The organism is Gelidimonas diazotrophica (assembly GCF_055694025.1).
The window spans coordinates 343226-400380 of sequence record NZ_CM146349.1; the positions used below are offsets into that span (position 1 = coordinate 343226).

Below are 57155 nucleotides of genomic sequence, written 5' to 3' on the forward strand. Positions count from 1 at the left end.
TGTCGGGTGAGCGGGAGCGCCGCTCCCGTTCCCAAAATTTTCAGCATTGACCGGCTTATCCTTCAGTTCTCCATTAGTCGGTGACAATCTGTCACTGACTGCCTTACTTGCCCGGTTGCCGCATCGCATCGCAACGCATACGCGGCGGATGGACTGGGCATAAATAGCCATAATGCAACGCGCGCGGTCCTGAATTAAATCGGAATACAGCTTGATGTAAATCAGTTAACTTTCAAGATGCGGCACGACGATCGAATCTTTTTTAGGGCTGATTCAGTATATTTACTGAGCTGAAGCCGCGTTCATCTTTTGCATCAGCTTCCCCAGCGGTCATTATCAGCAATGCGATATGAGAGCCTCATGTCCCCCTGCAACTTTACTAATGATTGGATCGTGTCATGCACATATACTTGAGCAGAAAGGTCTTGGCAGTCGCCATCGGCGCAATCAGTGTCGCAGCCTGTTTTCCGGCCGCGGCTTCGAGTCACCGCGAAGCACCGTTCATCAGCGGCCAGCCGCGCGTGGACGCCACCGATTTTTATATGTTTCGCAGCTACGCGACGGGCCGACAGGATTATGTGACCCTGATCGCGAATTACATGCCGTTTCAAGACCCGCAGGGCGGTCCGAATTTTTACCAGTTCGATCCCAATGCGCTGTACGAAATCCACGTCGTCAATGACGGCGGCAGCAAAGAAAACATCAGCTTCCGGTTCCGTTTCAAGAGCACCTCAAAACGCACCGCTTTGCCTGTCGGCGGCAAGCAAACCCTGATTCCGTTGATTAACTCCGGCGTCGTAAGCGGCGTCAATCCGGCCACCCTGAATGTGCGCGAAACCTACACCGTCGATATCGTGCGCGGCGACCGCCGGGTCGGCAGCGTCGGGTCGGTTACCAATGCGGCCGGCGGGGCCAGGGAATTTGACAAGCCGGTCGACAATCTCGGCGACAAGTCCTTTGGCAGCGCGACCGCGTATGAAGCCTACGCGAACCAGCATATCTATGACGTGGCGATTCCGGGCTGCGGCAACGGCCGGGTCTTCGTCGGCCAGCGCAAGGAGTCGTTCTCGATCGCGGTCGGCAAGATATTTGACTTGATCAACCTCAACCCGTTGGGGCCGGAAATCGACGGCAACAAGAACGATCTTGAAAACAAGAACATCAGTTCCATTGCGCTGGAAGTTCCTGCTGCCTGCCTGACTACTGCCACTGAAAAAATTATCGGCGGCTTTACCACGGCCAGCGTTCGTCAGGGTCGCTTGATCAACCCGTCGCCGGCATCGGGCAACAACAACGCAGTAAAAGAAGGTGGTCCCTGGGCGCAGGTGTCGCGGCTGGGCATGCCGCTGGTCAATGAAGTCGTGATCGGCATGGACGACAAGGACCGTTTCAACGCATCGCGGCCGAGCGGCGATGCGCAGTTCGCAGATTACGTCACCAATCCATCGCTGCCGGCGCTGATCCAATCGCTGTTCCCGACCGCACCGGCCCCCACCAACTTCCCGCGCACCGATCTGGTGGCGGCATTCCTGACCGGCATCAAAGGCGTCAATCAGCCGGCAAACGTTAAAGCCAGTGAAATGCTGCGGCTCAATACCGCGATCGCAGTGACGCCGCAAGCCTCGCAAAATCCGCTGGGCGTGGCGGCAGGCGACAACGCCGGGTTCCCGAACGGCCGCCGTCCCGCCGATGATGTGGTCGATCTGTCGTTGCGCGTAGCAATGGGTGCGTTGTGCGTGCTGACCGGGGCCGCCGATACGCTGGGTGTAGGCTGCAAACCCGCCGATGCACCGGCCGGCGGCGCGGCGCTGACGGACGGTGTGCGCAAGAACGCGTCAACCTTCAAGGCCGCGTTTCCGTATCTGAATACGCCGCTGCCTGGCAACAACTAAGGAGCCCGTCATGATCACTAAAAAGTCCAAGCTGGGTCTCGGCTCGGCACTCGTCTTGTCCCTGCTGGTAGCCGGTTGCGGTGGCGACGACGATGATGGCCGGCGATTCGACCGCAGCGGCAGGAACAATACTGCCGAACCGGTCGCTGCACAGGACGCCTTCGTCGATGCCGTGAAAGCGGTCGTTGCGACAACCTCCGATACCACCGAAGCCGGGTCGATCGATGCGATCACGCCAACCAGTCGGGACAATACCGCACCCGTTCCGATCGGCTAGCGTCTGGCGCCGCTGCGCGTTGGGTGGCGTTGGGCAGCTATAAACATGGGAGCCGGCCACGGTGGTCAGCGGCCGCTTCCCATGTTTATTCCGGCCTGTCGCCAGTTGCTGTTTTGTCGTCGCTTTTTTGTGGTAATTACGACGATTTTGCTATCTGGCAGTATCCGTTTCTTTGCAAGGTGAGCATCCATGACATCCTTCAAAGCCTTGGCAATTGCGCTGTTGTTTTCGGCTGTTGCGCCTGCGATATGGGGTGCGCCACGGATTCCGGCGAGCGACGCCGAAGTGATCGAACATTTACCGCGCCGCACCGATCCGGCGCAGCAGGAATTCAGGGCCTTGCGCAGCCGCCTGGCAGCATCGCCCGACGACATGCCGCTGGCGCTGACGCTGGCCCGGCGCTATATCAGCCAGTCGCGGGTCGAAGGCGACCCGCGCTATCTCGGTTATGCGCAAGCTGCACTGGCGCCCTGGTATGACAAGGCCGATCCACCGACGGAAATCCGCGTGATGCGCGCCATGCTGCTGCAAAGCACGCATCAGTTTCCGGCCTCGCTGCGCGATCTGGACGCGGTCTTGAAAGCCGACCCGCACAATGCGCAGGCTTGGCTGACCCGCGCCACTGTGTTGCAGGTCGTGGGCGAATTTGCGCGGGCCACGCAAAGTTGCAATGCACTGCGCCCGCTGGTGCCGGTTCTGATCACCATTGCTTGTCTGTCGAATGTCGCCAGCCTGAATGGACATGCGCGCCACAGTTATGCGTACCTGAAATCGGCGCTTGCGATGGCGCCGGATGTCGAGCCCGGCATTCGGATCTGGGTAACCACTTTGCTGGCCGAAATGGCGCAACGATTGGGCGAATTTCCGGCGGCAGAGGAACACTTCAAAGCTGCGCTCGCGGCTGACGATGCCGACAGTTATCTGCTGGGCGCTTACGCAGATTTTTTACTCGATCAGAAGCGCAGCGGCGACGTGATCCGGCTGCTAAAAGACCAGACGCGGGTCGATGCGCTGTTGTTGCGTTACGCCATGGCCACCACCTTGCAGCCGGCCGACAGCCGCGCTGCCGCCAATCACATCGCGGCGCTCAGTTCCCGCTTCGCCGCGGCCATGTTACGGGGCGACACTGTGCATCAGCGCGAACAGGCACGCTTTGAATTGCAGCTGATGCATCGTGCACCGTTCGCATTGCAGCTGGCGCAGCGCAACTGGGCGATACAAAAAGAGCCGGCGGACGTGCGCGTATTTCTGGAAGCCGCGCTCGCCGCGAATGACAAGGCCGCAGCCGCACCGGTGCTGGAGTGGCTGAAAAAGTCCCGGCTTGAGGATCATGCGGTCAACGCGCTGGCAGCCAAATTCGCAACAGGTGTCTGAGATGAAGCGCATTTTGGCAGCCCTGATACTGGCAGCGGCCGCATTGCTGTGCGCTGCCGCCCATGCCCACAAGCCGAGCGACAGTTATCTGACACTGAAGGTCGGCTACCAGACGGTCGAAGGGCAATGGGACATCGCGCTGCGCGATCTCGATTTCGCCATCGGTCTGGACCAGGACGGCAACGGTGCACTAAGCTGGGGCGAGATTCGCGCGCGTCATCGCGACATCGCCGCCTATGCATTGGGGCGCTTGACGCTTGCCAATGCCGGCGCACGCTGCCCGATCACGGCCGGCCAGCAGCAGGTCGACAACCATAGCGATGGCGCTTATGCGGTGCTGTATTTCAGCGCCCACTGCAATGCGGCAATTGAAAAACTCGATGTCGATTATCGCCTGTTGTTTGATATCGATCCGCAGCACAAGGGCTTGTTGCACCTGCAATCCGGCGCGCAGGCATCGACCGCGATTTTCTCGCCGGATACCGCGCGCCAGACGCTGGTATTGCGCGAGGCCAGCAAACTGGCGCAGTTCAGCGACTACGTTGTGACAGGCATCTGGCACATCTGGAAAGGCTTCGATCACATCCTGTTTTTGCTGTCGCTGCTGTTGCCCGCCGTGCTCAAAATAGTCGATAGGCAGCATCGCCCTTCCGACAGTTTCAAGGCATCGTTCTTCGATGTGCTGAAGATCGTCACCGCCTTTACGCTCGCGCATTCGATCACGCTGACATTGGCAACTTTTCAGGTGATAACGCTGCCCTCGCGCTGGGTCGAATCCGCAATCGCCGCCTCGGTCGTATTGGCCGCGCTGAACAACTTGCTGCCGCTATTTCAGGGCAAACGCTGGATGGTGGCGTTTGCCTTCGGTCTGATTCACGGTTTTGGATTTGCCAGCGTATTGACCGATTTTGGCTTGCCGCAATCTGCGCTATTGCCGGCCTTGGTCGGCTTCAATCTTGGGGTGGAAATCGGACAGCTGGCGATCGTCTCAGTATTTTTGCCGCTGGCGTATGCGATTCGTAAAACAACTTTTTATCGTAGCGCCGTGTTTACCGCCGGCTCCAGCCTGATCGTGCTGGTAGCGACGGTATGGCTGGTGGAGCGCGTGTTCGACTTGACGATTTTTTCGGTATTTGTGTAAGTAATTTCGGTTTCGCTTGATTGCCAATTAGGCCAGGCGATTGGGGCGGCCGCGCATCCGCTGCAAAAAGTGTATTGCTGGCAAAATGACTGCTTTCTTCTTTTGATGAGTCCAATGCCATGCACCCGCGCCAACTCTTGATTGATAGTTTTCACGCCGCAGTTGCCGCCGCCGATCCGTTAGGCATCGTTGCACAATTTTTGCCCTCTCCGCCACAAGGCCGCACTTTGGTGGTGGGTGCCGGCAAGGCTGCCGCCAGCATGGCGCGTGCGGTTGAACTGGCGTGGCCGGCCGCTGCGCCGCTGGAAGGCGTGGTCGTCACGCGCTATGGACACGGTATGCCGACCGGGCGCATCCGCGTGATCGAAGCCGGCCATCCGGTGCCGGATGCGGCGGGGGAGAGCGCGGCAGTAGAGATTCTGGCGCAGGTGCGTGCGCTGACGCCGGCGGATCATTTGATTGCGCTGGTGTCCGGCGGCGGTTCCAGCCTGTTGTCGCTGCCGGTCGCCACGGTGCCGATGGCGGATTTGAAAGCGGTGACCAAGGCTTTGCTGCACTCCGGCGCGCCGATTACCGAGATGAATATCGTGCGCAAGCATCTGTCGCAGATTCAGGGCGGACGCTTGGCGGCAGCGTGCAAAGCGCCGATCACCGCCCTGATCATCAGCGACGTGACCGGCGACGATCCGAGCGCGATTGCTTCCGGCCCGACTTGCGCTGACGCCAGCACCTATCAGGATGCGCTCGACATTCTTCACCGTTATGCGCTTAGCGCACCGGTCAGCGTTGTGGCGCATTTGCAGGCCGGGGTGCGCGGTACGGTCGATGAAACGCCCAAACCGGGCAGCGCAACTTTGGCGCATGTGCGCAATACCGTAATCGCCACCGCGCACCAGAGCTTGCAGGCAGCGGCTGCATTTTTTCGGCAGCGCGGCATTACGCCGGTAGTATTGGGCGACACCGTCACCGGCGAAGCCGCGGAAGTCGCCAAAGTGTATGCGGCGCTGGTGCGTGAAATCCGCGATCATCAGCAGCCGTTCCGTACGCCGGTGGCCTTGATTTCCGGTGGCGAATGCACGGTCACCGTACGCTCGGGTGATGAACCCGGGCGCGGCGGGCGCTGCGCCGAATTCCTGCTGTCGCTGACGCTGGAACTGGGCGGCATGCCCGATGTGTACGCGCTGGCGGCCGATACCGACGGCATCGACGGCACCGAGGATAATGCCGGCGCAGTGCTGATGCCGGATACGCCAGCACGCGCCGCGGCGCTGGGGCTCAACGCGGCAGCAATGCTGGGGGCGCATGACAGTTACCGTTATTTTTCCGCGCTGGGCGACTTGCTCGTCACCGGGCCGACGCGTACCAATGTCAACGATTATCGGGTGATCTTGGTTCTGTAACGTGAAGGTCCCTCTCCCGTGTGCGGGCATAGGTATCTACACATCTAGCAATCCACTGTTTTGCTCCTCTCTCCCGCTTGCGGGAGAGAGGCCGGGAGAGAGGGGGACCGCAAACATTCCACCGCATCAATATGGCAATGCAATCAAGGTTGGGCCTTGTTTTGACACCTTGCATATTGCGAGCACCCTCTCCCCCGGCCCCTCTCCCACAAGTGGGCGAGGGGAGCAATGCGCGCTCGCGGTTTAGAGTCGCAAGTTATGTAGATACCTATGGCGTGCGGGAGAGGGCAGTCATGGCCGTGAGGCAGGTAAAATGGCGGCACTCCATAGAAAGTGCCGCCATGATCATGACCACCACCACACCGCTCAATACACTCACCATCACCCGCCCCGATGACTGGCATTTGCACTTGCGCGATGGCGCGGCGCTGGCTTCCGTGTTGCCGCACAGTGCCCGCCAGTTCGGCCGCGCAATCGTGATGCCGAATCTGAAATCTCCGGTCACCACCACTGCGCAAGCGGCGGCCTATCGCGAGCGCATTCTGGCAGCGCTACCGGTCGATATGCAGTTCGAACCTTTGATGACGTTGTATCTGACCGACAACACACCGCCGGACGAAATCCTGCGGGCAAAAGACAGCGGCTTTATCCATGCGGTTAAGTTATATCCGGCCGGCGCCACCACCAATTCAGACGCCGGCGTGACCGATCTGACCAAGTGTTATAAAACGCTGGAAACGATGCAGGAAATCGGCATGCCATTCCTGCTGCATGGCGAGGTGACTGATCCGGAGATCGACATTTTCGACCGTGAAGCGGTCTTCATCGAGCGCGTGCTGCAACCGCTGCGCCTGGCGATGCCAGCACTGAAAATCGTCTTCGAGCACATCACCACCAAGGACGCCGCGCAATACGTGAGCGAGGCCGACGGCCCGATTGCAGCCACTATCACCGCCCATCATTTGCTGTACAACCGCAACGCCATCTTCAAAGGCGGGATTCGCCCGCATTATTTTTGCCTGCCGGTGCTGAAACGCGAACAACACCGGCAAGCGCTGGTGACGGTGGCCACCAGCGGCGATGAACGCTTCTTCCTCGGCACCGATTCGGCCCCGCATCCCAAGGGATTGAAGGAAAGCGCCTGCGGTTGCGCCGGTTGCTACACCGCCTTGCATGCGATGGAACTGTATGCGCACGCGTTCGATCTGGCCGGCGCGCTGGACAAGCTGGAAGCGTTTGCCAGCTTCAACGGCCCGGCGTTTTACGACTTGCCGCGCAACGCCGGAACGGTCACCTTGCAGCGGCAGAATTGGATATTGCCGGCCGAATTGCCGCTGGGCGACGCCACTATCATGCCTTTGAACGGCGGCGAAACGATCGCCTGGAAACTGTTGTAGGTGGCTTATTCGGTTCTTTTTTGGAAATTTTATACAGTGCGTTGTATTTATATGTGCCGCTTTTTTTGTATGCGGTAATGCTACTATTTTTACCTATACTCCCGCTTATTTTTAATATATTGGATCTGGATGAACGGGATTGCTGTGGCTACGACGCTTGAACCGGCGCTCGCGGCGGTGCAGGCGCCGATAGACTGGACGCGGCCCTGGCTGGCGGCAATCCAAGTGGCGGCGCAGCGCGTGACGGGCGCTGCCGACTGGCGGCAGGCGCTCAATGCGTGCGCCGCCGCCGATGGCTTGCGCAACCACGCCGGCTTGCCGCTGTCTTTCGTGCCGCAGGCTGCGTTGCCGGTGGGCACCGCTTATGAAGCTTTCATCAGCGCCGCCGGTTGCGTGCCCACCCGCGCCAATTTGCATGATTTCTTCAATGCGCTGGTCTGGCTCAGTTTCCCGCGCATCAAGCGCCAGCTCAATGCCTTGCAAGCGGCGCAGATCACGCAGTCCGGCGTGGGCAAGGAGCGCGGTCCGGCCCGTGACGCAGCCACAATTTTCGATGAAAATTCGGCGCTGCTGGTGGTGCACGATGCGCCGTCAGGTCGGACGCTGGTGGAATCGTTACGCAATCATCAATGGCAAGATGCGTTCATCGGCCGGCGCGCCGATTTCGGCAGCACGGCCGAAGTCTGGCTGTTCGGCCATGCATTGATGGAAAAACTGGTGTCGCCATACAAGGCGATCACCGCCCACGCCCGCGTGGTGATGGTGGAGGGCGCTTATTTTGCGCTGGGTCCCGCAGCGCGGCGGGCCTGGATAGACCGTCAAGTCGCGCAGGAATTGACTGATCCAGGCTTGAGCACCGCCGGCTTCACGCCGCTGCCGGTGCTCGGCGTGCCGGGCTGGTGGCCGGCGCAAGATGCCGCGTTCTACGCCGATGCCAGCGTGTTTCGGCCTAAAAAACAACGCTGAAGGGGCGGACGGAAGCCTACATTACTTAATATTGCGCAAGTTCTATGCATAAAAATATCAAATACAAATGAGAATGATTATCATTGTTGTGCTAGAATTCTTGCATTCGACCACCGCAATGAAAGCAAGCATCCCATGAAAAAATCCCTCGGCACACTGCTGTTCTCCAGCTTGGCATTGATCATCAGCACCGCCCACGCGGCTGAAACGCCGATTGGCAAGCATCAAATTGTGCACGGCATGGAAATCGGCGCAGTGTATTTGCAGCCGATCAAGATGGACCCTGAGGGCATGATGGGCAAAGTCGAGACTTCCGACATTCACCTCGAAGCCGATATCCACGCAGTCAAGGACCATCCGAACGCGTTTGCCGAAGGCGACTGGGTGCCGTACCTGGTCGTGAAATATGAATTGAGCAAGGTCGGCGGTAGCTTCAAGGCGGCCGGCGAAATGATGCCGATGCAAGCCAGCGACGGCCCGCACTATGGCGATAACGTGAAGCTGTCCGGCCCCGGCAAATACAAGCTGAAGCTGACCGTGCTGCCGCCATCGGCCAATACCCACGCCCATTTCGGCCGCCATGTCGATAAGGAAACCGGCGTCGCGCCGTGGTTCAAGACTTTTGACCTGAATTACGATTTCACTTTTGCCGGCACCGGCAAAAGAGGCGGTTACTGATTGATTTATCGATTTATCGATTGATTCAAGCATGGCAGGATCATTGATCCGGCCATGCTTTCGGAGGCGACATGTTCAAAAAATTAAGTATGTTTTGCGCGATGTTGTTGATAGCCAGCGCGGCATCGGCAGGTGAAGATTTGCTGACCTTTACGCTGAATTGCAATAACGGCATTTTCACGCCGAAGGTGTTGCAGGTGCCGGCCGGCAAGAAATTCAAGCTGGAAATTCACAATGTCGGCACCGAAGCGATCGAGTTCGAGAGCAAGCAATTGCGCAAGGAAAAGGCGCTGAGTCCGGGCGGAACCTCGTTTGTCGTGATTTACCCGCTGCAACCTGGCGAGTACAAGTATTTCGATGATTTCCATGTCAGCGTGGGCCAGGGCAGCATCGTCGCCAAATAAGTTTTCCGGTATTTATCCAACCATTCAATCATGCAAAATTTTACGCAAATCCTGTTCGTGATGTGGCGCGAAACCGTCGAAGCGATGCTGGTGGTCGGCATCCTGTATGCGTGGCTGTCGCACAATCCGGCTGGCGCGCGCGGCCTTAAATATCTGTGGGGCGGCGTGCTGGCGGGCTTGGCGGGCGCTCTCCTGCTGGGGCTGGGGATCGGCGCGCTGGATGAAATCCTGTCGGATGAAGGGCACGCGTATTTCATGGCCGGCATGCTGCTGCTTGCTGCCGCACTGATTGTTCAGATGGTGTTCTGGATGCGTCGCCATGGACGGCGCTTGAAGCGGGATATGGAGCAGTCATTGAGCGCCAGCGCGCAAACCGAAAACTGGTGGGGCGTGTTTTCGCTGGCGGCAATTGCGGTAGCGCGCGAGGGCAGCGAAGCGGTCGTGTTTGTATCGAGTCTGGCAATGGGCAGCAATGGCTTCGCCTCGGCCGCATTCTGGCTGGCGCTGGGTTTGGGCGCGGTGCTGGCGGGCGCTACCTTTGCATTGCTGCAACTGGGCGGCAAGCTGATTTCATGGCGTGCCTTTTTCCGCGTCACGGAAATCCTGTTGCTGCTGCTGGCGTGTTCGCTGCTCATAAGCGGAGTGGGAAAACTGATTGATGTGCAACTGCTGCCAGTCATCATGGCGCAGGTCTGGGATACCAGCCGCTTGCTCGATGACGGTTCCGTGTTGGGCAGTCTGGTGGCGTCCTTCACCGGTTACCGGGCCCGTCCGGACTTGCTGACTTTGCTTGTCTTCATCGCTTATTGGCTGCTTATCCGCTGGATGATGCGTGCGGATCGCTCGGCGGCAACTGCATGAGCGTGCTGGCGCTGGCGCCGCTGGGGAACTGGCTGCAAAGCCACGGTCGCCTGATCCGGCGCGTGCAATGGGTGGTGGTGCTGTTTTACGTCGCGCTGCTGGTGGGGCCGGCGGTTTTACCGCTGCCGGATGAGAGCGCGCACATTGTCAATAATCTGACCATTTTTGCCCAGTTCGTATTTTGGGGTATCTGGTGGCCGTTTGTGCTGCTCAGCATGGTGCTGGTCGGGCGCGCCTGGTGCGGCGTGTTGTGTCCGGAGGGTTCCTTGACCGAATGGGCCAGCAGCAAGGGGCGCAATCGCGCCATTCCGCGCTGGATGCGCTGGGGCGGCTGGCCGTTCGTGGCGTTCAGCATGACCACGCTTTACGGCCAGATGGTCAGCGTGTATCAGTATCCGAAAGCGGTATTGCTGGTGTTGGGCGGTTCCACCACGGCTGCCATCATCATCGGTTATCTGTACGGGCGCGAAAAACGGGTTTGGTGCAAATACCTGTGCCCGGTCAATGGCGTGTTCGAGGTACTCAGCAAGCTAGCGCCCATGCACAACAAGGTCGATGCCGAAGCATGGCGCAAGTCTTACCATAGCGTGACCCGAATTCAGCCGGTCAATTGCGCGCCGTTGGTGGCGATGCGCCAGATGCAAGGCACCAGCGATTGCCATATGTGCGGGCGTTGCAGCGGTCATCGCGACGCCATTACGCTGAGTGCCAGGGCACCGAATCACGAAGTGGTCAAGCTGGGCGCGCAGCTGGCGACTGGCTGGCAAAGCCTGTTGATCCTGTTCGGCCTGCTCGGCATTGCGCTCGGCGCATTCCAGTGGACGGCTAATCCGCATTTCATCCAGGTCAAGCAATTGGTCGCCGAATGGCTGATCGAGCGCGACATCCTGTGGCCGTTCGCCGAGAACGCGCCGTGGTGGCTGCTGACCAATTATCCGGCGCAGCGCGACGTCTTTTCCTGGCTCGATGGCGCACTGGTGACGGGCTACATTCTGGGTATGGGCGTGCTGATGGGGTGTGCGCTTTCTGCCATCGTCGGCCTGGCCAGTCGATTGCTGGGGCCGTGGCAGCGTCAGCGTTTTTATCATTTCTGCCAGGCGCTGATTCCGCTGGCCGGTTGCGGCGTATTTCTCGGCCTGTCGGCTCTGACCGTCAACTTGCTCAAAAACGATGGCGTGCCGGTGTCCTGGGTCAGCGATTTGCGATTGTTGCTATTGATTGGCGCCAGCCTGTGGTCGTTCTGGCTGGCTGTGGGGATTACCCGCCAATACGCTGCTAGTGGATTGCAACGGCTGGCGGCGCTGGGCGTATTCGCCCTGGCGCTGGCGCTGGTTGATATCAATTGGGTGCTGATGTTCTGGATTTGGTAGTACTGGATGCGGTATTTTATTTTTTACCAATAAATATATGCGGGGAGCATGGTATTTTTAGGCATACTCGTCATATTATTTAATGCTTGGTAAAGTGGCGATCAGTCGCGATTGCGCCGCGCCATGGCTTCGAGTGCAGCTTTCAGCGCTGCATTGCGGGGCGAATTTTCCAACGTATCGGCCAGCACCGCCAGCGCCGAGCGGGCTGGTTCCGACAGGGTCGCTTGCTTGACCGGGATGGCTTTCTCCAGGCCTTTGACAACTTGCACTTTGAGGCGGATTACGTTAACCTGCCAGCCGCGCTTTAGCAATAAATCCTGGAGTTTCGGCAACTGTTGCTTGAGTTTGGCGGCCAATGCGGCATTCGGCGTCGATAGCACCAACTGGCCGGATTCGAATTGCAGGATGGCGCAGGCTTCGAACATCGCCGGTAGCGCCGCCGCGCAATCTGTTTGCAGCGCCGCCATTCTGGTGGCGGTCGGCATCAGCGCGGCCATCTTGTCGTGCCCCCGCAAAAAGCCCATCGCATCTTGTGGCGCGCGCGCTGACTGCGCCGGACGGGCGCTGCGCTGATAAGGTGTATAGGAAGAGGAGGCTGGCCGCATTCGCTGAACCTTACCATATCCGGCGCACCATGGCGCACCATAGAGGATCATATGCAAGTCATTCTGCTGCACCCACGCCTGGCTCAGGCCAAATCCATTACTCTGACCAAAAAGCATCTACTACTGGCAATGCTGGGCTTTCTGACTGCGGTCGTAATCGGCGCGGTTTTGCTGCAGGCGTTGACGTTGCGTTTGGCGGCCGATATTTCCTCTCCTTTTTTGCTGGGATTGACAGCGCAAGCGGTGCCAGATCAGGCTGGCCGGCAAGACAAGTTTCTGAAGGAAAACCTGGCTTTCATGGCGGTACGACTGGGCCAGATGCAAGCCCAGTTAGTGCGGCTCGATGCGCTCGGCGAGCGAGTGCAGGGTTTGGCCGGCGTCAAGCCGGAAGATTTCAACTTCAAGGTATTGCCCGGTCGCGGCGGTGCGGCGCCGTCCAGCCTGGAGCAGCAGACCGGGCGGGATTTGTCCCTGACCGAGTTCCAGAAATTGCTCGATGCAATGGCGACCGATGTTGAGCATCGGGCTGATTACATGAATGTAGTGGAGTCGACCCTGATGGCCGACAAGATCCGGTCGAAACTGCTGCCTACCATCCAGCCGGTCAAGGTGAATTATGTCGCTTCCGGTTTCGGGGTGCGCTTCGATCCATTTAACGGGCGCAGTACCTTTCATGCGGGGATCGACTTCCCGGCTCCGACCGGCACGCCGATTGTGGCCGCGGCAGGCGGGGTGGTCATCGCTGCCGAGTTGCATAGCGATTACGGCAACATGGTGGAGATCGATCATGGCAACGATATCGTCACCCGTTATGCGCATGCGTCGCGCCTGTTGGTGCATATCGGCGACATCGTCAAGCGCGGCCAGCATGTGGCCGATATCGGTTCAACCGGCCGTTCAACCGGCCCGCATCTGCATTTCGAAGTGCGGGTCAAGGACGTAGCGCAAGATCCGAACAAGTTTCTTGCAGCGGGAGCCGATCTGGCGAAAGCGGTAGCGCTACGGTGAAAATGCGTTTTTGGTGCTGATTTTCCTTTTGGGTAAGCTTTGGTAATGGCAATTGACCATTGTTTCCACTCAGGTAAGCCCAATATGCGAAAAGTCGCATGCTAAAATCCGATGTTAAACATAGTCCGGCCCGATGCCAGCAGTTTTGCAGTGCCTAAGCGCAGTGCAGATGCATCGAGTCATTTTTCCGGCGCTTTTTTAGAATCCAAGTATGTCATTACTGACCCAGATTTTCGGTAGTCGCAACCAGCGGCTGCTCAAGCAATACAAAAAAACCGTCCGTGAGATCAATGCGCTAGAAGCGGAGATGGAAAAACTCTCGGATGCGCAATTGCAAGCCAAGACCCCGGCCTTCAAAGAACGCATTGCCAACGGCGAAAAAATCGACGACTTGCTGCCGGAAGCGTTTGCCGTGTGTCGCGAAGCCAGCAAGCGGGTGCTCAAAATGCGCCATTTCGACGTCCAGTTGATCGGCGGCATGGTGATACACCAAGGCAAAATTGCAGAAATGGGCACCGGCGAGGGCAAAACCCTGATGTCGACTCTGGCGTCTTATCTCAACGGTTTGGACGGCAAAGGCGTGCACATCGTCACCGTCAACGATTATCTGGCACAACGTGACGCCGATAGTATGGGTCTGCTGTATGGCTGGCTCGGCCTTACCACCGGCGTGAACCTGTCGCAGATGGATCACGACAGCAAGCAGCTCGCCTATGCCGCGGATATCACTTACGGCACCAATAATGAGTTCGGTTTCGATTACCTGCGCGACAACATGGTGTTCGATGTGGCAGACCGGGTTCAGCGCGGCCTGCACTTCGCCATCGTCGATGAAGTCGATTCGATCTTGATCGATGAAGCGCGCACCCCGCTGATCATCTCGGGCCAGGCGGAAAACCACACCGAGCTGTATTACAAGCTCAATGAACTGCCCAAACGTCTGATCTTGCAGATCGGCGAAGAAACGCCGGACGGCAAAGGCAAGGTGGAAGTGCCGGGCGATTACACCAAGGACGAGAAAGCGCATCAGGTGCTGCTGACCGAAGCCGGCCACGAAAAGGTCGAGCAGATTCTGACCGAGATGGGATTGCTGGCCGAAGGCGGCTCGCTCTACGATGCGACCCACATCGCGCTGGTGCACCATCTGTATGCGGCGCTGCGCGCCCATGCGCTGTATTTCAAGGACCAGCATTACGTGGTGCAAGACGGTGAAGTCGTTATCGTCGATGAATTCACCGGCCGCATGATGACCGGCCGGCGCTGGTCCGACGGCCTGCATCAGGCAGTCGAAGCCAAGGAAGGCGTCAAAATCCAGAACGAAAATCAGACCCTGGCGTCGATCACGTTCCAGAATTACTTCCGCATGTACGGCAAACTGGCCGGCATGACCGGTACTGCCGACACCGAAGCTTACGAATTCCAGTCGATTTACTCTCTTGAAACGGTGGTGATTCCGCAGAACAAGCCGAATCAGCGCAAGGATCGGCAGGATCAGGTCTACAAGACCAACGAAGAAAAATATCAGGCGATGCTGAAGGACATTCAGGATTGTTACGAGCGCGGTCAGCCGGTTTTGGTCGGCACCACCTCGATTGAAAATTCCGAATTGCTGTCCGGCATCCTGGATCAGGCCAAGTTGCCGCACAATGTGCTGAATGCGAAACAGCATGCGCGCGAAGCCGAGATCATCGCCCAGGCCGGCAGCCACAAAGCGATCACGATTGCGACCAATATGGCTGGCCGCGGGACCGATATCGTGCTGGGCGGCTATGTCGAAAATGCGATTCAAACCATCGAAGCCGATGCCAGCATATCGGACGCCGACCAGCAGGTGCAGGCGCTGGCCTTGCGCAGCGGTTGGCAGGCATTGCACGACCAGGTAGTTGCAGCCGGCGGCTTGCATATCATCGGCACCGAGCGCCACGAATCGCGGCGGGTCGACAATCAGTTGCGCGGCCGTTCCGGCCGTCAGGGCGATCCGGGTTCTTCGCGGTTTTACCTGTCGCTGGATGACGCGCTGCTGCGCATCTTTGCCGGCGACCGGGTACGGGCAATCATGGACCGCCTGAAAATGCCCGAAGGCGAGCCGATTGAGGCCGGCATCGTGTCGCGCTCGATCGAATCCGCACAGCGCAAGGTCGAGGCGCGCAACTTCGATATCCGCAAGCAATTGCTGGAATACGATGATGTCTCCAACGATCAGCGCAAGGTGATTTATTCCCAGCGCAACGAACTGCTGGAGTCCGACAACGTATCCACCCTGATCGCTTCGCTGCGCAACGGCGTGTTTACCGACCTGTTCCGCGCCTTTGTTCCGGCCGAGTCGATGGAAGAACAGTGGGACATCAAGTCGCTGGAAACGGTGCTGGCCGATGAATGGCAGCTTGAGTTGCCGCTGGCGCAGATGCTGGAAACCGAGCCGAATCTGACCGACGAAGAATTGCTGCAGCGCACTATGCAGGCTGCCACCGCGGCCTACGACGCCAAGATTGCTATCGTCGGGCGGGAATCGTTCGGCGGTTTCGAACGCAGCGTAATGCTGCAAAGCGTCGACTCGCACTGGCGCGAACATCTGGCCGCGCTGGATCACTTGCGTCAGGGCATCCATTTGCGCGGCTATGCGCAAAAGAATCCGAAGCAGGAATACAAGCGCGAAGCCTTCGACTTGTTCGGCCAGATGCTCGATCTGATCAAGAATGATGTGACCAAAGTCGTCATGACGGTGCATATCCAGTCGCGTGAAGAGATCGAAATGGCAGAGCAGGAACTGGCGCAATCGCATGTCGAGAACGTGCATTATCAGCATGCGGATTTCGATGCCGAGGCGGAACCGGAAGATTTGCTGGCGCCCACCGCCCGCTCTGAGGCGAATGCACAGCGGCTGAATCCGAACGCGGTGGCAAAGGTCGGCCGTAACGACCTTTGCCCTTGCGGCAGCGGCAAGAAGTACAAGCAGTGCCACGGCAAGCTGGTATAAGCAGCTCCAGATCTTTCGTACCAATATTTCGCACCAAAAAAGACGGGCTTGCCCGTCTTTTTTTATTCGATCAGTATTAGCCGGCCTTGCCGCTGGCTGGCATCCCGCTCTGCAGCATTCCTGCATCGCTATCGGCAACATTACGACTACAATACGTTTTCGTCCACTGCTAGAGCACGCACAACATGGCTGTCAATTCCCCTCTTCCGCTCGCCGCCGATCTCACACCCGTGGCTGGCATCTTGCTCGGCCATGCCGAAGCAGGCGTCAAAAAACCCAACCGCAAGGATTTGCTGGTACTGCAGTTGGCCGAAAGCGCCACGGTAGCGGGCGTGTTCACCACTAACCGTTTTTGCGCCGCGCCGGTGCAGGTCGCGAAAGCCCATCTTGCAGCAGTGGCGCAATCCGGCCGCCGCATCCGCGCGCTGGTGATTAATACCGGCAACGCCAATGCCGGCACCGGCGCGCCGGGTTTGGCTGATGCCCAAGCCACTTGCACCGCTCTGGCCGGCTTGCTGGGTTGCGATCCGACCCAAATCCTGCCGTTTTCCACCGGCGTGATTCTGGAGCCGCTGCCGCTCGACCGCGTTGTGGCCGGATTGCCGCAAGCCATCAAAAATCTGACGCAAGACAATTGGTTCAATGCGGCCGAATCCATCATGACCACCGATACCCAGCCCAAGGCGGCGTCGCGTAGCGTAGTGATCAATGGCGTCACGATCACCCTGACCGGCATCAGCAAAGGCGCCGGCATGATAAGGCCGAACATGGCAACCATGCTGGGCTTTCTGGCGTGCGACGCGAAAGTGGCGCAACCGGTGCTCGATCATCTGGTTAAGCAGGCCGCCGATACCTCGTTCAATTGCATCACCATCGACGGCGACACTTCGACCAACGATTCCTTCATGCTGATCGCCACCGGCACTGCCGCGCTGGAAATCAACGATATCGGGTCCAGCGAATATGCAGCGCTGGCGCAGGCGGTGACCGGCATTTCGCAACAGTTGGCGCAGATGATCATCCGCGATGGTGAAGGCGCGACAAAATTCATCACGGTCACGGTAGAGCAAGGCAAAAATGCCGAGGAATGCCGCAAGATTGCCTACTCGATTGCTCATTCGCCACTGGTGAAAACCGCCTTCTTCGCGTCCGATCCGAACCTGGGCCGGATTCTGGCCGCAATCGGTTATGCCGGCGTCGATGATCTCGATGTCAGCCAGCTGAACCTGTATCTGGACGAGGTCTGGGTCGCCAAAAATGGCGGCCGCAATCCGGATTATCAGGAGCAGGACGGCCAGCGCGTGATGCAGCAAAGCGAGATCACGGTGCGCGTCACACTGGCGCGCGGCACTGCCAGTGCCACGGTCTGGACTTGCGACCTGTCGCACGAATACGTGACCATCAATGCGGATTACCGCTCTTAATAATCGACACCACACAAGCTTCCATTCATGACACAACTCGATCAATTTTTAGTGCGCGCTGAAAGCTTGCTGGCGCGTTTGGAATCCATTCTGCCGCCGCCGGCGCACGCTACCGACTGGGCGCGCGCCACCGCATTTCGCTGGCGCAAGCGGCCCGGCCAAGGCGTTGGGTTTCTGCAGCCGGTGGCGCATATCGCCAATATCAACTTGAACGATCTGCACAATATCGGGCCGCAAAAGCAGCAGATCGAACAAAATACGCAACAATTCGTGCAAGGCCGGCCGGCCAACAATGTGCTGCTGACCGGCGCACGCGGCACCGGCAAATCGTCGCTGATCAAGGCGTGCCTGAATTGCTATGCGGCGCAGGGTTTGCGCCTGATCGAAGTCGATAAGGCCGATCTGGCCGACTTGCCGGATATCGTCGATTTGGTGGCCGAGCGGCCAGAACGCTTCATCATTTTTTGCGATGACCTGAGCTTCGAGGAAGGCGAGGGCGGTTACAAAGCGCTGAAAGTGGCGCTCGACGGCAGCATCGCCGCGCAATCCGACAACGTGCTGATTTACGCCACCTCCAATCGCCGCCATTTGCTGCCGGAACGCATGGCCGATAACGAAACCTACAAGCGCAGCGACGACGGCGATCTGCATCCGGGCGAGACGGTCGAAGAGAAAATCTCGCTGTCCGAGCGTTTCGGCTTGTGGGTATCGTTTTATCCGTTCAAGCAGGACGATTACCTCGATATCGTTGCGCACTGGCTGGGCTCGTTCGGCTGCGATGCCGGTCAGGTCGCAGCGGCCCGCGCCGATGCGCTGCGCTGGGCCTTGCAGCGCGGTTCGCGCTCCGGCCGCGTGGCTTGGCAATTCGCCCGTGATCATGCGGGAAAAATGGAAAAAGACGGAGTATGCCTATAAATGGCATGTTTCCCGCATGTATTCATTGCGGTGATACTAAATACAATATGTAGTATTTTTTAAGGTTATTTGATGACGGAAATCAGTCAGGCTCCGATTGCGGTTGCGGTCGGGATTCTCATGCAGCCGAACGGCGATGTTCTGCTGGCGCAACGCCCGACGGGCAAGCCTTATGCCGGTTTTTGGGAATTTCCGGGCGGCAAGGTGGAGCCGGGCGAATCGATTCTGGATGCATTAAAACGCGAGTTTGTCGAAGAACTGGGGATCGAGATAGTGACCGCCGAGCCCTGGTGCGGCGTCGAGTACATCTATCCGCATGCCCACGTGCAACTGCACTTTTACCTCAGCCGCGCATGGCGCGGCGAACCGCAAAGCCTGGAAGGGCAGGCGTTCGCATGGCAAGGCAAGGTCGGGGTTGCGCCGCTATTGCCGGCCACCATTCCGCTGCTTGAATGGCTGGATCAGTTGCGTTATCCGGTCACAGCAGATAGGGAATGATCGCCTTGGTTCTCTGGCGGTAAGCGGCGTAGTCAGAAAAACGGGCCAGCAGCAAGCGCTCTTCGCGCCGGATCTTGATGGTCAGCACGCCTGCCAGCAGCGCCAGCAAGCTCCATTTGCCCGCCGATCCATACGCCACGCAGGCGGCCAAACCGCACAGCAGCACCGCCAGATACATCGGGTGCCGGATATGGCGGTAGATGCCGCGGGTGACCAGTTCGCCGCCGCTTCTGGGTTCCGGCAGCACGCTGAAAGTGCGCGCCGGCATCACGGCCAGTGCGGCGGCAGCTCCGATCAGGCCCAGAATGAACAGCGCAATGCTGATTAGGGTGAATGCGGGAGCATGGCTGGAAATCGGGTTGGGAAGCGCGAGCAAGACGATCAGCAACAATTGCGCAACCACCAGCAGACGTGACATCGCGACTCCCGCTATCGCCGATTAAGACTGCAATTTGCTGTCGTCGTCGATATCCTCGGCAGGATTGACGGCAGGGATAGTGTATTTTTCATCGGCCCAGGCGCCCAGGTCGATCTGCTTGCAGCGTTCCGAGCAAAACGGACGAAAGCGGTTTTTTTCAGCCCATTCGACCTTGCTGTTGCAAGTGGGGCAATGCACAAAAGTAGTCATTGTTTGTTGTACTCAAAAATTGCACAGGGTCAACTCGAACGGCACGTCGCCGTCGAACACTTTTGGCTTCATGTTGCCATCCGGGCAAGTGAAGCGCACCCATAGCATGTATTTATTGGCGGAAATTTCGGGAATGCAGCCGAGTTCTTCATCGATGTCCAGACGCAGCATCTGGTACACCTTGCCCTGCAGCATTTGCTGGTAAGTACCTGATTGCGCGATGATCTTGCTGGTGCTGCCGGATTCGCGCAACAGCCGCAGCACCATGGTCAAGGCTTCGAACAGCGGCAGCAAAGTCGAAAACCATCCCGATATATCGTCAAAACGCTGTTGCGCCGGGCGCTGTTGCCAGGCGTAATACGAAGGCAAATCGAATTCGCAAGCTCCGCCCGGGATGATGGTGCGACCGCGGATGCTCATCAGCCATTCATTGTCACGCACGTTTTGCCCGGTCTTGCCTTGCGCCGTCATCAGGGCGGTGCTGATACGCTCCAGGTCGAGCAGGATTTCTTCGAGTCGATGGGCTTCCACATTGGGATTGCTTTTAAAGCCGAGCAGGGTCTGCTTCTGGCGTTCCAGTTCCTGCAGCAGATCCGATTTCAGGTCGGCGCGGCCGGCGACTTCGAGCATTTCAAAGATGGTGCAAAGGGCGACATGGTGTTGCAGCGCATGTTCCTGATGCAGGAAAAAAGTGAATTTTTCATACAGGTCTTCCAGTCGCAACAACGTGCGAATACGCTCGTTGAAAGGGTATTCGTAGACAATCAAAGCACAATCCCGGTAACGGTTGATGGTTTTGTAATTCTGAACGATGCTGGCTCAAATTACAATTGTTGCGACAATTTGTTATGACGATTGTGCCGCTAACGCCAGATACAACGCATGCAGGCGGTCGACTTGCTGCACCAGTGCGCCGGCGTCGGCATCATTGACAATCACGTCATCCGCCGCTGCCAGCCGCGCCGCGCGTGAAACCTGGTGTGCCATGATCGCGCGCACCTGCGCGTCGCTCAAGCCGTTGCGCTGCATGACGCGCTGGATTTGCAGCGTTTCCGGGCAATCGATGACCAGCACCCGCGCCACGCGCCGGGCCCAGTTGCCGGACTCGACCAGCAGCGGCACCACCGGCATCAGGTAGTCGCCCTCGGCCTGTTGCGCAGCGCGTTCGGTCTCGATCCGTATCAGCGGGTGCAGAATTGCTTCTAGCCGTCGTTTGGCGGCCGGTTCGGAAAATACCTTGTCGCGCATGGCGGCCCGGTCCATGGCCCCGTCGGCGCCGATGAAGGCAGCGCCGAACTGGGCCCGGATGGCTTTGACGGCTGCGCCATCCGGCGCGCACAGGCGGTGCGCAATCAGATCGGTGTCGATGATGGCTGCGCCGCGCTCGGCGAATAGATCGGCTACCGTACTTTTGCCGCTGCCGATACCGCCGGTCAAGCCGACTGAAAAACGATTCTTCATTGATTTTTCAATAGTTGCACATGTTGGCTACAGCAGAAAGTCGAGCGTATGGGCGGCGATGGATTTGCCAAAGAGTAAGGCGATCATCCCGGCAGCAGCCAGATAAGGGCCGAACGGAATCGGGTTGTCGCGGCCGCGCTGGGTGAAAACAATCAGGAAGATGCCGACTGTGGCACCGACCACAGACGACAGCAGGATTATCATCGGCAACATGCCCCAGCCCAGCCATGCTCCCAGTGCGGCCAGCAGTTTGAAGTCGCCGTAACCCATGCCTTCCTTGCCGGTGACGAGCTTGAACAGCCAGTAAATCGCCCACAGTATCAGATAGCCGGCTGCAGCGCCGAGCACGGCGTCCGGCAGCGGCGCGAAGGTGCCGTTCAGGTTGATCAGCAGGCCGGCCCACAGCAGCGGCAGCGTCAGGTCGTCGGGCAGCAGTTGGGTATCGGCATCGATGAACGTCATCGCAATCAGGAAATAGGCGAACAGCAGCGTCGCCAGCCCGGCCAGGCCGGCGCCGAAACGCCATATCAGCAGCGCCGACAAGGCTCCGGTCAGCAATTCAATCGCCGGATAACGGGCTGAAATCGGCGCCTTGCAGGATGCACATTTGCCTCTTAGCGCCAGATAGCTGATGACTGGAATGTTTTCCAGCGCGCTGATTTGGTGCCCGCAATGGGGGCAGGCCGAACGCGGCAGCGACAGGTCGAAACGGTCGGTATGCGGCAGGCTCAGACCGCTTTCGTGGGCCACGTAATTATCCGATTCGCGCTGCATCATCTTCGGCAAGCGATAGACCACTACATTCAGAAAACTGCCGATCAGCAGGCCGAACAAGCCGGCCAGCGCGGCGCCCGGCAGATTGCCGGGCGCCGTAAAGAAAGAAAATTCCAGCATCAGACCACCGACCCCAGTTTGAAGATGGGCAGGTACATGGCAATCACCAGGCCGCCGATCAGCACCCCCAGAATCACCATGATCAACGGTTCCATCAGGCTGGACAGCGAAGCTACCGCGTCGTCGACTTCTTCCTCATAGAAATCGGCGACCTTGCCCAGCATCATGTCGAGCGAACCGGATTCTTCGCCGATTGAAACCATTTGCGTGACCATGTTCGGAAACACCTCGGAATTTTGCATCGCAGCGGTCAGGCTGGTGCCGGTGCTGACTTCGGTCTGGATTTTTTTGGTTGCATCCAGATACACCGCATTGCCGCAAGCGCCGCCGACCGAATCGAGCGACTCGACCAAGGGCACGCCGGCGGCAAACATGGTGGCCAGGGTGCGGGTCCAGCGCGCGATGGTGGCCTTGCGGATCACTGCGCCGAAAATCGGCGCTTTCAGCAACAACCGGTCCATCGTCTGCTGCACCTTCAGCGAACGCTTCCAGGATTGAAAAAACAGATACAGGCCGCCGAAGGTCAGGCCGAAGATCAGATACCACCATTGCACGAAGAAATCCGAGATCGCCATCACGAACAGGGTCGGCGCCGGCAGGTCGGCGCCGAAACTCTTGAATACATCCTTGAAAGCCGGCACCACCCAGATCATGATCACTGCCGTCACCACGAAGGCCACCACCAGGATCGATACCGGATAGAACATGGCTGACTTGATCTTGGCCTTGATGGCGATGGTTTTTTCTTTGTACACCGCCAGCCGGGTCAGCAAGTCTTCCAGAATCCCGGCCTGTTCGCCGGCCCCGACCAAGTTGCAGAACAGTGGGTCGAAATACAGCGGGAATTTACGGAATGCCTGATTCAGGCTTGAGCCGGTTTCGACGTCGGCGCGGATATCCTGCACCAGCTTGGATACCGATGGATTGGCGTTGCCTTTGGCGACGATGTCAAATGATTGCAGCAGCGGTACGCCGGCCTTCATCATGGTGGCCAGTTGGCGGGTGAACAGTGTGATGTCCTTGTCGGTGATCCGCTTGCCGCTGTGGAAGTTTTTTTTCTTGATTTTTGTGACCAGAATGCCCTGGCGCCGCAACGTGACGCTGACCACGGCTTCACCGCCGGCGCGCAGCTCGCCACGCACCGATTTGCCCGACTTGTCCTTGCCTTCCCAGGCAAAGATTGCATCCTTGTTCAGACGTGCGCTTGCGCTATTGCGTGATGCGGTTGCCATTTGCTGTCTCCTTCGTTATTCGTTGGTGCAACCGAGGACTTCTTCCAGGCTGGTCAAACCCTGCCTGACTTTGATCAGCCCCGACTGGCGCAGGGATTTAACCCCTTCCAGCGCGGCCTGGCGTTCTATGTCGGGGGCGGAGCCCTGCGTCAGGATGATGCGTTCGATTTCTTCCGAAATCGGCATGATCTGATAGATTCCGACCCGGCCTTTGTAGCCGCTGCCGCTGCAGCGTTCGCAGCCGACCGGCTTGAACGGTTGCCAACTGCCATCGAGATCCTGCTGCTTGAAGCCGGCTTGCAACAGCACTTCATCCAGGATTACCGCCGGTTGCTTGCAGTTGCACAGGCGGCGCGCCAGCCGCTGGGCGGTAATCAGGATCACCGAAGAGGCGATATTGAATGGCGCCACACCCATATTCATCAGCCGCGTCAGGGTCGATGGCGCATCGTTGGTGTGCAGCGTGGAAAACACCATGTGACCGGTTTGCGCCGCCTTGATGGCGATGTCCGCGGTTTCCAGGTCGCGGATTTCGCCCACCATGATGACGTCCGGGTCCTGGCGCAGGAAAGATTTCAAGGCTACGGCAAAAGTCAGACCGGCTTTCTCGTTGACGTTGACCTGATTGACTCCGGGCAGGTTGATTTCGGCCGGATCTTCCGCGGTCGAAATATTGATGCCGGGCTTGTTGATCACGTTCAGGCAGGTATACAGCGACACCGTCTTGCCGGAGCCGGTAGGTCCGGTCATCAGCACCATGCCGTAAGGACGCTGGATCGCGTTGAGCAGAGTTTCCTTCTGATCCGCATCGTAGCCAAGCGCGTCAATCCCCATTTGCGCCTGGCTCGCATCCAGGATACGCATGACGATCTTTTCGCCAAACAGGGTCGGCAGGGTGCTGACCCGGAAATCGATGGTGCGCGTTTGGGAGATCACCAGCTTCATGCGGCCGTCTTGCGGCACGCGCTTTTCCGAAATGTCGAGCTTGGAAATGACCTTGATGCGCGAGGCCAGCTTTTCCTTGATCGCCAGAGGCGGTTGGGTGACTTCCCGCAAAATGCCATCGACGCGGAAGCGGATGCGGTAAAATTTTTCAAACGGTTCAAAGTGGATATCGGATGCGCCCAGATTAATTCCGTCCAGCAATATTTTTTGCAGAAACTTGACAATCGGAGCATCGTCAATCTCGGCGCCGGCAGTATCGACTGCAGCAGCGCTGTCGTCTTCGATAAAATTGATATCGAGATCGTCGCCGATCAGTTCGTTCAGATTCTCCTCGGCGTTCCGTCCGAATTGCTCCAGCAGTTGCAGCAGCGCATCGTGTTGCACGATTACCGGTTCGACGATCAAACCGGTCTGAAACTTGATCTGGTCGAGTGCCTGCGTGTTGCTTGGGTCCGAGATCGCGACCGTGACCTTGTTGCCGCGTTTGGCCAGTGCGATTACGCGTTGCCCCTGCATCAGCCTGGCGTCGATGATTTTTTCCGGCAGCGCCGCGATATTCAGTGCGGACAGATCCAGCGCCGGATAACCGAAGGTTTCGGAGCAGAACAGGGCCAGTGCGCGTTTCTCGATATGGCCGCTCTGGAGCAGCGTGTCGATGAAAAAGGATTTTTCGGACAGGGCTTTTTTGTTCACGGCTTCGGCTTGCGATGCCGATAAATGCCCTGCCTGCACCAGTGCTCTGGCTAATCCTGACATCGGGATGGTGGCTATGCTATTGGGAGACACTGCTGCCATAAATGATTCAGTCGAAAAATAACGCAAAAAAACCTCGGAATGGCGCTAGATGATGCCTCCAAGCATCTTACTTGTAAAGGCATTGCCATCACGGCGTGGCTGTCTACGCCTTCATCCGGCTGTCCTGCAAAGAATTACGTTTTGTTGGCCGCGCGGCTTTTTGGCATGCGGCGTATCAGTTTGACCACTTTGATCGCCTGATTCTGTACCTGGATGATTTCGATGATGCACTTTGGAAACTTGACGCTGACATTCGCCTCCGGAATATCCTGCAATAATTCCAGCAGCAAGCCGTTCAGCGTTTTCGGTCCATCCAGCGGCAGTTCCAGTCCCAGCCGTTTGTTAATGTCGCGCAGCGCAGTGGTGCCTTCCAGCAGGCATTCGCCGTGCTCGTCCCACCTGAAGTTATCGGCGCGGCTGGCGCCCGGGGTGGAAGTCGTGAATTCGCCGATCATTTCTTCAATGATGTCTTCCAGCGTCACCAGACCCTGCACTTCGCCGTACTCGTCGACGATGATGCCGAGGCGCTCATGATTTTCCTGAAAATACTGCAGTTGGGTAAATGCGCTGGTATCTTGCGGGATGAAATAGGGTTCGGTCAGCAGCGCGCGGAAGTGCTCCACCGTCAACTCCTGTTCCTGGCTGAGCAAGGCCACCGCCTTGCGCATGTGCAGGATACCTAAGATTTTGTTGATTTCGCCCTCGTAGACCGGCAGCTTGTTGTGATAGCAGGTCACCAGCTGGTGCTTGATCTGTTCCACTGGGACCGACAGATTCAGAGCCTCGACCTGAGCGCGCGGCGTCATCACGTCTTCGACTGAAATGGTTTCCAGATCGAACAGGTTGAGCAGGATGCTCTTGTGTTTCTGCGGGATGAAATTGCCGCCTTCCAGCACGATCGAGCGCAACTCTTCCGGCGACAGCCGCTGCACTTCCGCATCGGCGCCGGTCTTGATGCGCAGCAGCCTGAATAACCCTGAGACCAACAGGTTGACGAACCAGACTACCGGCTTGCCTATTGTGAGCAAGATTTTGAGGGCGAAGCTGGCCGGCATGATGATGCGCTCGGGGTAGGTTGCACCTATCACTTTAGGGACGATTTCGGCGAAGATGATCAGCAGGAACGCCACCCCGCCGGTGGCGATGATGATGACCTTATCGCCATTGCCGAAGGCGCTAATTGCCATCACGATTACCAAGGCGGTCGCCAGCGCATTGATGACGGTATTGCAGATTAGAATCAGCGACAGCACCTTGTCGATGCGTCCCAGCAACCATAGCGTGGTGCCGGCAAGCTTGCTGCCGCGTTTTGCCAGATGACGCAGCCGATGGCGATTGGCCGCCATCAGGGAAGTTTCGGAAATGGAAAAGAAGGCCGAGCAAAGTATCAGAAAAGCAAGCGCAAGCAACTGCACCCATAGGGGAACGGAATTCAATGGTTTGCCGTTAAAAAGAATTAAACAAGAAAGCCGCCCGATAACCTGGTCGGGATGAGAGGATTTTAACCCCGGCCTCCAGGTCCAGAACGGCTACCAGTTTATTGTGGTAGCCGTTGACTAAAGGCATAATTTTACTTGCAATCAAGCACTTAGCGCAAGCTGCGCGTAACTGTGGGCAACAGCCTGGAGTCAATGCGTCCCATGATTCGACGTAGATTGCAGCCAACTTTCATTCCCATACGCAGGCGTTGCTGCCGCGCCATATCTTCGGAAAGTGCCGCAAGGGCCAGGAAAATCAAGCTGCGCCGCGCACTCATGGGCGTCTCCTGTTGCGCCGTTTGGATAATGTCCGCAAGCGCCAGACCAGCGTGATCAGCCCGTAGGTCACCAGCCCCATCAGCGTGGAAGTGATAGCCAGACCCACCAGCAGCGGTTTGCCCAGAGCAGTAATGCGCTGCCACAGGCTGGCCTCGCCATTGATTTTCCTTGTGATGGCGAGGCCAGCAGCATTCGCCGGCATGGCGTCGCCGGTCACCCAGGCGCCCAGTCGGTAAGCGCCGTAGTAGATCGGGCCGAAGGTGATCGGATTGGTGATGAGGGTGCTGGCGACGGCGGCTGGGACATTGGCGCGCAGTATCACGGCGGCGGTTACCGAGAGTGGGATTTGTGCGATGGGGACCAGCAGGCCGAAGAACATGCCCAGCGCTACGCCCAATGCAACCCCGCGCCGCGACCAGTGCCAGAGTTTTGGCTGGTGCAGCCAGGGGCCGAGCCAGGCGAGCCAGCGGTTGCCCTGAATCTGTTCCCGACTCGGCATATGACGCCGCATACGCTCTCGTAAACCCATTCACGTCCTCTGTATATGTAAGCGCCGCCGCAGGTTTTTCTGTTTCGACTGCTGGAAATCTGGTCAGCCCGATTGTACGGGGCATCACCCAGTACGCAGCATCCAGCCCCACGCTCTGGAACAGTTGCTGCATGGCGGCGCGCAGGTAAGTTGGAAGTCAATCAGCAGTACGGGTGCACTGCACGCGCCGATACGAGCGCCATCAAGGCATCGTGACGGATCGGCTGCATTCCTGGTCTTTGTGATATACGGTATGGTGTATTATTTTTTACTGCCCATGTTGTATGCGTCAAGTGTGTGTTTTCATAAAATATCATGGGAGTATATATACTTTCGCATGAATCCTGAAAATCATCAAAACGCTATCAAAACGATTAATCAAGGAAATCCTGAGCGCATGACATTCGTTGCGCAAAATGTGATGCCCAAGGTGTTTCGTAACAGATTCTCCCTGGTCCTCTAGGCCAGACATCTGTTGCGGATGCATTCCAATAACTGTAATGGTGTATTTATGATCAAATCGGCACCCCATGCACGGGGCGCAAGTTCGCCGCAATAACCCCATGCTGCCGCGACGGTATGCATGCCGGCAGCATGCCCTGCCTGAATATCGCGAATGTCGTCGCCTACGTACCAACAATCCTGTGGAGATATGCCAAGACGCCTGGCGGCTTCGAATAGCGGCCCCGGATGTGGTTTTGCTTGTGGCATCGTATCGCCGGACACCACGCAACCTGCTTCGTGCAAGCCAATCTGGCGCACTAAAGGCTCGGTGAAACGCTCTGCCTTGTTGGTTACGATTCCCCAGGCCAGGTCGTACTCACTTAATCCCTTGAGCAGGTCGATTACGCCATCGAATAGTCGGGATTTCACCGTCAGCGCTGCGGCGTAGTTGTTCAGGAACGCGATCCGCAAGTTTTCATAGCCTTGATCTTCAGGCTGGAGCCCGAATGCCACGCCGATCAATCCTCTCGCGCCTGATGATGCCGCCGGGCGCAGTGATTCGTACGGTGTGGGCATTAAGCCTTGGGTTGTTCGCAACAAGTTCACGGCCGCCGCCAGATCGGGCGCAGTGTCGGCTAATGTGCCGTCAAGGTCGAACAGGATGGCGCGGGGGATTGGGGGCGTATTGGTGGTCAAGGCAAGTCTATCTGCGATTTCGGATATTGGGACGACAGTTGTCGATCAGTAAAATCATGTTACACAGTGCGCGTGCAGGCCATCATGTAATTGACGCTGGTGTCGTGATTAAGTGAATACAGTTGGGTCACAGGATTGTATGTCAGCCCTTTCATGACATCGACAGTCATGTTCGCATTGCGAATGTATTGCGATAACTCAGCCGGGGTAATGAATTTTGCATATTCATGCGTACCTTTTGGCAGCAGGCGCAGCAGGTATTCGGCTCCGATAATTGCGAACAGGTAGGATTTCAGGTTGCGATTGAGCGTGGAAAAAAATACGCGGCCGCCGGGTTTTACCAAAGTGGCACAGGCGCGCACGATGGAAGCTGGGTCCGGCACATGTTCCAGCATTTCCATGCATGTCACTATGTCGTATGTGCCGGGTTTTCTTGCCGCCAGGTCTTCTGCGGCAATCAATTCGTAACGAACCTTGGCGCCGGATTCCAGACTATGCAGGTCGGCAACCTTGAGGGCTTTTTCGGATAAATCGATTCCGGTCACATTCGCGCCCTTATTTGCCATTGATTCTGACAGGATGCCGCCGCCACAGCCTATATCGACAATGGTTTTTCCTGCTAATGGCACGCAGGCATTAATCCATTCCAGGCGAAGTGGATTAATTGCGTGCAAGGGACGAAATTCCGAGCTTGGGTCCCACCAACGGTGCGCGAGATCACTGAATTTTTGTAGTTCAAGAGGGTCAGCATTCATAGGCGACATGATAGCGGTAAATGTGCCGATGGCGCAGGTCTTGTAGAATAAATCTGATGATTCTGACCAAGGCAATTTACGTGATTGTTTGGGCCATAAAAAAACCCCGCGAACGCGGGGTTTTACTTGAGCAAAATCGATTACTTGTTACGTGTACCAACAACTTCGATCTCTACGCGGCGGTTTTTCGCACGGCCGGCAGCATTTTTGTTGCTAGCAACAGCTTGCTTCTCGCCTTTGCCTTCAGTGTATACGCGATTGGTTTCGATGCCTTTGGAAACCAAGTAAGCTTTAACTGCTTCAGCGCGGCGAATCGACAGTTTCTGGTTGTAAGCATCAGTTCCGACTGAGTCGGTGTGACCAACAGCAATGATAACTTCCAGATTGACGCCGCCCAATTTCGAGGCCAGATCGTCCAACTTCGCTTTACCGTCGGCTTTCAGTACGGACTTGTCAAAATCAAAGAATGCATCCGCTGCAAAAGTGACTTTTTCTGATGTTGGTGCAGCGACAACAGGAGCTGGTGCAGGTGCTGGTTCGGCAGCGGCTGGCGCTGGCGCGGCAGCTTTAACGATTTCACCATCGCAACCACCAACTGAGTCGGCAGGAGTCCAGTAACCGGCATGCCAGCACAAGCCGAATGGATTGCGTGCAATTACACCACGGCTGTCTTGTACGTATGCGCTATTGGGTGTTTTAGCCTGAATATCTTGTGTGCCTTGTGCAGATGCCGAAATAGACAGGACTGCGGACGCAGCGAAGACGAGTTTTGCTAATTTTTTCATATTTTTTCCTCTCGGGTGAGATATCCGCAGATAAACTGCGCAACAAATTTACAACATCTAGAATTGAATTACTACTAGCAACAGGTTATCACAGTTATAAATTAGCCCTATGCAATAGTCCGGTTTTCATTTTGCCATAGGCTTTGACTTGCTGCCTTGTTTGTTAAATTGACTGCCGTGTAATTTTGGCCATTCGTTGCGATTTCACAACGATAAAATAGGTGGCTTTCATTTGGGAAATTATTTAAAACGCCTGTCAAAATGGTCCGCTAAATTTGGCGCATTGTTATTTAACTGACAGCCCTTTAACTTCAATAATTAGTCGGCGGTTGGGCGCCAGACACTGAATAAGTTTTTTGCGGGGTAAATTGTTGCTGCAGGTTTTTACTGGCTGTGTTGCGCCTGCGCCCAATGTGTTGATACTGGAAACGATGTTTTTGCTTTTCAAGTAAGCAGTCAGGTTCCCTGCGCGTTTTTCGGATAACAACTGATTATATTTTTGTGATCCGAGTAAGTCGGTATGGCCGGTTATCTGTATTGATTCAATATTCGTGCAATTTGCAAGTCTCGGTAGCACCTCATCGTCGACCCGTTTTTTGGCGGCCTTGGTTAAGGTGGCGCTATTGAATGGAAAAGTCTGGTCGTTTTCCAGTGTTGCGATGAAATCACACCGTTTAGGTTCTGGTGCGACCGCAGGCGTAATTGCAGGCGCGAGCGGTGCTGCAACGGCAGGGGCAGTAGGGTTCGCAATTGGGGGAGCCAGTTCGCCGTCGCATCCCAGAACAGCATCTGCAGCGAGCCAATTGCCTGTGCGCCAGCAGAGGCCGTAGGCGCTACGCACAACTGTTCGATTGCTGTCCTGCAAGTATGCGCTGTCTGGTGTTTTTGCTTTGATGTCAGATGTCTGGGCGTTCGCGCCAATGGCTGTTGCGCCAATCGCAAGGCCCATGGCCAGTTTTATAAGCATGCTGCTTCCTTTTTTGCGATTTCTAAGTATGTGCGGTTGAAATATCCGGCAGTATTTAAACATATTTTATAGATGAGGCCGTATTTTCTGGAAAATATTGCAGCGCCATTCCGGGTTTCTTAAACGCCATGATGAAACCGGCACATGATAAAATTATCTGTTTACAAGCTTCGACCAGTTGTTGTAACAATGCCTTAACGATAGGCATCGTATGTTAACCCAGTCAAAAAGTAGCCGAACAGCCAATGGATCAATTCGCCAAAGAAACAATCCCGATTTCCCTTGAAGAAGAAATGCGCAAGAGCTACCTCGATTACGCGATGAGCGTAATCGTCGGCCGCGCCTTGCCGGATGTGCGCGACGGCTTGAAACCGGTGCATCGCCGCGTCTTGTTCGCGATGCATGAAATGAACAATGTCTGGAACCGTCCGTATGTAAAATGCGCGCGCGTGGTCGGTGAAACCATGGGTAAATATCACCCGCACGGCGACGCCTCGATTTACGACACGCTGGTGCGGATGGCGCAGAGTTTTTCGCTACGTTACATGTTGGTTGATGGGCAGGGCAATTTCGGTTCGGTCGATGGCGACAGCGCCGCGGCGATGCGTTACACCGAGTGCCGCCTGGGCAAAATAGCCAATGAACTGCTGGCTGATATCGACAAAGATACCGTTGATTTCGTGCCTAACTACGACGGCAAGGAAAAAGAGCCGTCGGTACTGCCGACCAAGATTCCCAATCTGCTGATTAACGGCTCTTCCGGAATCGCGGTCGGGATGGCAACCAATATCCCGCCGCACAATATTACAGAAGTCATCAAGGGCGCCTTGTACTTGCTGCGCAATGTCGATTGCACCATCGATGAACTGATCGAGATCATTCCGGCCCCGGATTTTCCGACCGCCGGCATTATTTATGGTGTGTCGGGCGTGCGCGATGGCTACCGCACCGGCCGCGGCCGGGTTGTGATGCGCGCCAAGACGCACTTCGAAGAGTTCGGCCGGGAAGGTCGTACCGCGCTCATCATTGATGAACTGCCGTATCAGGTTAACAAAAAAACCTTGCTGGAGCGTATCGCGGAGCATGTGCGCGACAAGAAGCTTGACGGTATTTCCGATATTCGCGATGAGTCCGACAAATCCGGCATGCGCGTAGTGATCGAATTGAAACGCGGCGAAGTGCCGGAGGTTGTGTTGAACAATCTCTACAAGCAGACGCAATTGCAGGACACCTTCGGCATGAACATGGTGGCGCTGGTGGATGGTCAGCCTAAGCTGCTGAACCTGAAAGAGATGCTGCAGTGCTTCCTGTCGCATCGGCGCGAAGTCATCACCCGCCGTACCGTATTTGAGTTGCGCCGTGCGCGCGAACGCGGACATGTGCTGGAAGGCTTGGCGGTTGCGCTGGCCAATATTGACGATTTCATTGCCATTATCAAGGCTGCGCCGACGCCGCCGATCGCAAAACTGGAATTGATGTCGCGCGCTTGGGATTCCTCGGTAGTGCGCGAAATGCTGATGCGTACCGGGGCAGAGAATACCGGTGGCATCGAGGCTTTCCGTCCGGAAAATTTGCCGAAACATTACGGCATCCAGAAAGATGGCTTGTACAAGTTGTCGGATGACCAGGCCCAGGAAATTCTGCAGATGCGCCTGCAACGCCTGACCGGTCTGGAGCAGGACAAGATCGTCAATGAATACAAGGATGTGATGGCGCAGATCGCTGACTTGCTGGATATTCTGTCCAAGCCGGAACGCGTGACCATCATCATTACCGATGAACTGAACCTGGCTATCAATGAATACGGCGAAGGCAACAAGGATGTGCGCCGTTCGCAGATTGAGCTTAATGCAACCGATCTAGGCACCGAAGATTTGATCACGCCGCAAGACATGGTAGTGACGTTGTCGCACACCGGTTACATGAAGTCGCAGCCGATGTCGGAATACCGGGCCCAGAAGCGCGGCGGTCGCGGCAAGCAGGCCATGGCAACCAAGGAAGACGACTGGATCGACCAGCTTTTCATCGCCAATACCCACGATTACATCTTGTGCTTCTCCAACCGCGGCCGCTTGTATTGGCTCAAGGTATGGGAAGTGCCGCAAGGTTCGCGCAATTCGCGCGGCAAGCCGATCGTCAACATGTTCCCGCTGCAGGAAGGCGAGAAGGTCACCGTGGTGTTGTCGGTATCGGGCGAAAATCGGACTTTCCCGGAAGACCGTTATATCTTCATGGCGACCAGCCTTGGCACCGTCAAGAAGACTCCTTTGCAAGACTTTAAAAACCCGCGCAAGGCAGGCATCATCGCGGTCGACCTGGACGAGGGCGATTTCCTGATCGGTGCTGCGCTAACCGATGGCAAGCATGACGTGATGCTGTTCTCGGATTCAGGCAAGGCAGTGCGCTTCGACGAGAACGACGTACGGCCGATGGGCCGCAACGCGCGCGGTGTACGCGGCATGAATATGGAAGAAGGCCAGCAGGTGATTTCCCTGCTGGTGGCTGAAAACGACCAGCAAAGCGTCTTGACTGCGACCGAGAACGGCTTCGGCAAGCGTACTCCGATCCATGAATACACCCGTCATGGCCGCGGCACCAAGGGCATGATCGCGATCCAGACCAGTGAACGCAATGGCCGGGTCGTGGCTGCCACACTGGTCGAGTCCAGCGATGAAATTCTGCTCATTACTACCGGCGGTGTTTTGATCCGGACCCGTGTTTCCGAAATCCGCGAAATGGGTCGTGCAACGCAAGGCGTAACACTGATCGCCGTCGAAGACGGCACCAGGCTCAGTGGTTTGCAGCGCATAGTGGAAGCCGATATCGAAAACGATGTTGAAAGCGAAGTTGAAAGTGATGTCAATGATGTCAATGGCGAGGAACCGGGCGAAGCATGACGCGTATCTATAATTTTTCCGCTGGGCCGGCAATGCTGCCCCAGGAAGTGCTGCAGCAGGCGGCTGCTGAAATGCTTGACTGGCATGGCAGCGGCATGTCGGTGATGGAGATGAGCCATCGCGGCAAGGAATTCATGTCCATCATCGCAGCGGCCGAGCGTGACCTGCGCATATTGCTGGTGGTGCCGGATAATTACCGGATTCTCTTCATGCAGGGCGGAGCGATTGCCGAAAACGCGATCATTCCGATGAATCTGCTCGGTCGCAAGCCGCAGCCTGCAACTGCGGATTACATCAACAGCGGCTCCTGGTCGACCAAATCCATCAAGGAAGCGAAGAAGTATTGCAATGTCAATGTCGCGGCTTCCTCCGAAGATTTTCATTTTGCGGCGATTCCTGCACGCGAGGTCTGGCGCTTGTCGGAACATGCTGCATACGTACACATTTGTACCAATGAAACCATTGATGGGGTTGAATACCAGTTCGTGCCGGAGGTTGCAGCCGCCACCAACGATGCGCCCTTGGTGGCCGACATGTCGTCCCATATCTTGTCGCGCGTGATCGATGTGTCGAAATATGGCGTCATCTACGGCGGCGCGCAAAAGAATATCGGCCCGGCCGGTCTGACCATCGTCATCGTGCGCGATGACTTGATCGGACATGCGCTGCCGTTTTGCCCTTCCGCGTTTGACTGGAAAGTGGTGGCGGATAACCATTCGATGTACAACACGCCGCCGACTTATGCGATTTACATCGCCGGCCTGGTGTTCCAGTGGCTGCTGCGCCAAGGCGGCGTGGCGGCGATGGAGCAGCGCAATATCGCCAAGGCTACCTTGTTGTATGACACCATCGATGCCAGCAGTTTTTACAGCAACAAAATCGCTCCCGATTGTCGTTCCAGGATGAATATCCCGTTTTCGCTGCGCGACGATACGCATAATGCAGCGTTTCTGGCGGGCGCCGAAGCGGGCGGTCTGTTGCAGCTCAAGGGGCATAAATCGGTCGGCGGCATGCGGGCTTCGATCTATAACGCGATGCCGATCGAAGGTGTGCAGGCGCTGGTGGCCTACATGAAACAATTCGAGCGCCAGCACGCATAGCCGCTTGTCGGGTGACGCGTAATGGATAGTGGCAGCGTCCCGCGGCCCGCATAACAAAGAAAATATGAGCCAAGATAAACTCCAGCCCTTGCGGGTGCAAATCGATGCAATCGATCAGCAAATCCTGGAATTGCTGAATCAGCGGGCTCGCCTGGCGCAGCAAGTCGGCCATCTGAAAGCCGAAACCAATGCGCCGGTATTTCGCCCCGAGCGCGAGGCGCAAGTGCTGCGCCGGGTCGCCGAACGCAATCCCGGCCCCTTGTTTGGCCCCGACGTACAAACCATCTTCCGCGAAATCATGTCGTCCTGCCGGGCGCTGGAGAACCGGGTCACGGTCGCCTTTCTCGGCCCGGTCGGCACCTTTACCGAGCAGGCGGTATATCAGCAATTCGGCCGTGCGGTGGAAGGCCTGCCGTGCCCATCGATCGATGAAGTGTTTCGCGCGGTGGAAGCCGGCACCGCCGATTTTGGCGTAGTGCCGGTGGAAAATTCATCCGAAGGCGCGATCAACCGGACCCTCGATTTGCTGCTGCAAACCACGCTTTTGATCAGCGGCGAGGTGTCGATTCCGGTCCATCACAGCCTGATGTCCTTGAGCGGGACGATGGACGGCGTGCTGCGGATTTGCGCCCATTCGCAAGCACTGGCGCAGTGCCAAGCGTGGCTGAATCAGAATTATCCGAACATCGAACGCCACGCAGTCGCTTCCAATGGCGAAGCGGCGCGGCTGGCGTCAGAACAACCCGGCACGGCCGCCATCGCCAGCGAGATTGCAGGTCAGCAATATGGTTTGCAAATCGTCAATGCGCATATCCAGGACGATCCGCACAATCGCACCCGCTTCGCGGTGATCGGCCGCTTGCAGACTAGCCCGAGTGGATGCGATCAAACTTCGCTGGTATTGTCGGTGCCCAACAAGGCGGGCGCTGTCTATAATTTGCTGGCGCCGCTGGCCAAGCACGGCGTATCGATGACGCGCTTTGAATCGCGCCCGGCCCGCATGGGCACCTGGGAATATTATTTCTACGTCGATATCGAGGGCCATCTGCAAGACGACAAGGTGGCCCGGGCCTTGGCCGAACTAAAACAGAATGCCGCTTTTTTCAAGGTGCTCGGTTCTTATCCTTTTTGCGCTTAATTTCATTCAACTCCGGAGTCCAAGATGTCGATACAGTACGGTCCTGATTATGTGCGTGCAATTGCCCCTTACCAGAGCGGCAAGCCGATTGCGGAAGTCGCGCGCGAATTCGGTTTGGACCAGGCCGCGATTGTCAAGCTTGCCTCCAATGAAAATCCGCGCGGCATGCCGGAATCTGCCCGGCAGGCGATGCTGGGCGCGGTAGCCGATCTCGGTCGCTATCCGGACGCCAACGGTTTCGACCTGAAAGCGGCGATCACCGCAAAATACCGCGTGCCGCAAGAGTGGATCACGCTCGGCAACGGCAGCAACGACATTCTGGAACTGGCAGCGCACGCCTTCGTGCAGCCGGGCCAGGCGATAATGTATGCGCAGTATGCGTTTCTGGTCTACGCGCTGGCGACCCAGGCGGTGGGCGCGCGTGCCATCGAGGTGCCGGCCCAGGATTACGGCCACGATCTGGCGGCAATGGCGCACGCGATTACGCCCGACACCAAGCTGATCTATATCGCCAACCCGAATAATCCGACCGGCACCTTCCTGCCTGCTGCAGCCATCGAGGCGTTCCTGAAAATAGTGCCGCCGCAGGTGGTGGTGGTGCTGGACGAAGCCTATAACGAATATCTGGCGCCGGAATTGCAATACGAATCGACCGAGTGGGTCAGGACTTATCCGAATCTGCTGGTGTCGCGCACGCTTTCAAAGGCGTACGGACTGGCCGGTTTGCGGGTCGGGTTCGGGATTGCACAACCGGCCGTCACCGATTTGCTCAACCGCATCCGGCAACCGTTCAATGTCAATTCGCTGGCGCAGGCGGCGGCTGTTGCGGCGCTGGGCGATACGCAATTTCTACAAAAAAGCGCGGCCCTGAATTCCGCCGGTTATCTGCAGTTGACAACGTTTTTCGATGCGATCGACTTGCAATATGTGCCGTCCTTCGGCAACTTCGTGCTGGTCAAGGTCGGCCTTGACGACCATGCCGGTGCCCGCATCAATCTGGAGTTGCTGAAGCTGGGTGTGATCGTGCGCCCGGTCGCCAATTACGGCTTGTCGCAATGGTTGCGCATCTCGGTTGGCTTGCCGGAAGAAAACGCGATCTTTATCGATGCGCTGCGCACGGTGCTGAAAACCGAAGCGGAAGTGAAAGCGGTCTGAGTGCGCTTTAGCGCCTTTCACGGGGCTGCGGACTGAAAATATACTATTTAGTGTATTTTTTAAGGATGCAATATTTATATGCGGAAAGTATGGTATTTTTTGCCATACTCCCGCTTTTTTGTAATTCTAAAGATGCGGAAAAAAGAAGTCAGCGCTAACGTCGGCGCTCCTTCGTTGGCATAACCTCACCATTAGAGTCATTCCCTTGTTCAAAAAAATCGTTATTTTCGGTGTCGGGCTGATCGGCGGCTCCTTTGCGCTGGCGCTCAAAAGGACGGCTGCGGCAACGCGGATTGTCGGCGTCGGCCGCACTGCTGCGCCGCTGGCGCGTGCGATTGAACTCGGCATTATCGATAGCGCCAGCAGCTCTGATTCCGACGCGCTGGCAATCTGCCTGCGGGATGCCGATCTGGTATTGATCGCAGCGCCGGTAGCGCAAACCGAAGCGATTCTGGACGCCATCGCGCCGCATTTGCAGACCGGCACCATCGTCACCGACGCCGGCAGCACCAAGACCGATGTGGTGGCCTCCGCCCGCCGTGCGTTGGGTGCCAAGATTGGACGGTTCGTGCCGGGTCATCCGATTGCCGGGCGCGCACTGAACGGACCGGAAGCGGCGCTGGCCGATTTGTATGTCGGCAAGAAAGTGGTGCTGACGCCGCTGCCTGAAAATGCGCCGGCCGACGTGGCCCGCGTAGCCGCTGCCTGGCAGCAATGCGGCGCCATCATCCATCGGCTTACGCCGGAGCAGCACGACCGCGTGTTTGCCTCGGTCAGCCACTTGCCGCATCTGCTGGCGTATGCGCTGGTCGATGATATTGCGCGCAAGCCGCATGCCGATTTGCTGTTCCAGTATGCGGCCAGCGGCTTTCGGGATTTCACCCGGATTGCCGGCTCCTCGCCTGAAATGTGGCGCGATATCGCACTGGCCAATCAGACCGCGCTGCTGGGCGAGCTGGATGACTATATGCTGCAATTGACGCAGTTGCGCAGCGCGCTGGCAAGCGGCGACGGTGGCGCGCTGGAAGCGATCTTTGCCAACGCGCAGCAAGCCCGGCAACGCTGGGAAATATCGATTGAAGCGGCAGAAAAACACCATCAGGAAGGCGGCGACCAATGACGCGCAGCATGAAACCCACCAGCATCCAAACTCAGGCGCAGCATCCGAAACCTTTTCCGGAGCATCTCGATCTGGCGCCCGCGATGCGCGCGCAGGGCACCGTGCGCCTGCCCGGCTCCAAAAGCATTTCCAATCGCACCTTGCTGTTGGCGGCGCTGGCCGGCGGCACCACCCAGATAGTGGATTTGCTGGCGTCGGACGATACTTTCGTGATGCTGAACGCGCTGCGGCTGCTGGGAGTGCGCTGGGAGCAGCAAGACACGACGCAGAATTACACCGTGTTTGGCGTCGACGGCAATCCTCCGGTGCATCAGGCCGATTTGTTCATGGGCAATGCCGGCACCGCGATTCGCCCGCTGACCGCGGCACTGGCCGTGATCGGCGGCGATTACACGCTGCACGGCGTGGCGCGCATGCATGAACGCCCGATCGGCGACCTGGTCGATGCGCTGAATGCGATCGGGGCCCGGATCGTCTACACCGGCGTCGCAGGCTTTCCGCCCTTGCATATCCAGCGCGGCCATATCGATGCCCGGCACATGCGCGTGCGCGGCAACGTTTCGAGCCAGTTTCTGACCGCATTGCTGATGGCGTCGCCCTTCATCGCGCGCGAGCATGCGCTCACCATCGAAGTCATCGGCGAGCTGATTTCCAAGCCGTATATCGAAATCACCTTAAACCTGATGCGGCGCTTTGGCGTGGTGGTGGAGCGCGACGGCTGGCAACCGTTTGTGGATAAATTAGCTGTCTGTCCATTCACTGCTCCAAGAGTCGCAGTTGAGCGCGACGGCTGGCAATCGTTTACCGTGGCCCCCGGGCAACATTACCGAAGCCCGGGCATGATTCAGGTCGAAGGCGATGCCTCGTCGGCTTCGTATTTTCTGGCGGCGGGCGCGATTGCCGGCGGCCCGGTGCGGGTCGAAGGCGTCGGCAGCGCCAGCATCCAGGGTGATGTGCGCTTTGTCGAAGCGCTGCAGCAAATGGGCGCGACTATCACGATGGGCGAAAACTGGATCGAAGCGCAATCGAATGGCGTATTAAAGGCGATTGACGCCGATTTCAACCACATACCGGACGCCGCGATGACCATCGCAGTCGCGGCACTGTACGCCGACGGACCCAGCATGCTGCGCAATATCGGCAGCTGGCGGGTCAAGGAAACCGACCGCATCGCGGCAATGGCGACCGAATTGCGCAAGGTCGGCGCACTGGTGGAAGAGGGCGCGGATTATTTGCGGGTGACGCCGCCGGCGCAGATTTGCGCCGCCACCATCGATACCTACGACGACCATCGGATGGCGATGTGCTTTGCGCTGGCGACGCTGGGCGGCGCTGCCCGCAGCGGTGCCGCAATGCGCATCAACAACCCCAAATGCGTGGCCAAAACCTTCCCCGATTATTTCGAAGCATTCGCCAGCATCGCGCGTAATGATTTGTTTTGACGCGGCTGTTGTTTCTATGAATTATTAACAATACTAGCCAGTATAAATAGTGTCGCCATGTTTATGTGCGGAAATAGCACTATTTTTGCATATACTCCAACCAAGTCAGGAATTTTAATGGATCAGATCCGTGTTCCCGTGATTGCCATCGATGGCCCCACCGCCTCCGGCAAAGGCACTGTCGCGCAGCGCGTGGCGCAGCAACTCGGCTGGCATTATCTGGATTCCGGTGCGCTGTACCGGCTCACCGCGCTGTCCGCGCTGCGCAGCAACACGCCGCTGTCGGACCAAGAGCGAATCGCCGCGCTGGCAGCGGCGCTGTCGTGCAGTTTCGACGGCGCTGCGGTGCAGTTGTCCGGTGTCGACGTCACTGACGCGATCCGGGCCGAGGATATCGGCAATGCCGCGTCAAAAATCGCCGTCCTGCCTGCAGTACGGCAGGCGCTGACCGGCCTGCAACTGGGATTTCGGCAGGCTCCCGGGTTGGTGGCCGATGGGCGTGACATGGGCACCGTCATTTTCCCGGATGCATCATTAAAGATATTCCTGACCGCCAGCGTCGAGGCGCGCGCGCAAAGAAGGTATAAGCAATTGATTGACAAGGGATTTTCTGCTAGTATTACCGACCTTTTGCGGGATTTGAATGCGCGTGATGGGCGTGATGCGCAACGTGCTACCGCCCCGTTAAAGACCGCCGAGGATGCATATTTGCTCGATACTTCCGAACTGAACGCGGATCAGGCGGTGTCGCAAGTGCTGCGCTGGTATGCGCAAATGCATGTTTAGTTTGTTCGCTAAGGCCTGTTTTTTGTAATTTTGTAATGCCGTTGTTGCCGCACATGACACATAACATGGTCCAGTGCGGTGTTGATAAACCTAACCCAGTTTAAGTCGCCTGTCGCGTCCCCTGCTGGATAACATGTAAAAAACCTATGACTACTGCTACAACCGCCATCGAATCTACTGGAATGGCACCCATCGCTACCGAATCTACAGGAATGGAAAGTTTTGCCGCCCTGTTTGAGGAATCGTTGTCCCGTCAGGACATGCGTTCCGGTGAAGTGATTTCTGCTGAAGTCGTGCGCCTTGACCATAATTTCGTCATCGTCAACGCCGGCCTGAAATCCGAAGCCTTCATCCCTGTTGAAGAATTCAAAAACGATCAAGGCGAACTCGAAGTCAAGGTTGGCGACTTCGTTTCGGTTGCGATCGAATCGCTCGAAAATGGCTTTGGCGACACCATCCTGTCGCGCGACAAGGCGAAACGTCTGGCCTCGTGGCTGGCGCTTGAAAAAGCGATGGAATCCGGCGAAATCGTCATTGGTACGGTTAATGGCAAGGTTAAGGGCGGCCTGACCGTTCTGACCAACGGCATTCGTGCTTTCCTGCCTGGTTCGCTGGTCGATACCCGCCCAGTCAAGGACACTACCCCGTTCGAAGGCAAAACGCTCGAATTCAAGGTCATCAAGCTTGATCGCAAACGCAACAACGTCGTGTTGTCACGCCGTGCGGTAATCGAAGCATCGATGGGCGAAGAGCGTCAGAAATTGATGGAAACCTTGCAAGAAGGCTCCATCGTCAACGGCGTGGTCAAGAACATCACCGACTATGGCGCATTCGTGGATCTGGGCGGCATCGATGGCTTGCTGCACATCACCGACTTGGCATGGCGTCGTGTGCGTCATCCATCCGAAGTGCTGACAGTGGGTCAGGAAATCACTGCCAAAATTCTGAAATACGACAAAGAAAAAAATCGTGTCTCGCTGGGCGTCAAGCAATTGGGCGACGATCCATGGACTGGCCTGTCACGTCGCTATCCACAAAGCACCCGCCTGTTCGGTAAAGTTACCAATCTGACTGACTACGGTGCATTCGTTGAAGTCGAGCAAGGTATCGAAGGTTTGGTCCATGTGTCCGAAATGGACTGGACTAACAAGAACGTGGCGCCAAACAAAGTTGTCCAATTGGGCGATGAAGTTGAAGTCATGGTGTTGGAAATCGACGAAGAGCGTCGCCGCATCAGCCTCGGCATGAAGCAATGCAAGTCCAATCCTTGGGATGATTTCGCAATCACCCACAAGAAGGGCGATAAAGTCCGCGGCGCGATCAAATCGATCACCGACTTTGGCGTATTCATCGGCTTGGCTGGCAACATCGACGGTCTGGTGCATTTGTCCGACTTGTCCTGGACTGAAACCGGCGAAGAAGCAGTGCGCCGCTTCAAGAAAGGCGACGAACTGGAAGCCATCGTGTTGGCGATCGATGTCGAACGCGAGCGTGTTTCCCTGGGCGTTAAACAACTCGAAGGCGATCCATTCAACAACTTCGCTGCCATGAACGACAAGGGCGCCCTGGTAACAGGTACCGTCAAATCGGTCGAGCCTAAAGGCGCAGTGATCCAGTTGTCCGAAGAAGTCGAAGGCTATCTGCGGGCTTCCGAAATCTCGCGCGATCGCGTTGAAGATGCCGGTACTCACCTGAAAGTTGGCGACACCGTTGAAGCAATGGTGTTGAACATCGACCGCAAAGCGCGTGGCATCCAATTGTCGATCAAGGCAAAAGACAATGTCGAAACACAAGAAGCGATGCACAAGATGGCCGCCACCGACAACAATGCAGCTTCAGGCACCACTAGCCTGGGCGCACTGTTGAAGGCCAAGTTCGATAACAAGAACTGATTGTCGGTCGGTAAATGACTAAGTCGGAGTTGATTGCCCGTTTGGCCGAGCATTATTCGCAACTGGTAGCCAAGGATGCGGATTACGCGGTCAAAACAATTCTGGACGCAATGATCGATGCGCTGGCAACTGGTCAGCGCATCGAGATCCGGGGTTTCGGCAGCTTTGCGCTGAATAGCCGGCCGCCGCGCATCGGGCGCAATCCGAAGTCGGGCGACCAGGTGATGGTGCCCGAAAAACGGGTGCCGCACTTCAAGCCGGGCAAGCAATTGCGCGAACGCGTGGATGCGATGGTGGGGCAGCCGATCAGGGAAGACTGAGTCATTTACAGATAAATCGAAACGGCATCTACGGATGCCGTTTTTTTTCACGTACAATTTCGCATGGTCTTGCTGGCTGCGCGATTCCCGCGCAGCCAGCCATGTATTGGAGAGCCGTGCAATGAAGCTCATTTTCAGAATAATTGCAGGTCTGCTGTTTATTGTTTTTTTTGGATTCGCCCTCAAGAATACGCAGGAAGTCGCATTGCAATTCTTTTTGGGTCATGAAATACGGGCGCCTTTGGTATTGATGCTGCTGGCTTTTTTCGTCAGCGGCGCCATTTTTGGCGTGCTGGCCATGATGTCCACGGTATTGCGCCAGCGCCGCGATTTGAACCGGCACAAGAAAATTATCGCCAAAATGGAAAAAGAGGGCGCCGCGCGTGATCTGTCGCGCAGCCAGCCACCGCAACCGGATGGTGTGCTGGAGCGGTGATTCCATTTCCATATCAACCATGCACGGCTTCGCGTGGCCGTACCTGCGTACTGCCTGCGGATTGCGCCTTCGCGTTCACGATTGATGTGAAAACGTAATAAGTTATGACAAGATTGAACCTACATGGAATTTGAAATTTGGTGGTTACTCGGGATACCGATTTTTTTCGGACTGGGTTGGATCGCAGCGCGCGTGGATATCAAACAATTGTTATCGGAATCGCGCAGTTTGCCCCGCGGCTATTTCAAGGGCTTGAATTTTCTGCTCAATGAGCAACCGGACAAGGCCATCGATGCATTCATTGAAATTGTCAAACTCGATCCGGAAACGGTTGAACTGCATTTTGCGCTTGGCAGCCTGTTTCGCCGCCGCGGCGAAACCGAAAGAGCGATTCGCATACACCAAAATTTACTGGCGCGTCCGGATCTGCCGCAGGAACATCGCTTGCAGGCACTGTTTGAGTTGGGCCAGGATTACCTGAAAGCGGGCTTGCTGGATCGGGCTGAAGAAACCTTCAATCAACTGCTGAAAACCCCCTACGGCGCGCAAGCGCAGCGCGCCTTGCTGGAAATTTTTCAGCGCGAAAAGGAATGGCCGCGCGCGATTGAAGCGGCGCAGGGATTGCAGCAATCCGGCGCCGGCGGACTGCAAAAGGAAATCGCCCAGTTCTACTGTGAAATGGCGCAGGACGAGTTGGTGCATACCCATCCGGATGCCGCGCTGGCCTTGCTGGAAAAAGCCCTGGCTGCCGACCGCAAAAGCGTGCGTGCTACTTTGCTGATCGGCGACGTGGCGCAGGCCAAGGGCGACCTCGAAGGCGCATTGCTGGCCTGGCGCCGGGTTGAGCAGCAGAGCGTGCCGCATGTGGCGCTGGCGGCGCAGCGCCTGATGGATGGTTATCGCAGTGTCGGGCGGGCCGAGGAAGGCATCAATTTATTGAAGTTTTATCTGGCCGAAGCGCCGTCTATCGATTTGCTGGAAGTGGTTTTCAAGGCGGTATTCGAACTCCATGGGGTGGACGCCGCCAAGCAACTGGCCAGCGATGAATTGCGCCGCACACCAACCTTGCTCGGTTTGGACAAGTTGCTCGATGCCCGTCTGATGGATGCCAGGCCGGAAATCCGGCCCGAACTATCGATGGTCAAGCACCTGGTGCACAGCTATGCGCAAAAGCTGGCGCGTTATCAATGCAGTCATTGCGGTTTCAAGGCGCGCCAATTCTATTGGCAGTGCCCCGGCTGCAATCTCTGGGAAACGTATCCGCCGCGCCGCACCGAAGAACTCAACGTGATGAATTAGGCTGCTGCGCAATTGACTGGCGCTGGCATGCATTGCGGAAGAATTTTTTCAGTCCATCGTAGTTTATTATTGCGGGGTATATTAAAAAATACCCAAGTTCCCGCTTTATTTAATTGGCTTTAAAATAATACATAACGCAGTATATTTTTTTGAAATCAAAAAATGATGATGGTAAAAAGTAGGCGCGACAAAATGCTTGCCGTCGCGTTTCTGGCTGGACCCATCCATCATCCGATTGAAACCTACCAGCTAAGTTTATGAAAATACCAATTATCGGCACCGGCCATGTTGGCTTGGTCACCGCAGCCTGCCTGACCGGACTCGGCAGTAATGTTTTTGCCGGGCCTGGTTGCCGGCCAGGCTGCCATCCTGAGCAGCTGCGGGATTCCTATCCACGCACCGGGACCGGCGGAAATTGTCACGCGGTTCTGACCGCCAAAGGAAATGCGCTATGAAACTGCCGACACTGAATACGACACGGATTTTGGTGGCAGGCGATGTGATGCTGGACCGTTACTGGTTCGGCGACGTCAACCGGATATCGCCGGAAGCGCCGGTGCCGGTGGTGCATGTGGCGAAAAGCGAAGAGCGCCTGGGCGGCGCAGCCAACGTGGCCCGTAATGTATCTGCTTTGGGTGCGCACGCCGGTTTGCTGGGCGTGGTGGGACAGGACGAAGCGGGCGACGCGATTGCACGCCTGCTGGATGCATCCACAATTCGCAACTACCTGCAGCGCGACGCTGCTACTTCGACCATCATCAAATTGCGCGTGATCGGCCGCCAGCAGCAATTGCTGCGGATCGATTTCGAGCAAGCGCCGGCCGATCACGCGTTGCGCGATAAACTGGCCCAGTTCGATGCCCTGCTGCCGGATTACGATGTGGTGGTGTTGTCCGATTATGCCAAGGGTGGCTTGGTCAATGTGGCCGCCATGATTCGGTTGGCGCGGCAGGCCGGCAAAATGGTTCTGGTCGATCCGAAGGGAGAGGATTTCAGCTGCTATGCCGGGGCTTCGATATTGACTCCCAACAAGGCAGAGTTCCGCGCCATCGTTGGCGCCTGGCACAGCGAGGCCGAGCTGACTGCGAAAGCCCAGCAACTGCGTACCGGGCTGCAACTGGAGGCGCTGTTGCTGACCCGTTCCGAAGAAGGCATGACGCTGTATTCGGCGCAGGGCGTGTCGCATGTGCCAGCAGTGACGCGCGAAGTGTATGACGTCTCGGGAGCCGGAGACACAGTAATCGCCACGCTGGCCGTGATGCTGGGCGCTGGGCTGCCGCTGGCGCAGGCGGTGTCCTACGCCAATCGTGCCGGCGGCATCGTGGTGGGGAAACTGGGCACTGCCACCGTTTCCCTGGATGAATTGCAGGATTAAAATCGACGGCTGGTGTGATCCATTTGCTATTTCTTAATCGACTTGTTGTATAGTCTGCAATGCCACTTGCGAGTGCATTTCGCCAGTGCTATTTCGACTGTTTTAACAATCATCAACCTATTAAAGAGGAATGAAATGTTCAAAAAATTATTGCTGGGTGTGCTCGCTTTAATCGCAACTATGGGATTTGCATTCGCACAAGTCGACGTCAACAAGGCAGATCAGGCGGCATTGGACGGCATTAAAGGTATTGGACCAGCCAAATCCAAAACCATTATTGAGGAGCGCAAGAAGGGCGGCGACTTCAAGGATTGGCCAGATTTTGAAAAACGGGTCAAAGGTATTGGCGACAAAAATTCCGCCAAACTGTCAGAAGCGGGTCTGACCATCAATGGCAAGAACAGGCCGAATGCTCCCGCCAAAGCGTCTGCAACTGCCAAGACAGATAAAAAGGTGAAGGCCGCCACTCCGGAGCCGAAGGCTGCAGCATCGGAACAAGCGATGCCAAGTACACCGGCCCCGGCCAGCAAGGATAAGAAAGCCAAGCCGGAAGCTGCACCATCTAAATATTAAATTAACCGCAGATTCCCTCTCAAGCCCCGCATGCGCAAGTTGCGGGGTTTTTTATTGCCGCACGATTTGGCGAGCAGTCAGCGCGTACTGGCTTGACTCGGACTAAAATACAGCTTTGTTAATCAGACAGACCGGACATCATGCGTTATCAGACAATAGAAAACACGATAGGCAATACCCCTTTGGTTGAACTGAAACGGATTGCGGGCGCTGATACTGCCAGTAGAAATAACGTTATCCTCGGCAAGATGGAAGGCAATAATCCGGCCGGCTCGGTCAAGGATCGGGCTGCCTTGTCGATGATAATGCGCGCCGAAGAACGCGGCGAGATCAAGCCTGGCGACACCCTGATTGAAGCCACCAGCGGCAATACCGGCATTGCGCTTGCGATGGTGGCTGCCCTCCGCGGCTACAAGATGGTTTTACTGATGCCGGAAAATCTCAGCATGGAACGGCGTCAAAGCATGTCTGCTTATGGCGCGCAATTGGTGCTCACGCCCAAGATCGGCGGCATGGAATATGCCAGGGATCTGGCGCTGCAGATGCAGAAAGACGGCAAGGGCATTATCCTTGACCAGTTTTCCAATCCGGACAACCCGCGCGCGCATTATGAAACTACCGGGCCCGAAATATGGCGCGACACTAATGGACGCGTGACGCATTTTGTGAGTGCGATGGGTACCACCGGCACCATCATGGGCGTGTCGCAGTATTTGAAAGAACAAAACGGCGCAGTGCGAATTATTGGTGCACAGCCGGAAGAGGGCTCGCAGATTCCCGGCATCCGTAAATGGCCGGAAGCCTATCTGCCAAAAATCTATGACAAGTCCAGAGTCGACCAGATTGAATCGGTAAGCCAGGCTGCATCGGAACACATGGCTAGACGGCTAGCGGTCGAAGAGGGGATATTCTGCGGCATCTCCGCTGCTGGTGCTTGCGAAGTTGCGCTACGGGTTTCTCAAACAGTGGAGAATGCAACCATCGTTTTTATTGTATGCGATCGCGGTGACCGCTATCTCTCAACCGGGATTTTTCCCGCCTGAACTTCCCGGTCGCAGAACTGATAAGACGTCAGTCCTGCGATCAAATGCATTCCACTACGCGCGGCCGTGGATTATGCTGCTGCCGTTTCTTTTGGCTTGAACTGCTTGTCGCTGATCCTGAACTTGTTGCGACGATCGCCCATCAGGTAACGCAGATCGCGGATGCTCAAATCACTCACTTCGTGCATCCGGATCAGGAGCGACGCGCCGACCGGCAATCTGCGGTGACGAATCTTGCTGATGACAGGTGGTGCAACTTCCAGCGCCCTGGAAAGTGCAGCATCGTTTTTCAGATGCAGTTTTTCGATCAGCGTATCCAGGAGACGGTTCGGATTGTATTCAAATTGGTCCATAAGCGCGGTGCTACCGGTGTCATTGTCTGTTTGAGTGCTCATGATCTTGGTCTTTCATTTTTTAAATTTTATGGAGATGGAAGCGCAACAAAGAATCTGCTTATTCATGCATCGCGGTGTAGTAATACCGTGAAATGGTTAAGACCGTAAGCAAATTTACATTTAAAAACAAATTCTTAGATCCAGATAGATAGGCTGTACCCATTGTTTTTGATGCTCTTATAGTTGCTTCTACAGTAATACAAGTATCACGCATAACGATGCGATGCTTTGAAATACCTGGTTAAATTTATTGCTCTAAAAATAATGCAGCAATAAAAATCCCCAATTGCAATTGCTTTGATGCGCCAACAATTAATGCCGTACGGCAAAAATGAACGTGATAGTAATCTCATTTCGAGAGAAATATCTGTAAAACAAGTGTCAGACTATTAAAAAATATAAAAATTCCCTCCACTCAAGAAATATTTTGTCAGATTAATAATAATTCAAGTTGATTGTTGTCAACATTGCATTAAGTATGCGCAATATCCTGAATGACGCTAAGGACTACGTAACTATCGGGTGCGCATGGCGTTGATTGTGCGGCCAAGTTCGATGACCGACATCGCGTAAAAGAAGCTGCGGTTATATAGGGTGATGGCGAAAAAATTGTCGGTACCCAACCAGTATTCGGCCGCTTCGATACCGTTTTGCAAATCGACCAGACCGTATAGTAAATCGGTTGGTGCATGCGGACTTGGCACTACGCCTGCGCTTGCCAATGCATCGAACGTATATTTTGCCTCCAGGCCCTGGCCGAGGAATGATGCCCAGAGCTTGTCATGGTCGTCCGATGGCGGGATGGTCGCAGGGAAAACGATAGGATAGCCGCGTCTCCATCCATGCATCGTCAGGAAATGGGCCACACTGCCAATTGCATCTGCTGGCGAATTGTGTAAATCGATCTTGCCGTCCTGGTCGAAATCAACCGCATAGGCGCGAATACTGCTGGGCATGAATTGCGGCCAGCCTATCGCTCCTGCGTACGATCCGGTCAGGGACCATGGATCGATGCCGGATTCGCGCGCGTATAGCAGGACATTTTCAAGTTCGCCGCGGAAGAACTCCATTCTTGCCATGCGTGTCGGGGTATTCGGGTAGTCGAAGGCGAGGGTGGTCAGCGCATCGAGCACGCGAAAATTCCCCGTGTTGCGGCCAAATACGGTTTCCACGCCGATGATGCCGACGATGATTTCAGCCGGAACGCCGTATTGTATTTCGGCACGCTCCAGATCGCTGGCGTAGTCGTTCCAGAATTGCACGCCGGCATTGACGCGTATCGGTTCCACGAAGCGTGCGCGGTAGGCTTGCCAGTTCTTTGGACGCCCTGGTGGCGCCGGTTTCATCAGTTGGATTGCGGTTTCGGAATATTCCACTTGGACCAGGATTGCTTGCAATTTAACCTTGTCGAAATGATGTTTTTCAACCATTTTATCAATGAAGCTTGCGACTTCTTGCCACTGTCCAAAATTGACGAATTCCCCCTGGTTTTCTTGCATAAAGGCGAGCTTACGCGCGGCGCCCGCTTGGTCTGCCTGCGCTACGGTGTGCGGACCCAATCCCAGTGCGAGCAACAAGGGCAGGGTGGAAAGGAAAGTCGGACGCTGCGGTGTTTTGGGAAATTTTATCGACATTGTGCGAAAGTGAGTTGTGGTTCTGAGGTGACGGCTGCTACAGAGTCGTCAGGCGACTGCCTGGAGTTGGGGAAACATGCGGCCCAGTTTGGAAGCGTAAGATAGTGAGTGTATGCGGTATGACGGGTTTGCGTTAGCGTCGGTTGTGTTGGACGGCTTTCAGCCGCTTTTTGCCGCTTGTTGCAATTTATCTGTCAATGATTTCAACCCGATTTAATTCAAGAAGGTCATGCCCGCAGCAGTGGGCGATCATGCATCCATGACGACAGCTTTTTATACCCATCCCGATTGCATGCTCCATGAAATGGGCAGTTGGCATCCGGAGTCGCCGGCTCGGCTGCAGGCGATTGAAGATCAGTTGATTTCCAGCCGGCTTGGCGCCTATCTGGAGTATCGCCAGGCGCCGGCCGCCGATCTGGCTGAAATCGCCCGCGTCCATACGCCGGCGACCATTGCTCGGGTGCGCGACAACGTGCCACAGGCACACAGCGGCCAGGCCAGCTATTACCCGCTGGATGGCGATACTTCGCTCAATGCCTTCAGCTGGAAAGCGGCGCTGGGCGCTGCCGGCGCTGCTGTGGCGGCCACCGACGCCGTCATCAAAGGCGAAATTGAAAACGCCTTCTGCTCGATCCGCCCGCCCGGTCACCATGCGCGGCCGACGGAGTCGATGGGTTTTTGCCTGTTCAATAACGTCGCCATCGCGGTGCGGCACGCGCTGGAAGTGCATGGACTGCAACGGGTGGCCATCGTCGATTTCGATGTCCATCATGGCAACGGCACCGAGGAAGCGTTCGCCAACGAGCCCAAGGTGTTGATGGCGAGTTTCTTCCAGCATCCGCTGTATCCATACAGCGGGACCGACCGCAGCATCACGAATGCGATCAACATCGCGCTGCCGGCTTACACCGGAGGCGCAGTGGTGCGTCAGCAAATTACCGAAAAATGGTTGCCGGCGCTGCACGCATACCGGCCGCAAATGATCTTTATTTCGGCTGGTTTCGATGCCCACCGGGAAGATGATATTGGTCAGATGGATCTGGTCGAAGCCGATTTCGCATGGATTACCCAACAGGTCATGGATGTCGCCAGACTGCATGCAGGCGGGCGCATCGTCAGTTGCCTCGAAGGCGGTTACAACCTGTCTGCGCTGGGGCGCAGCGTGGTCGCGCATTTGCAGGTGCTGGCCGGGCTGGACGGATTTTAGATGGTGCGCGCCACAACTCCGTACAATAGCGTTTTATCCCGCAAGAATTGATTCCGCATGTCGATACAATGGTTCCCCGGCCACATGAACGCCGCCCGCAAGAAAGCTGCGGAAACCATGGAAGCTACCGATCTGGTCATCGAAGTGCTCGATGCCCGCATCCCGCAAGCCAGTTGCAATCCGATGGTCGAAGAGTTGCGCCTGTTCCGGCAGCGCCCTTGCCTGAAAATCCTGAACAAGAGCGATCTGGCCGACCCGGTAGCAACGCAAGCCTGGCTGGCTTTTTACAACAGCCAGAAAAACGTGCGCGCGGTTGCGCTGTCCTGCAAAAAACCGTCCGATGTCTTGAAAATCCCCGCCTTATGCCTGGAGCAGGCGCCGCATCGCGGCGTGCCGACCAAGGCGCTGCGGATGATGATCATGGGCATCCCGAACGTCGGCAAATCGACACTGATGAACGCCTTGCTCAAAAGACGCGTGGCCAAGGTTGGCGACGAGCCGGCGGTGACCAAGGTGCAACAGCGCTTGTACCTGAACAAGAACATGATCCTGATCGATACGCCCGGCTTGTTGTGGCCGAAAATCGCCCATCCGACCGACGGCCTGATGCTGGCCGCCAGCCACGCGATCGGCGTCAACGCCTTGATCGAGGAAGAAATCGCCACTTTCCTGGCCGAGATTCTGCTGCAGCGCTATCCGCAATTGTTGGCAACCCGTTACAACATGAAAACCGAAGGCATGGATGCGGTCAGCGTAGTCGAAGGCGTTGCGCTGCGGCGCGGTTACCGCCTGAAAGGCGGCGACTGGGATTTCGAAAAAGCCGCCAATACCCTGCTGCAGGATTACCGTACCGGCGCGCTGGGCCGCATCAGCCTGGAGACGCCAGACAGCCGCGCCGCGTTGCTCGCGAGCTATGTGCCGCCAGTGTTGCTGGGCTTGTCGCAGCAGATAATGCCGCCTGAGGATATCGAAGAAGAGCCAAAGTAATTAAATATAACGTGGGAGTATGGCTAAAAACCATGCTTTCCCCGCATGTATTCATTGCGGTATTGAATAATACGCGGAATAGTATATAAATACATCAACATAATAAAGACGGAGACAAAATGGACCAGTCAGCAACAGATCAAGCGCTTCCGATGGTATTGCACAGCCGCAGCGGCGGCATTGCTACCCTGACCTTGAACCGTGCGGCGCAATTCAATGCGCTATCGGAACAGATGATGGACGCACTGCAGGCCGAACTGGATGCGGTTGCCCAAGACGCCACCGTGCGGGTGGTGGTGCTGGCGGCCGAAGGCCGCGCGTTCTGCGCCGGACACGACCTCAAACAGATGCGCGCCACGCCCGAACTGGCTTATTACCAAACCCTGTTCACGCAATGCAGCAAGCTGATGCTGACCATCCAGCAAATGCCGCAACCGGTGATTGCGCGGGTGCAGGGCATCGCTACCGCAGCCGGCTGCCAGTTGGTCGCCATGTGCGATCTGGCGGTGGCTTCCAGCACGGCCCGGTTCGCGGTGTCGGGCATCAATTTCGGCCTGTTTTGCGCCACGCCATCGGTTGCACTGTCGCGCAACGTCTCGCGCAAGCAGGCCATGGAAATGCTGCTGACCGGTGACTTCATCGACGCCCAGACCGCAATGGCGCGCGGCCTGGTCAATCGGGTGGCGGCACCGGAACAGCTCGATGCCGAAGTCGCCGCGCTGACTGCCAGCATCCTGAGCAAACCCGCAGTCGCGGTCGCGATGGGCAAGCAACTGTTTTACCAGCAATTGGAAATGGGAATTGATGCCGCGTATCAGTTGGCCGGCCAAACCATGGCTTGCAACATGATGGATGCAGCGGCACTGGAAGGGGTGCAAGCGTTCATCGAAAAACGCGCGCCGCAGTGGTGAGGATGGTGAACAACCCAGATGCAATAAAAAAACGGGAGAGATATTGCATCTCTCCCGTTTTTTATTGCGTGCTTACTCGTCCTGATTTACCAGGACACGATGACCGAGTTCTTGTATTGCTTCAGCACGAACTGTTTGACTTCCGGGCTGTGGTACGCCTTGAGCAGCTTCGCCACCCACGGCTTGGCCTTGTCTTGATCGCGCACTGCGATCACGTTGGCGTACGGGCCTTTCGGGCCTTCGATGGCAATGGAGTCAGTGCCCGGGTTTAGCCCGGCCTGTTCGGCATAATTGCCGTTGATGACGGCCGCGTCGAGGTCGGCCAGCGAGCGCGGCAATTGCGCTGCATCGAGTTCGACAATCTTGATTTTTTTCGGATTACTGGCGATATCGAGCGGGGTCGCGCTCAGGCCGGCACTGGCTTTCAGCTTGAACAATCCCTGCGCTTGCAGCAGCAACAACGCGCGGCCGCCATTGGTAGGATCGTTCGGTACGCCAACCCGGGCACCCGGTTTCAGGTTGGCCAGCGATTTCACGTTTTTCGAGTACACGCCCATCGGTTCGGTGATGGTATAGCCGACATTGGCGAACTTGTAGCCGCGATCCTTGATTTGCGCTTCCAGGTAAGGCAGGTGCTGAAAGCTGTTGGCATCGAGATCGCCGGAAGCCAGCGCGGCGTTCGGTTGAATGTAATCGCTGAACTCGACGACTTGAATTTTCAAGCCATCTTTTGCGGCGATTTTCTTCACGACTTCCATGATCTCCGCGTGTGGGCCGCCGGTTACGCCGATCTTGATCGGTTTGTCCTGTGCCTGTGCCGGCGCGATGGCGATGCTGGCAAGCAGACTTAGCCCGCTAAAAAATTTTAAGATATGACGACGTTGCATGATGTTCCTTTTGGATATTAAGACGGTATTAAAAAAACTAACGATGACTCAGCCGGCGCACCAGCAGGTCGCCCAGCGATTGCACAATTTGTACGAATACGATCAAAATCAGCACCACTGCCAGCATTACCTCCGGCAGGAAGCGTTGATAGCCGTAGCGAATCCCGAGGTCGCCCAGGCCGCCGCCGCCAATCGCCCCAGCCATTGCCGAATAACCGACCAGGCTGATGAAGGTGATGGTCAGACCGGCCACGATGCCGGCAAACGCTTCCGGCACCAGCACCTTGAAGACGATTTGGGAGGTGGTGGCGCCCATCGCCTGCGCCGCCTCGATCAGGCCGGGATCGACTTCGCGCAGCGCGGTTTCCACCAGGCGGGCGACAAAGGGCGCCGATGCCAGCGTCAGCGGCACAATCGCCGCTGCAGTGCCGATCGAAGAGCCGACGAAAAAGCGCGTCAGCGGAATCACCGCCACCAGCAAAATGATGAACGGCGTCGAACGCACCGCGTTGACCAGCAACCCAGCCACGCGATTGAAAATCGGATTGGGCAATATGCCCTTGCGGTCGGTCAGGTGCAGCGCGATGCCGAGCGGCACACCGAGCAGCGCTCCCAGAATTCCGGAAACCGCGACCATCACCAGCGTTTCGCCAAAGGAAGAAATGAATAAATCGAACAATTCAGATGACATGATTTAACTCCTCAACGATTACACCTTGCGCGCGCAGGTAGGTTATTGCTGCAGTGATATCGTCTGCAGCGCCGCTGGCCAGTACCGCCAGCGAGCCGAATGCCTGGCCCTGGATCTCGTCGATCTGACCGTGCAGGATGGTGAAATCCATGCCGTAGCGGCGAATCGCTTCCGACAGCAGCGGCTGGTCCACGCTGGCGCCGGAAAATGCAAACCGGAACAAATGATCCTGGCCGCTGCCGGCCTGGGTTTGCGCCAGCTTGGCGCGTACCCGCTGCAGCACGCCTTCTGGCAATTCCTGTGCAATCACATCGCCGATCAAGGCTTTGGTGACGTCATGTTTGGGTTCGCGAAAAACGTCGATGACTGCGCCTTGTTCGATGATTTGTCCGGCTTCCATCACGGCGACGCGGTCGCAGATGACCTTGATGACTTCCATCTGGTGCGTGATAAGCACAATCGTCAGGCCAAGCTCGCGGTTGATGCGGCGCAGTAGTTCAAGGATGGCGCGGGTGGTTTCCGGGTCCAGCGCCGAGGTGGCTTCGTCCGACAATAATATGGTCGGGTCATTCGCCAGCGCGCGCGCAATGCCGACGCGCTGCTTTTGGCCGCCGCTGATATGGGCCGGATAGCGCTGTTTCAATTCGGTCAGGCCCACCAGTTCCAATAGCGGCATGACTTTTTTATGGATTTCGGCTTTTGACAGGCCGGCCAGTTCCAGCGGCAGGGCGACGTTGTCGTACACGGTGCGCGACGTCAGCAAATTGAAATGCTGAAAAATCATGCCGATGTCATGCCGTGCAGTGCGTAATTCTTTTGCATCCAGGCTAGTCAGGTCGCGGCCATCGACCAACACCCGGCCCGAGGTCGGACGGTTCAACAAGTTAATGGTGCGCACCAGCGAGCTTTTGCCGGCGCCGCTGCGGCCGATGATGCCGAAAATCTCGCCTTTGCGAATCGACAGGCTGACGTCGCGTACCGCATCGACGTCGCCGCTTGCGCCTTTGAAGCGCTGGTGGATTGCTTGTAGTTCTATCATCTGAATCGTGTATTTCTGCAAATAAAAAAGCGACAGACTGTATCGTGATCGACACTCTGTCGCTGTATTTTTTCTCAAGGGAGTAATTCTACGGGAGCCGCTTTATAAGCGAAACGATTTGTATTGTATGTCGATATTACTTTTCGGTATATTTCGCTATCCCGCATCCGGATTGGAATCGCGCCTTGCTACCCCATGAAAAAACCCGCTCGGTTTGCGCCGAGCGGGTTTTTTCGTTAGCAGCAGTTTAGCTTGCTTGTATCTGCTTGTATCTAATAACCGAAAACGGTTATTACATCATGCCGCCCATACCACCCATGCCGCCCATACCACCCATGCCGCCCATATCAGGCATGCCGCCAGCTGCTTTGTCATCAGCCGACTCAGCGATCATGCAGTCTGTAGTCAACATCAGGGAAGCGATCGACGCTGCGTTTTGCAGAGCTGAACGGGTTACCTTTGCTGGATCCAGCACGCCCATTTCAACCATGTCGCCGTAAGTACCGTTAGCCGCGTTGTAACCGAAGTTACCTGTGCCAGCCAATACCTTAGCAACTACAACCGAAGCTTCTTCGCCGGCGTTTTGGACGATCATGCGCAGCGGTTCTTCCATTGCGCGCATAACGATCTTGATGCCAGCTTCCTGGTCAGGATTGTCACCAGTGACCTTGATGTTGGCGCGAGCGCGCAACAGTGCAACACCGCCGCCAGGAACAATGCCTTCTTCGACTGCAGCACGAGTTGCGTGCAATGCATCTTCAACGCGGGCTTTTTTCTCTTTCATTTCGACTTCGGTAGCAGCGCCAACCTTGATCACAGCAACACCGCCTGCCAATTTGGCAACGCGTTCTTGCAGCTTTTCACGGTCGTAGTCGGAAGTCGCTTCTTCGATTTGTACGCGTACTTGCTTGACGCGTGCTTCGATTGCAGCATGCTGGCCCGCACCGTCGATAACGATGGTGTTTTCCTTGCCGATTTCTATCCGCTTGGCTTGGCCCAATTCTTCCAGCGTAACTTTTTCCAGTGTCATGCCAACTTCTTCAGCAACAACTTGACCACCGGTCAGGATTGCGATGTCTTCCAGCATTGCTTTGCGACGATCACCGAAGCCTGGCGCTTTAACTGCGCAGGTTTTCAGGATGCCGCGAATGTTGTTGACCACCAGAGTTGCCAGCGCTTCGCCTTCGACGTCTTCTGCGATGATCAGCAGTGGACGGCCAGCCTTGGCGACTTGTTCCAGAATCGGCAGCAGGTCGCGGATGTTGGAGATTTTCTTGTCGCACAGCAGGATGAATGGATCTTCCAGCAATACAACTTGTTTTTCCGGATTGTTGATGAAATACGGTGACAGATAGCCACGGTCAAACTGCATACCTTCAACGATATCGAGTTCGTCGTTCAAGGATTTGCCGTCTTCAACAGTGATCACGCCTTCTTTGCCGACCTTGTCCATCGCTTCAGCGATACGCTCGCCGATGGATGCATCGCTGTTGGCAGAGATCGAACCGACTTGGGCGATTTCTTTGGTAGTGGTGCATGGCTTGGCGATTTTTGCCAGTTCAACGATAGTTGCTGCAACTGCCTTGTCGATACCGCGCTTCAAGTCCATTGGGTTCATGCCGGCAGCAACGTACTTCATGCCTTCGCGCACGATGGCCTGGGTCAATACGGTTGCAGTAGTTGTACCGTCGCCAGCGTTGTCGCTGGTGCGGGATGCAACTTCTTTTACCATCTGCGCGCCCATGTTCATGAG

Annotated in this window: 54 protein-coding genes (1 of these 54 cut by a window edge); 34 read left to right on the forward strand and 20 right to left on the reverse strand. The window is 56.6% G+C overall.

From position 1 onward, the window contains the following. The first annotated feature begins 398 nt into the window (after positions 1 to 398). The 11 genes from KGFNPO_RS01645 to KGFNPO_RS01695 all read left to right on the forward strand — a co-directional run bounded on the left by KGFNPO_RS01645 (position 399) and on the right by KGFNPO_RS01695 (position 11760). Positions 399 to 1892, forward strand: a complete 1494-nt coding sequence (locus KGFNPO_RS01645; protein ID WP_472632798.1) for a DUF4331 domain-containing protein — start codon at positions 399 to 401, stop codon at positions 1890 to 1892. Positions 1893 to 1902: 10 nt separating this feature from the next. Then, complete coding sequence (locus KGFNPO_RS01650) at positions 1903 to 2169, forward strand: hypothetical protein (protein WP_472632799.1); 267 nt, start codon at positions 1903 to 1905, stop codon at positions 2167 to 2169. A gap of 189 nt (positions 2170 to 2358) precedes the next feature. Continuing rightward, positions 2359 to 3543: a tetratricopeptide repeat protein gene (locus KGFNPO_RS01655; protein WP_472632800.1), complete on the forward strand. Its 1185-nt coding sequence runs from the start codon at positions 2359 to 2361 to the stop codon at positions 3541 to 3543. Position 3544: 1 nt separating this feature from the next. Continuing rightward, complete coding sequence (locus KGFNPO_RS01660; protein ID WP_472632801.1) at positions 3545 to 4684, forward strand: HupE/UreJ family protein; 1140 nt, start codon at positions 3545 to 3547, stop codon at positions 4682 to 4684. Between the two features lie 119 nt (positions 4685 to 4803). Next, entirely contained in the window at positions 4804 to 6084 is a 1281-nt protein-coding gene (locus KGFNPO_RS01665) for a glycerate kinase type-2 family protein (RefSeq protein WP_472632802.1), read from the forward strand. 341 nt (positions 6085 to 6425) lie between these two features. Continuing rightward, positions 6426 to 7481, forward strand: coding sequence for a dihydroorotase (gene pyrC, locus KGFNPO_RS01670; protein ID WP_472632803.1), 1056 nt, complete (start codon positions 6426 to 6428; stop codon positions 7479 to 7481). 129 nt (positions 7482 to 7610) lie between these two features. Then, the gene (locus tag KGFNPO_RS01675) at positions 7611 to 8447 is read left to right on the forward strand and encodes a DUF3025 domain-containing protein (protein WP_472632804.1); all 837 of its coding nucleotides are present in this window, start codon (positions 7611 to 7613) and stop codon (positions 8445 to 8447) included. Positions 8448 to 8582: 135 nt separating this feature from the next. After that, positions 8583 to 9125, forward strand: coding sequence for an iron transporter (locus tag KGFNPO_RS01680; RefSeq protein ID WP_472632805.1), 543 nt, complete (start codon positions 8583 to 8585; stop codon positions 9123 to 9125). A gap of 71 nt (positions 9126 to 9196) precedes the next feature. Further along, positions 9197 to 9529 carry a cupredoxin domain-containing protein gene (locus KGFNPO_RS01685; protein ID WP_472632806.1) on the forward strand — a complete coding sequence of 111 codons (333 nt, stop codon included), beginning with the start codon at positions 9197 to 9199 and terminating at the stop codon, positions 9527 to 9529. A gap of 30 nt (positions 9530 to 9559) precedes the next feature. Beyond that, the gene (locus KGFNPO_RS01690) at positions 9560 to 10390 is read left to right on the forward strand and encodes an FTR1 family iron permease (protein WP_472632807.1); all 831 of its coding nucleotides are present in this window, start codon (positions 9560 to 9562) and stop codon (positions 10388 to 10390) included. Further along, positions 10387 to 11760, forward strand: a complete 1374-nt coding sequence (locus KGFNPO_RS01695) for a 4Fe-4S binding protein (RefSeq protein ID WP_472634542.1) — start codon at positions 10387 to 10389, stop codon at positions 11758 to 11760. Before KGFNPO_RS01690 ends, KGFNPO_RS01695 begins: the two co-directional genes overlap by 4 nt. A gap of 101 nt (positions 11761 to 11861) precedes the next feature. Here KGFNPO_RS01695 and KGFNPO_RS01700 read toward each other — a convergent pair whose 3' ends face one another. Continuing rightward, the gene (locus KGFNPO_RS01700; RefSeq protein WP_472632808.1) at positions 11862 to 12365 is read right to left on the reverse strand and encodes a hypothetical protein; all 504 of its coding nucleotides are present in this window, start codon (positions 12363 to 12365) and stop codon (positions 11862 to 11864) included. A gap of 51 nt (positions 12366 to 12416) precedes the next feature. On the opposite strand from KGFNPO_RS01700, the gene KGFNPO_RS01705 reads away from it, so the two are divergent. The 5 genes from KGFNPO_RS01705 to KGFNPO_RS01725 all read left to right on the forward strand — a co-directional run bounded on the left by KGFNPO_RS01705 (position 12417) and on the right by KGFNPO_RS01725 (position 19187). Next, on the forward strand, positions 12417 to 13373 hold the full coding sequence (locus KGFNPO_RS01705; protein WP_472632809.1) for a peptidoglycan DD-metalloendopeptidase family protein: 957 nt from the start codon (positions 12417 to 12419) through the stop codon (positions 13371 to 13373). Between the two features lie 211 nt (positions 13374 to 13584). After that, on the forward strand, positions 13585 to 16350 hold the full coding sequence (gene secA, locus KGFNPO_RS01710) for a preprotein translocase subunit SecA (protein ID WP_472632810.1): 2766 nt from the start codon (positions 13585 to 13587) through the stop codon (positions 16348 to 16350). A gap of 185 nt (positions 16351 to 16535) precedes the next feature. Continuing rightward, on the forward strand, positions 16536 to 17774 hold the full coding sequence (gene argJ, locus KGFNPO_RS01715) for a bifunctional glutamate N-acetyltransferase/amino-acid acetyltransferase ArgJ (protein ID WP_472632811.1): 1239 nt from the start codon (positions 16536 to 16538) through the stop codon (positions 17772 to 17774). A 27-nt stretch (positions 17775 to 17801) separates the two neighbouring features. Further along, on the forward strand, positions 17802 to 18689 hold the full coding sequence (locus KGFNPO_RS01720) for an ATP-binding protein (RefSeq protein ID WP_472632812.1): 888 nt from the start codon (positions 17802 to 17804) through the stop codon (positions 18687 to 18689). Positions 18690 to 18761: 72 nt separating this feature from the next. Then, complete coding sequence (locus KGFNPO_RS01725; RefSeq protein WP_472632813.1) at positions 18762 to 19187, forward strand: NUDIX domain-containing protein; 426 nt, start codon at positions 18762 to 18764, stop codon at positions 19185 to 19187. Here KGFNPO_RS01725 and KGFNPO_RS01730 read toward each other — a convergent pair. From KGFNPO_RS01730 to KGFNPO_RS01790, 13 genes are all read right to left on the reverse strand, one after another. Beyond that, on the reverse strand, positions 19168 to 19605 hold the full coding sequence (locus KGFNPO_RS01730; RefSeq protein ID WP_472632814.1) for a methyltransferase family protein: 438 nt from the start codon (positions 19603 to 19605) through the stop codon (positions 19168 to 19170). The genes KGFNPO_RS01725 and KGFNPO_RS01730 overlap by 20 nt on opposite strands. A gap of 21 nt (positions 19606 to 19626) precedes the next feature. Beyond that, positions 19627 to 19815 carry a DNA gyrase inhibitor YacG gene (yacG, locus tag KGFNPO_RS01735; RefSeq protein ID WP_472632815.1) on the reverse strand — a complete coding sequence of 63 codons (189 nt, stop codon included), beginning with the start codon at positions 19813 to 19815 and terminating at the stop codon, positions 19627 to 19629. A 12-nt stretch (positions 19816 to 19827) separates the two neighbouring features. Further along, positions 19828 to 20583 carry a cell division protein ZapD gene (gene zapD / locus KGFNPO_RS01740; protein WP_472632816.1) on the reverse strand — a complete coding sequence of 252 codons (756 nt, stop codon included), beginning with the start codon at positions 20581 to 20583 and terminating at the stop codon, positions 19828 to 19830. 78 nt (positions 20584 to 20661) lie between these two features. Next, on the reverse strand, positions 20662 to 21276 hold the full coding sequence (coaE, locus tag KGFNPO_RS01745; RefSeq protein ID WP_472632817.1) for a dephospho-CoA kinase: 615 nt from the start codon (positions 21274 to 21276) through the stop codon (positions 20662 to 20664). Positions 21277 to 21303: 27 nt separating this feature from the next. Then, positions 21304 to 22170 (reverse strand): prepilin peptidase, encoded by an 867-nt coding sequence (locus tag KGFNPO_RS01750; protein WP_472632818.1) that lies wholly within the window; start codon positions 22168 to 22170, stop codon positions 21304 to 21306. Further along, positions 22170 to 23402 carry a type II secretion system F family protein gene (locus KGFNPO_RS01755; RefSeq protein WP_472632819.1) on the reverse strand — a complete coding sequence of 411 codons (1233 nt, stop codon included), beginning with the start codon at positions 23400 to 23402 and terminating at the stop codon, positions 22170 to 22172. Before KGFNPO_RS01755 ends, KGFNPO_RS01750 begins: the two co-directional genes overlap by 1 nt. A gap of 15 nt (positions 23403 to 23417) precedes the next feature. Next, on the reverse strand, positions 23418 to 25142 hold the full coding sequence (gene pilB, locus KGFNPO_RS01760; RefSeq protein ID WP_472632820.1) for a type IV-A pilus assembly ATPase PilB: 1725 nt from the start codon (positions 25140 to 25142) through the stop codon (positions 23418 to 23420). Between the two features lie 134 nt (positions 25143 to 25276). Beyond that, the gene (locus KGFNPO_RS01765; RefSeq protein ID WP_472632821.1) at positions 25277 to 26578 is read right to left on the reverse strand and encodes an HlyC/CorC family transporter; all 1302 of its coding nucleotides are present in this window, start codon (positions 26576 to 26578) and stop codon (positions 25277 to 25279) included. Positions 26579 to 26894: 316 nt separating this feature from the next. Continuing rightward, on the reverse strand, positions 26895 to 27410 hold the full coding sequence (locus tag KGFNPO_RS01770) for a DUF2062 domain-containing protein (protein WP_472632822.1): 516 nt from the start codon (positions 27408 to 27410) through the stop codon (positions 26895 to 26897). Positions 27411 to 27887: 477 nt separating this feature from the next. Further along, positions 27888 to 28568 (reverse strand): HAD family hydrolase, encoded by a 681-nt coding sequence (locus tag KGFNPO_RS01775; RefSeq protein ID WP_472632823.1) that lies wholly within the window; start codon positions 28566 to 28568, stop codon positions 27888 to 27890. Between the two features lie 59 nt (positions 28569 to 28627). Continuing rightward, a complete protein-coding gene (gene ubiG, locus KGFNPO_RS01780) occupies positions 28628 to 29323 on the reverse strand; it encodes a bifunctional 2-polyprenyl-6-hydroxyphenol methylase/3-demethylubiquinol 3-O-methyltransferase UbiG (protein WP_472634543.1) in 696 nt (231 codons plus the stop codon). 140 nt (positions 29324 to 29463) lie between these two features. Continuing rightward, positions 29464 to 30108: an outer membrane protein OmpA gene (gene ompA, locus KGFNPO_RS01785; protein ID WP_472632824.1), complete on the reverse strand. Its 645-nt coding sequence runs from the start codon at positions 30106 to 30108 to the stop codon at positions 29464 to 29466. A 286-nt stretch (positions 30109 to 30394) separates the two neighbouring features. After that, on the reverse strand, positions 30395 to 31075 hold the full coding sequence (locus KGFNPO_RS01790; protein WP_472632825.1) for an OmpA family protein: 681 nt from the start codon (positions 31073 to 31075) through the stop codon (positions 30395 to 30397). A gap of 245 nt (positions 31076 to 31320) precedes the next feature. On the opposite strand from KGFNPO_RS01790, the gene gyrA reads away from it, so the two are divergent. The 15 genes from gyrA (at position 31321) to cysM (ending at position 47651) form a co-directional block, all read left to right on the forward strand. Next, a complete protein-coding gene (gene gyrA / locus KGFNPO_RS01795; RefSeq protein ID WP_472632826.1) occupies positions 31321 to 33972 on the forward strand; it encodes a DNA gyrase subunit A in 2652 nt (883 codons plus the stop codon). Then, positions 33969 to 35072 (forward strand): 3-phosphoserine/phosphohydroxythreonine transaminase, encoded by a 1104-nt coding sequence (serC, locus tag KGFNPO_RS01800; protein WP_472632827.1) that lies wholly within the window; start codon positions 33969 to 33971, stop codon positions 35070 to 35072. The genes gyrA and serC overlap by 4 nt, the downstream gene beginning before the upstream one ends. Before the next feature lie 64 nt (positions 35073 to 35136). After that, positions 35137 to 36210, forward strand: a complete 1074-nt coding sequence (gene pheA / locus KGFNPO_RS01805; RefSeq protein WP_472632828.1) for a prephenate dehydratase — start codon at positions 35137 to 35139, stop codon at positions 36208 to 36210. 24 nt (positions 36211 to 36234) lie between these two features. Next, positions 36235 to 37365 (forward strand): histidinol-phosphate transaminase, encoded by a 1131-nt coding sequence (hisC, locus tag KGFNPO_RS01810; RefSeq protein ID WP_472632829.1) that lies wholly within the window; start codon positions 36235 to 36237, stop codon positions 37363 to 37365. 205 nt (positions 37366 to 37570) lie between these two features. Next, positions 37571 to 38485: a prephenate dehydrogenase gene (locus KGFNPO_RS01815; RefSeq protein WP_472632830.1), complete on the forward strand. Its 915-nt coding sequence runs from the start codon at positions 37571 to 37573 to the stop codon at positions 38483 to 38485. Positions 38486 to 38493: 8 nt separating this feature from the next. Next, on the forward strand, positions 38494 to 39927 hold the full coding sequence (locus KGFNPO_RS01820; RefSeq protein WP_472632831.1) for a 3-phosphoshikimate 1-carboxyvinyltransferase: 1434 nt from the start codon (positions 38494 to 38496) through the stop codon (positions 39925 to 39927). Positions 39928 to 40044: 117 nt separating this feature from the next. Further along, positions 40045 to 40713 carry a (d)CMP kinase gene (gene cmk / locus KGFNPO_RS01825; RefSeq protein WP_472632832.1) on the forward strand — a complete coding sequence of 223 codons (669 nt, stop codon included), beginning with the start codon at positions 40045 to 40047 and terminating at the stop codon, positions 40711 to 40713. A gap of 182 nt (positions 40714 to 40895) precedes the next feature. Next, on the forward strand, positions 40896 to 42605 hold the full coding sequence (gene rpsA, locus KGFNPO_RS01830; RefSeq protein ID WP_472634544.1) for a 30S ribosomal protein S1: 1710 nt from the start codon (positions 40896 to 40898) through the stop codon (positions 42603 to 42605). A gap of 14 nt (positions 42606 to 42619) precedes the next feature. After that, positions 42620 to 42925, forward strand: a complete 306-nt coding sequence (locus tag KGFNPO_RS01835; protein ID WP_472614493.1) for an integration host factor subunit beta — start codon at positions 42620 to 42622, stop codon at positions 42923 to 42925. 121 nt (positions 42926 to 43046) lie between these two features. Further along, the gene (locus KGFNPO_RS01840; protein ID WP_472632833.1) at positions 43047 to 43361 is read left to right on the forward strand and encodes a LapA family protein; all 315 of its coding nucleotides are present in this window, start codon (positions 43047 to 43049) and stop codon (positions 43359 to 43361) included. 123 nt (positions 43362 to 43484) lie between these two features. Beyond that, the gene (gene lapB, locus KGFNPO_RS01845) at positions 43485 to 44660 is read left to right on the forward strand and encodes a lipopolysaccharide assembly protein LapB (protein WP_472632834.1); all 1176 of its coding nucleotides are present in this window, start codon (positions 43485 to 43487) and stop codon (positions 44658 to 44660) included. 257 nt (positions 44661 to 44917) lie between these two features. Beyond that, entirely contained in the window at positions 44918 to 45115 is a 198-nt protein-coding gene (locus KGFNPO_RS01850) for a hypothetical protein (RefSeq protein ID WP_472632835.1), read from the forward strand. Next, a complete protein-coding gene (gene rfaE1, locus KGFNPO_RS01855) occupies positions 45112 to 46035 on the forward strand; it encodes a D-glycero-beta-D-manno-heptose-7-phosphate kinase (protein WP_472632836.1) in 924 nt (307 codons plus the stop codon). The genes KGFNPO_RS01850 and rfaE1 overlap by 4 nt, the downstream gene beginning before the upstream one ends. A 72-nt stretch (positions 46036 to 46107) precedes the next feature. Beyond that, positions 46108 to 46608 (forward strand): ComEA family DNA-binding protein, encoded by a 501-nt coding sequence (locus tag KGFNPO_RS01860; protein WP_472632837.1) that lies wholly within the window; start codon positions 46108 to 46110, stop codon positions 46606 to 46608. Between the two features lie 140 nt (positions 46609 to 46748). Beyond that, entirely contained in the window at positions 46749 to 47651 is a 903-nt protein-coding gene (cysM, locus tag KGFNPO_RS01865; protein ID WP_472632838.1) for a cysteine synthase CysM, read from the forward strand. A 71-nt stretch (positions 47652 to 47722) separates the two neighbouring features. Here the strand turns inward: cysM and KGFNPO_RS01870 are convergent, their stop codons facing one another. Both KGFNPO_RS01870 and mltB read right to left on the reverse strand, forming a co-directional pair. Then, entirely contained in the window at positions 47723 to 48046 is a 324-nt protein-coding gene (locus KGFNPO_RS01870) for a hypothetical protein (protein WP_472632839.1), read from the reverse strand. A gap of 515 nt (positions 48047 to 48561) precedes the next feature. Next, a complete protein-coding gene (gene mltB / locus KGFNPO_RS01875; RefSeq protein ID WP_472632840.1) occupies positions 48562 to 49680 on the reverse strand; it encodes a lytic murein transglycosylase B in 1119 nt (372 codons plus the stop codon). A 259-nt stretch (positions 49681 to 49939) separates the two neighbouring features. On the opposite strand from mltB, the gene KGFNPO_RS01880 reads away from it, so the two are divergent. From KGFNPO_RS01880 to KGFNPO_RS01890, 3 genes are all read left to right on the forward strand, one after another. Then, the gene (locus KGFNPO_RS01880) at positions 49940 to 50887 is read left to right on the forward strand and encodes a histone deacetylase family protein (RefSeq protein WP_472634545.1); all 948 of its coding nucleotides are present in this window, start codon (positions 49940 to 49942) and stop codon (positions 50885 to 50887) included. Between the two features lie 57 nt (positions 50888 to 50944). Then, positions 50945 to 51874, forward strand: coding sequence for a ribosome biogenesis GTPase YlqF (gene ylqF / locus KGFNPO_RS01885; RefSeq protein ID WP_472632841.1), 930 nt, complete (start codon positions 50945 to 50947; stop codon positions 51872 to 51874). Between the two features lie 119 nt (positions 51875 to 51993). Then, the gene (locus KGFNPO_RS01890) at positions 51994 to 52785 is read left to right on the forward strand and encodes an enoyl-CoA hydratase (RefSeq protein WP_472632842.1); all 792 of its coding nucleotides are present in this window, start codon (positions 51994 to 51996) and stop codon (positions 52783 to 52785) included. Between the two features lie 86 nt (positions 52786 to 52871). Here KGFNPO_RS01890 and KGFNPO_RS01895 read toward each other — a convergent pair whose 3' ends face one another. From KGFNPO_RS01895 to groL, 4 genes are all read right to left on the reverse strand, one after another. Continuing rightward, complete coding sequence (locus tag KGFNPO_RS01895; RefSeq protein ID WP_472632843.1) at positions 52872 to 53672, reverse strand: MetQ/NlpA family ABC transporter substrate-binding protein; 801 nt, start codon at positions 53670 to 53672, stop codon at positions 52872 to 52874. A 37-nt stretch (positions 53673 to 53709) separates the two neighbouring features. Beyond that, positions 53710 to 54363: a methionine ABC transporter permease gene (locus tag KGFNPO_RS01900; RefSeq protein ID WP_472632844.1), complete on the reverse strand. Its 654-nt coding sequence runs from the start codon at positions 54361 to 54363 to the stop codon at positions 53710 to 53712. Then, the gene (locus KGFNPO_RS01905) at positions 54353 to 55402 is read right to left on the reverse strand and encodes a methionine ABC transporter ATP-binding protein (RefSeq protein ID WP_472632845.1); all 1050 of its coding nucleotides are present in this window, start codon (positions 55400 to 55402) and stop codon (positions 54353 to 54355) included. Before KGFNPO_RS01905 ends, KGFNPO_RS01900 begins: the two co-directional genes overlap by 11 nt. 292 nt (positions 55403 to 55694) lie before the next feature. After that, positions 55695 to 57155, reverse strand: the 3' portion of a protein-coding gene (gene groL, locus KGFNPO_RS01910) for a chaperonin GroEL (protein ID WP_472614507.1). Its footprint extends 195 nt past the window's final position; 1461 of the gene's 1656 nt are visible here — the last part of the coding sequence; its start codon lies beyond the right edge, outside the window — the gene reads right to left on this strand; the stop codon is at positions 55695 to 55697.

What these genes read in the sequence shown, in the direction of transcription:
- KGFNPO_RS01750 (WP_472632818.1), bottom strand. Translation starts at nt 22,170, where the DNA reads ATGCTGGAATTTTCTTTCTTTACGGCGCCCGGCAATCTGCCGGGCGCC.
- KGFNPO_RS01720 (WP_472632812.1), top strand. Translation starts at nt 17,802, where the DNA reads ATGACACAACTCGATCAATTTTTAGTGCGCGCTGAAAGCTTGCTGGCG.
- KGFNPO_RS01695 (WP_472634542.1), top strand. Translation starts at nt 10,387, where the DNA reads ATGAGCGTGCTGGCGCTGGCGCCGCTGGGGAACTGGCTGCAAAGCCAC.
- gyrA (WP_472632826.1), top strand. Translation starts at nt 31,321, where the DNA reads ATGGATCAATTCGCCAAAGAAACAATCCCGATTTCCCTTGAAGAAGAA.
- KGFNPO_RS01730 (WP_472632814.1), bottom strand. Translation starts at nt 19,605, where the DNA reads ATGTCACGTCTGCTGGTGGTTGCGCAATTGTTGCTGATCGTCTTGCTC.
- argJ (WP_472632811.1), top strand. Translation starts at nt 16,536, where the DNA reads ATGGCTGTCAATTCCCCTCTTCCGCTCGCCGCCGATCTCACACCCGTG.
- yacG (WP_472632815.1), bottom strand. Translation starts at nt 19,815, where the DNA reads ATGACTACTTTTGTGCATTGCCCCACTTGCAACAGCAAGGTCGAATGG.
- ompA (WP_472632824.1), bottom strand. Translation starts at nt 30,108, where the DNA reads ATGAAAAAATTAGCAAAACTCGTCTTCGCTGCGTCCGCAGTCCTGTCT.
- mltB (WP_472632840.1), bottom strand. Translation starts at nt 49,680, where the DNA reads ATGTCGATAAAATTTCCCAAAACACCGCAGCGTCCGACTTTCCTTTCC.
- hisC (WP_472632829.1), top strand. Translation starts at nt 36,235, where the DNA reads ATGTCGATACAGTACGGTCCTGATTATGTGCGTGCAATTGCCCCTTAC.
- cysM (WP_472632838.1), top strand. Translation starts at nt 46,749, where the DNA reads ATGCGTTATCAGACAATAGAAAACACGATAGGCAATACCCCTTTGGTT.
- cmk (WP_472632832.1), top strand. Translation starts at nt 40,045, where the DNA reads ATGGATCAGATCCGTGTTCCCGTGATTGCCATCGATGGCCCCACCGCC.
- KGFNPO_RS01690 (WP_472632807.1), top strand. Translation starts at nt 9,560, where the DNA reads ATGCAAAATTTTACGCAAATCCTGTTCGTGATGTGGCGCGAAACCGTC.
- KGFNPO_RS01655 (WP_472632800.1), top strand. Translation starts at nt 2,359, where the DNA reads ATGACATCCTTCAAAGCCTTGGCAATTGCGCTGTTGTTTTCGGCTGTT.
- KGFNPO_RS01680 (WP_472632805.1), top strand. Translation starts at nt 8,583, where the DNA reads ATGAAAAAATCCCTCGGCACACTGCTGTTCTCCAGCTTGGCATTGATC.
- KGFNPO_RS01835 (WP_472614493.1), top strand. Translation starts at nt 42,620, where the DNA reads ATGACTAAGTCGGAGTTGATTGCCCGTTTGGCCGAGCATTATTCGCAA.
- pilB (WP_472632820.1), bottom strand. Translation starts at nt 25,142, where the DNA reads ATGGCAGCAGTGTCTCCCAATAGCATAGCCACCATCCCGATGTCAGGA.
- KGFNPO_RS01770 (WP_472632822.1), bottom strand. Translation starts at nt 27,410, where the DNA reads ATGCGGCGTCATATGCCGAGTCGGGAACAGATTCAGGGCAACCGCTGG.
- KGFNPO_RS01880 (WP_472634545.1), top strand. Translation starts at nt 49,940, where the DNA reads ATGACGACAGCTTTTTATACCCATCCCGATTGCATGCTCCATGAAATG.
- coaE (WP_472632817.1), bottom strand. Translation starts at nt 21,276, where the DNA reads ATGAAGAATCGTTTTTCAGTCGGCTTGACCGGCGGTATCGGCAGCGGC.
- KGFNPO_RS01645 (WP_472632798.1), top strand. Translation starts at nt 399, where the DNA reads ATGCACATATACTTGAGCAGAAAGGTCTTGGCAGTCGCCATCGGCGCA.
- KGFNPO_RS01890 (WP_472632842.1), top strand. Translation starts at nt 51,994, where the DNA reads ATGGACCAGTCAGCAACAGATCAAGCGCTTCCGATGGTATTGCACAGC.
- ylqF (WP_472632841.1), top strand. Translation starts at nt 50,945, where the DNA reads ATGTCGATACAATGGTTCCCCGGCCACATGAACGCCGCCCGCAAGAAA.
- serC (WP_472632827.1), top strand. Translation starts at nt 33,969, where the DNA reads ATGACGCGTATCTATAATTTTTCCGCTGGGCCGGCAATGCTGCCCCAG.
- KGFNPO_RS01725 (WP_472632813.1), top strand. Translation starts at nt 18,762, where the DNA reads ATGACGGAAATCAGTCAGGCTCCGATTGCGGTTGCGGTCGGGATTCTC.
- KGFNPO_RS01675 (WP_472632804.1), top strand. Translation starts at nt 7,611, where the DNA reads ATGAACGGGATTGCTGTGGCTACGACGCTTGAACCGGCGCTCGCGGCG.
- KGFNPO_RS01665 (WP_472632802.1), top strand. Translation starts at nt 4,804, where the DNA reads ATGCACCCGCGCCAACTCTTGATTGATAGTTTTCACGCCGCAGTTGCC.
- KGFNPO_RS01660 (WP_472632801.1), top strand. Translation starts at nt 3,545, where the DNA reads ATGAAGCGCATTTTGGCAGCCCTGATACTGGCAGCGGCCGCATTGCTG.
- KGFNPO_RS01685 (WP_472632806.1), top strand. Translation starts at nt 9,197, where the DNA reads ATGTTCAAAAAATTAAGTATGTTTTGCGCGATGTTGTTGATAGCCAGC.
- KGFNPO_RS01900 (WP_472632844.1), bottom strand. Translation starts at nt 54,363, where the DNA reads ATGTCATCTGAATTGTTCGATTTATTCATTTCTTCCTTTGGCGAAACG.
- KGFNPO_RS01650 (WP_472632799.1), top strand. Translation starts at nt 1,903, where the DNA reads ATGATCACTAAAAAGTCCAAGCTGGGTCTCGGCTCGGCACTCGTCTTG.
- pyrC (WP_472632803.1), top strand. Translation starts at nt 6,426, where the DNA reads ATGATCATGACCACCACCACACCGCTCAATACACTCACCATCACCCGC.
- KGFNPO_RS01705 (WP_472632809.1), top strand. Translation starts at nt 12,417, where the DNA reads ATGCAAGTCATTCTGCTGCACCCACGCCTGGCTCAGGCCAAATCCATT.
- KGFNPO_RS01700 (WP_472632808.1), bottom strand. Translation starts at nt 12,365, where the DNA reads ATGCGGCCAGCCTCCTCTTCCTATACACCTTATCAGCGCAGCGCCCGT.
- secA (WP_472632810.1), top strand. Translation starts at nt 13,585, where the DNA reads ATGTCATTACTGACCCAGATTTTCGGTAGTCGCAACCAGCGGCTGCTC.
- KGFNPO_RS01820 (WP_472632831.1), top strand. Translation starts at nt 38,494, where the DNA reads ATGAAACCCACCAGCATCCAAACTCAGGCGCAGCATCCGAAACCTTTT.
- KGFNPO_RS01755 (WP_472632819.1), bottom strand. Translation starts at nt 23,402, where the DNA reads ATGGCAACCGCATCACGCAATAGCGCAAGCGCACGTCTGAACAAGGAT.
- rpsA (WP_472634544.1), top strand. Translation starts at nt 40,896, where the DNA reads ATGGCACCCATCGCTACCGAATCTACAGGAATGGAAAGTTTTGCCGCC.
- KGFNPO_RS01870 (WP_472632839.1), bottom strand. Translation starts at nt 48,046, where the DNA reads ATGAGCACTCAAACAGACAATGACACCGGTAGCACCGCGCTTATGGAC.
- rfaE1 (WP_472632836.1), top strand. Translation starts at nt 45,112, where the DNA reads ATGAAACTGCCGACACTGAATACGACACGGATTTTGGTGGCAGGCGAT.
- KGFNPO_RS01895 (WP_472632843.1), bottom strand. Translation starts at nt 53,672, where the DNA reads ATGCAACGTCGTCATATCTTAAAATTTTTTAGCGGGCTAAGTCTGCTT.
- ubiG (WP_472634543.1), bottom strand. Translation starts at nt 29,323, where the DNA reads ATGAATGCTGACCCTCTTGAACTACAAAAATTCAGTGATCTCGCGCAC.
- KGFNPO_RS01905 (WP_472632845.1), bottom strand. Translation starts at nt 55,402, where the DNA reads ATGATAGAACTACAAGCAATCCACCAGCGCTTCAAAGGCGCAAGCGGC.
- lapB (WP_472632834.1), top strand. Translation starts at nt 43,485, where the DNA reads ATGGAATTTGAAATTTGGTGGTTACTCGGGATACCGATTTTTTTCGGA.
- KGFNPO_RS01790 (WP_472632825.1), bottom strand. Translation starts at nt 31,075, where the DNA reads ATGCTTATAAAACTGGCCATGGGCCTTGCGATTGGCGCAACAGCCATT.
- KGFNPO_RS01850 (WP_472632835.1), top strand. Translation starts at nt 44,918, where the DNA reads ATGAAAATACCAATTATCGGCACCGGCCATGTTGGCTTGGTCACCGCA.
- KGFNPO_RS01840 (WP_472632833.1), top strand. Translation starts at nt 43,047, where the DNA reads ATGAAGCTCATTTTCAGAATAATTGCAGGTCTGCTGTTTATTGTTTTT.
- pheA (WP_472632828.1), top strand. Translation starts at nt 35,137, where the DNA reads ATGAGCCAAGATAAACTCCAGCCCTTGCGGGTGCAAATCGATGCAATC.